The sequence below is a fragment of the Streptomyces sp. NPDC101118 genome (assembly GCF_044759445.1).
Classification (GTDB): Bacteria; Actinomycetota; Actinomycetes; order Streptomycetales; family Streptomycetaceae; genus Streptomyces.
In genome coordinates this window covers 223,468-279,802 of the sequence record NZ_JBIVZG010000002.1, presented here as the reverse complement: position 1 = coordinate 279,802, position 56,335 = coordinate 223,468, and the positions used below count along the sequence as shown (strand labels likewise).

Genomic DNA, 56,335 nt, shown 5'->3' with positions numbered 1-56,335 from the left:
GGCGTCGGCGTAGACGGGGTGCCCGCCCGGGCCGGACATCTCGGTGCGGGTGACCACCACCGAGTCGTCGCCGTCGCCGGTACCGCCGGGGAAGACCAGTTCGTAACGCTGTACGTGCATCGGATGCCTCCGCTCGGCCTCCCCTACCGATCCTCCGGCGTCCGCGGCCCCCGCGCCACCGGGCCCGGCCGCCGTACCGCTCGGGCCCGGGGCCGTGCACCCCCGAGTCCCGCCCGCAGCCGGGCGCCCGGCTGCAGGCAGCGGTGTGCCGGGCCGGTCGGCCGGCCGGCCGCCGGGGAGGGCACGGGCGCCGGCCCGGAACTCGGGACCGCCGTGCGACGGCGGGCGCCGGACGAACGGCGCCGCGCGCCCCCGGGTCTCCCCCGGGGGCGCGCGGCGTCGTGTGCGCGGACGGCGCGGGCCGTCAGAAGTTGCCGTAGTTGACCTGCCAGGTCGGCAGGCCCATCCGGCGCCACAGCGCGACCACGCGGTCGCGGTCGTCGAGCGAGACGCGGACCGCGTAGCGGTGCCGAACGTGCCGGTCGAACAGCTCCGCCTTCACGATGTCGTCGCTCCGGCCGTCGTCGGAGGCCCGCATCCACAGCTCGTCGTACGGCACCCCGTGCCGCGCCAGCCACGCCTCGGTGATCTCGCGGTGGTCCTCGCTGCGCCCGGACAGCAGCACGATGGTGTCGCCGTCCGCCCGCCGGAAGGAGTGCAGCGCGCCCCGCACCGAGACGTTGAGCAGGTCCTGGTCGCAGCGGGTGAAGTCGTACGGGCCCCGGTCGCCCCGCAGGGCCAGCGTGCCGTCGATGTCGCACAGCACCGCCGACGGCAGCGCGGGGTCGGCGGTGTACGGCGCGCCGGCCGCGCCGGCCCCGAGCCACTCCGCGGTCAGCCGCCAGCCGCCCCGCGTGGCCTTCGCGTGCTTGTCGGCCAGGATGCGGATGATCTCCTCGCCGACCGGCCGCTCCCGCGCGGCGTCGCGCCGTATGCACTCCTCCGCCGGCACGCCGGTGAAGTCGTGCACGACGAACGACGCGCCGAGGCCGGTCACGGCCGCCTTCAGCCGGCCCGGGATGTGCGGCGTGAGGTGGGTGTTGTCGACCACCACGTCGAAGCCGCCCTCGACGGCCGACCTGACGGCCGCGTCCTGGACGTCGAGCACGGTCCTCTCGTGCGCGTGCGAGCGGCCGCGCTCGGGTCCCGGGACGTCCAGCATCCTGCGCAGGTCGTCGAGGTTGACGCGGCGCATCCGGCCGTCGGACTCCTCCTGGAGCCGGCGGGCCTCCGTGGTCTTGCCCGAGGCGGGCAGACCCGTCATGACGTGTACTACGGGCACTGCTCAGTTCTCCTGGTCGGTGGTGAAGGGATCGGCCTTCTCGGGCCGTACGGAACGCCACACCAGCACGTCCGTGGGCCGTCCGTCCAGCCGGAGGAAGAGGGCGGACCTGATCTCCGGGTCGACGGGCAGCGTCTTCACGGCCCGCGCGAAGGAGCCGCGGTCGGCCGCGAGGTGGACGACCCGGGCGTACGCCTCGTCGATCGCCCGCTCGCGGGCGGCCGCCGCGTCCTCCAGCCGGGCGATGACGCCGCGCACCCAGGCGTCGAACTCGTCCGGCACCTGCTCCAGCAGGGCGTCCAGCGGGCGGCCGCCCGTGGAGCGGATGCCCCCGAGTTCCGAGACCGGGTAACCCAGGCCCTGCGCCAGGCGCTTGACGGACATCCCGGCGAACCGCTGGACGCCGTGGCTGCGCCAGATGTCCCGCTCCGTCACGCCGGTCAGCACCTTGTGCAGCCGCACGTACTCCGCGATCTTCGCCTTCGCGCGCACGCCCGAGGCGAAGCGCAGCACGTACCCCTCGGCGTCGGTGCCGGTCGCGGCGGACCCGTCGGGCAGCGTGTTGCTCTCGGTCAGCTTGACCAGGTCGGCCAGCGGCATCGCCGGCCAGGTCCGCACGACGGAGCCGATGCCGTCCCAGGCCGGCGCCGCGTCGGCCAGCGGGAGCTCGGTGCCGTCGGTGCGGAAGGCCGCGAGGAGCACCAGGTCCCGGCGGTCGCCGTAGTCGACGACGATGCGGTTGCCGGGGTAGAGGATCTCGGCGAGGTACGTCACTCCGGGGAGCAGGGCCGAGGTGTCGGCGCGGTCCAGCCGGCGCTGCGCCCAGGTGGCCTGCTCGCTGGTGAAGGAGCCCTTGGAGGCGACGTGCCAGCGGCCGCCGTAGGCGAAGACCACGGCGAGGCTGCCGTCGACCTTGTCGTAGACCTCGAACGGCTCGTCGGGCAGCGGCGGGGCGTACGGGCGGCCCGACTCGTGCTCGCCGACGTTGAAGAACTTGGGCAGCGGCAGGGCGACGATCTCGCCGGTGGCGTCGTCGGCGACGAGTCCGCGGCAGCGGGTGGTGACCCGGTTCCAGATCTGCTCGTACTGGCACGTCCGCGTGTACGTGTAGAGCGACAGCGGCAGCTCGGGGTGGCGTTTGCGCGTGACGTGCCCCGCGTCGACCGCGGCGGACAGCTCGTCCGGCGGCAGCAGTTCATGGAGAGTCAGGCGGTCCTGGCTCATGGGTCCCTCCCTCGGGTGATGCGTCATCGTCTCCCGGGGCGGGCGTCGGCCACCAGCGAATATCCGCAGGCCAGGGCGGCGCGTGCGGTGCCGGGGCAGGGGCGGGCCGGCGGGTTGGACCGGCCGGGTGTGTTCTCCGGTCCCGTTCGGAGCAGCGGGCGAGGCGGCCGCCGTCGGCAAGCACAAGATCGTTTCATACTGCCATCCGGCTACGAGCGAGTGCAGGAGGGCAGCGTGACGGTGTCACGGGCACGACGAGGGCTGGTGTGGCGGACGCTCACGGGGGTGACGGGGGTCCTGCTGGCCGCCGCGGCCGCGCCGGACGCGGCGCCGGGGCCGCCCGCCGCCCGGTCGGCCGCTTCCCCGTCCCTGGCCGTGCGGGTCGGCCGGGTGCTGGACGGCGCGGGACCGGACTGCCCGGCCGGGAGCCTGCGCAGCAGGCAGTGCGGGGGCTGGCACGAGCAGACGGTACGGGCCGTCCCGGGCGGTGAACGCGCCCTGGGCGCCGCGCAGCTGGCCGCCCTGACCACCGCGTCGGGCCCGGCGGGCCCGCTGACCAGCGCCGGCGGGCCGCTGCGGGTCGCCGTCGCCGCACCGGCGCGGCTCACCGACGTGACCGTGCAGGACGCGCACGGGCGGCGGATCGCCGGCACGGCGGGCGAGGGCGGCGCGGTGTGGCGGACGGCGGCCCCGCTGCGGGCGGGTGAGCCGTACGCGGTGCACGTCCGCGCGCAGCATCCGGGGGGCGGGGCGGTCGGGGTCACCCTGGCCTTCCGTACCGCGCCCGAGGAACGGCTCCCCGACGAGCGGCTCACGGCCGAATTCGGGCCGGGCAGCGGGACGTACGGGGCCGGGCAGGTCATCACCGCGGAGCTGAGCCACCCCGTCCCGGCCGCGCAGCGACGCCGGCGCGCGCTGGTCGAGGGGGCGCTGGAGGTGACCTCCAGGCCGCGGGTCGAAGGGTCCTGGCACTGGGTGGACGACCGCACGCTGCACTACCGGCCCCGGTCGTTCTGGCCGGCCCGCACCGAGGTCGCGGTGCGCAGCGGTCTGGAGGGGGTGGCGCTGGGGGACGGCCGGGTGGGCGGGCCCTCGGAGCCGTTGCGCATCGGCATCGGGGACCGGGTCGAGGCGGTGACCGACTCGGCGCGCCACCGGATGACCGTCCGGCGCAACGGCCTGCTGCTGCGGACGCTCCCGGTGACGACGGGCAAGGAGGGGTTCCGGACCCGCAGCGGCATCAAGGTGGTGCTGCGCAAGGAGCACAAGGTGCGGATGCGCGGGGATTCGATCGGCATCCGGCGCGGCACCTCGGAGTTCTACGACCTGCCGGTCTACTGGGCCACGCGCGTCACGTGGAGCGGCGAGTACGTGCACGCGGCACCCTGGTCCGTGGAGGCCCAGGGGGAGGAGAACGTGAGCCACGGCTGCACGGGGATGAGCACCGAGGACGCCCGGTGGTTCTTCGGGACGGTCCGCGAGGGCGACATCGTCACGGTGGTCAACAGCGGGGGTCCGCGGATGACCCCCTTCGACAACGGCTTCGGCGACTGGAACCTGGACTGGTCGCACTGGCGCGCCGGCAGCGCCCTGTCCCCGGCGGGCGGGAGCGCGGCCGGCGCGCCCTCGCCCCTGCACCCGATGGTCTGACGGCGGCGGCGCGGTGCGGGCCCGTCTCGGGACCTGCTCCGTCCGCCGGCCGTCGGCGGGCCCGGTCCGCCCGCCGGCCGTCGGCGGGCCCGGTCCGCCCGTCCCGGCCCGCCGTCAAGGGGCGGAACGGGACGGACGGGTGCCTCAGCCGGTCAGGATCGTGGCCGCGACCGAGGCCGGGACCGGCGCGGGCGGGGCCGGCCGGGTGGTGAACGTGCCCCGGCCGCTGGTACGGCCCCGCAGGCGGGACGCGTAGCCGAACAGCTCGGCCAGCGGCACGCTCGCGGTGATCACGGCCGTGCCGGCGCGGGCGGTGGAGCCCGAGACCCGGCCGCGGCGGGCCGCGAGGTCGCCGAGCACCCCGCCGACCGCGTCGTCGGGGACGGTGACGGTCACCTCCGCCACCGGCTCCAGCAGCTCCAGCGCGCAGCGGCGCAGGGCTTCGCGCAGCCCGAACCGGCCCGCCGCGCGGAACGCGAGTTCCGAGGAGTCCTTGGCGTGGGTGGCGCCGTCGGTCAGCACCACCCGCACCCCGGTCACCGGGTAGCCGCCGAGCGGGCCCTCGACGAGGGCGTCCCGGCACCCGGCCTCCACGGCACGCGCGTACTCCTGCGGTACGCGGCCGCCCGTCACCGCGGACCGGAACTCGAAGCCGGGCCCGCCCAGCGGCTCGACGTCGAGGACGACGTGGGCGAACTGGCCCGCGCCGCCGTCCTGTTTGACGTGCCGGTGGACGAAGCCGGCCAGCCCGCGCACCACGGTCTCGCGGTAGGAGACCTGCGGGCGGCCCACCGCGACCTCGACCCCGCCGCTGCGGAGCTTCTCCACGGCGACCTCCAGGTGGAGTTCGCCCAGGCCGGACAGGACCGTCTGCCCGGTCTCGGGATCCGAGCGCACGGACAGCGACGGGTCCTCCTCCGCGAGCCGCGCCAGGGCCGTGGTGAGCCTGCCGGTGTCGGTGCTCCGGCGGGCCTCCACCGCGACGGACACCACCGGCTCGGCCACCACGGGCGGTTCGAGCAGCAGCGGCGCCGCCGGAGCGCAGAGGGTCGTGCCGGCGCGGGCGGCCTTCGGGCCCACGACGGCGACGATGTCACCGGCCACTGCTTCCTCCCTCTCCTCGTGGCGGTCGGCCTGGACGCGCAGGATGCGCGCGACGCGTTCGGTGCGCCCCGTGCCGGCGTCCCGCACCTGGTCGCCCTTGCGGACGGTGCCGGCGTAGACGCGCAGGTAGGTCAGCCGGCCGGTGGCGGTGGCGGCCACCTTGAAGACCAGGGCGGTGAACGGCTCCGCCGGGTCGGCGGCGCGCTCCCGCTCCTCGCCCCCGTACGTGCCGCGCACGGGAGGCACGTCGAGGGGTGAGGGCAGGTACGCCACGACCGCGTCCAGCAGTGGTTCGACGCCGCGGTTGCGGTAGGCGGAGCCGCAGAGCACGACGACGCCCTCGCCGGACAGGGTGAGGTCGCGCAGCGCCCCGGTCAGCGTCGGTGCGGACAGCTCCGACGTGGCGCAGAACTCCTCCAGTGCGGCCGGGTGCAGGCCGGCCACCGTCTCCGCCAGCTCCCGGCGGCGGCGCACGGCCTCCTCCCGCAGGTCGGCCGGGACCTCCGCCGTCGTGTACGTGCCGTCGTCGCCGCTCCACAGCAGCGCGCGCATCCGGACCAGGTCCACGACGCCGGTGAAGGCCTCCTCGCGGCCGATGGGCAGCTGTACCACCAGGGGTACGGTGCCCAGCCGGTCGCGGAGCGAGGCGACGGCGGAGTCGAGGTCGGCGCCCGCGCGGTCGAGCTTGTTGACGAACGCGATCCGCGGGACGCCGTAGCGGTCCGCCGTGCGCCACACGGACTCGCTCTGCGGTTCGACGCCGGCGACGGCGTCGAACACGGCGACCGCGCCGTCGAGCACCCGGAGGGACCGCTCGACCTCGTCGGCGAAGTCGACGTGGCCCGGCGTGTCGATCAGGTTGACCCGGTGGCCCGACCAGGAGCAGCTCACGGCCGCGGCGAAGATGGTGATGCCGCGGTCGCGTTCCTGGGCGTCGAAGTCCGTGACGGTGGTGCCGTCGTGGACCTCGCCGCGCTTGTGGACGGTGCCGGTGGCGAACAGGATGCGTTCGGTGACCGTGGTCTTGCCGGCGTCGACGTGCGCGAGGATGCCGAGGTTGCGGACGGCGGCGAGGGCGGGAACGGTCGTGGTGGTGGTGCGGATGGTGCGCATGGCCCGGGGCCTTTCGCGGGTTGCGGAGAATGGGCGGCGCGATTCCCGGACGCGGTGGACGGCCGCGGCCCCGCGACGACGCGCGTCGGGCCTGCTCCTCCGGAGGTTCCGGACGATGGCGGGACGGGCGTGGCGGGTCTGGCGGAACTCAGACGTGCGTCACGGGCATACGGTGGCGGCCGCGCAGCCGGCACCGCGCGCCCCGGGACACCGGGATCACGTCGAACCGCGACGGGGGAACGAAGGCGGCGGTGCGGTTGCGGCGCATGGCCCCGTTCCCCTTTCTCTTCACTCGACGACGGGCGCGCGGCGGCTTCCTCTGCGGCGCGCGAGCCGAGTGTAGGCAGCCCGCCCGCTCCGCGGCACCCGAATTACCGCGCCCCTGCGCCGTGTTGCCCCGCTCCTCCTCCCGGACGGCGTGAACGGGTCCGCCACGCGCCCCCGCCCCGCTTGGATCTTCCGTCAACCGCCCCCACCCGGACCGATGATGTGATCTGATCACCACCTTCCTGCCGCTCCGTCCGCTCTCCCGAGGAGAGCTCTGCCGTCGAGGAGTCCTCTCCGTGCTCTCGCACCCCCTTTCGTCCCGCCCCCGCCGGTTCCCCCGGGCCGGCCTGGCCGTCGCCGCGGTCTGTGCCCTCGCGGCGGGGCTCCCCGCCGCCGCCCAGGCGGCCGACGGGCCGGAAACCGCCACGGCCGCCGTGACCCCGCCCCGGGGCAACTCCGGCTTCGACTACCAGCTCGGCGGCGCCTACCCGCCACCGCGCGGGGTCAAGGTCGTGGTCCGCGACCGCTCGGACCGCGTCGCCACCGGCGTCTACAACGTCTGCTACGTCAACGCCTTCCAGGCCCAGGCCGAGGAACTGCGCTGGTGGAAGCGCAACCACCCGAGCCTGCTGCTGAAGGACGCCAACGGCCGGTACGTGGTCGACGAGGACTGGAACGAGGTGCTGCTCGACACATCCACGGCCGCCAAGCGGACCCGGCTGGCCGCCGTCGTCGGCCGCTGGTTCGACGGCTGCGCCCGGAACGCGTTCAAGGCGGTGGAGCCGGACAACCTCGACTCGTACGAGCGGTCCAAGGGGCTGCTCTCCAAGGCGGACAACGTGGCCTTCGCCCGCCTCCTGGCCGCCCGAGCCCACGCGGGAGGCCTGGCCATCGCGCAGAAGAACACCGTCGAACTCGCCCCGCAGGGGCGGCGGATCGGCTTCGACTTCGCCGTGGCCGAGGAGTGCGGACGGTACGACGAGTGCGGCGGCTACGTGAGCGCGTACGGCTCCCGCGTGTTCGTCGTCGAGTACCGCTCCCGCGACTTCACCAAGGCGTGTGCCGCGTGGGGCGACCGGCTGTCCGTCATCCAGCGCGACCGCGACCTCCGGCCCCGCGGCACGACCGGCTACGTCCGCAAGGCCTGCTGACGGCCGGCCGCCGGCACCGTCGGGTCAGAGCGCGGCGTCCACGAGGGCGAAGACCCGGTCCCGCTGGGCCCCGGGGCCGGCCTTCGCGTCCGGACGCAGGGCATAGGCGGCCGGCCGCGGCTGCTCCGCGGAGGCGAACACCCCGCTGGTCCAGCCGCCGAGGGATCCGGTCTTGCCCCAGACCCGGCTGCCGTCCGACAGCCGCACCCGCATCAGGCCGCCCGCGCTGAAGCACGCGGTCCGGGAAGGGCAGCTGGTGTTCCCCGGAGCCCCCGGCACGTCCGGTATCTCGAAGAGGTGCCGCTGCGCGGCCGGGGGCAGCAGTTGCCCGCCCAGCAGTGCGGACAGGAAGCGGTCCAGATCGGCGGTGGTCGACTCCAGGCCCCCTTCCGCCCAGGCCCAGGCCACGTCCCGCTGCGCCGACATGCCGGTGCGGGTCAGCCCCAGGGGCGTCAGGATCCGGTCGGCCAGCACGTCGGCGTACGGGCGGCCGGCCAGGCGCTCCACCAGGACGCCGGCGAGGAAGCTGTTCAGGCCGTTGTACTGCTGCGCCGTGCCAGGCGCCGGTGTGCGGCCGGACCGGCCCCCCGCGTCCCGCGCGAAGGAAGCGCGTACCAGCGCCTCGGGCCCGAGCCGCACCCGGGCCGCCCGGGGCAGGTCGCTGGTGTGGTCCAGCAGCATGCGGATCGTCACCCCGTGGTACGCCGCCGGGACCAGGTCCGGGAGGAACCAGCGCACCGGCTGGTCGATGCCGATGCCCTGCTCGGCGGTCAGGCCGAGCACCAGCGTGTCCGTGAAGACCTTCGTCACGCTGCCGACCGGGAAACGGGCGTCACCGGCCACCGGTCCGGCCGCGCCCGTGAAGGCGGCCCGCGGGCCCCCACCGGACACCCGCACGACGGCGGCGTCCGTGACGTCGTCGGGGAGTCCGGCCAGTAAGGACTTCAACGGCGTGTCACCGGGCCCGGACGACAGCGTCGCCCGCACCGGGACCTCGGGCCCGCTGCCGGCCAGGGCGCCCGTGGTGCTCAGCCCGAGGGCCAGCGTGGCGCAGGCCAGGCCGGCCACGGCGAACCGGCCGACGGGGACGCGGTGCCGGGCCGTGGCCGAGCGGGCGGTCGACGGGGCGGCCGGCGCGGTCGTCGGGGTCGTGCGAGCGGTCGTGGTCTTCGTCGAGGTCTTGGTCGTGGGGGCGTTGCTGCGGGGACGAGCGGTCATCGTGGGCTCCAGGTTCGGTGCGGTGCGGTCCGCCCTCCGGGCCGGTCCGTGCGGTTCTTCTTCGCACCACCAACTCTGACGTCGAACAGCCCCGTTGCTCATCCGTGATCACCCTGACCCGGCCCTGACCCCACCCTGGGGTCCCCCCAGGGGTTCCCCCGGAGCCGCCCCGGCGCCCGAGCAGCCGGCGGCCGGCGGCTGGCGGCCGCTGTCAGCCCCGCCGGTTCTCCTTGCGCCGCACGAACTTCAGCCCCGACCAGTCCTCCCCCAGCGCCGCCACCTTCACGTCGACGACGCCGAGCGGCAGGAACAGCTCCCGCAGCCCGTTCTCGGTGACGTCGCTCTCGTGCCCGGCGGCCCGGCGGGGCCAGGCGATCCACAGCATCGCCGCGTCGTCCAGGTCCCGCACCAGCGCACCCGCCTCGGCGGCCAGGCCGGCGAACTCCCGGTAGAAGGCGACCGTGACGGCCGCGCCCCGGGTGGCCCCGGCGGCCACCCGGCACCCCTCGGGCAGCCCGGGCAGCGGCCAGCCGGCCGGCCCGTGGCGCAGGTGCACCACGTCACCGGCCCTGATGCCGAGCTTCCCGGCCAGTGGCGTGCCCGAGTGGCCGCCGGGCCCGGCGCTCACGGCCGGCCGGCCGTGTCGTCGACGAACATGCCGCCATCCTCCGCGCCACCGCCCGGGAGCGCCCCGCCCGCCACTCCCCCGCCGGCACCGGTCACCCCCACGGCCCACCCCTGCGCCCCGCCCGCAGGCGACGCCCGCACGGCACGCCCGTCGCACCCCCGTCACCCCGCACCGCTGGGACCAGTGCAATGCTGGACCAATGACCGAGAATGGCATGAAACAGGGTCAGATCATTGCCGCGGTGGACGGTTCCGAGCACAGCCTGAAGGCTCTGGAGTGGGCCCTCGCGACCGGCGCCGCCACGGGTGCCGAGGTGGTCGTCGCCCACGTGCTGCCGGACCACGCGCAGGTCTGGCAGGCGCGCCGCACGGCCGTCGTCGGCGAGCCGCCGGAGACCCCGGACCCCGTCACGGAGAACGTCCGGCTCTCCCTGCAGGGCCGCGGGGCCCTCCCCCGGGTCCGGTACGAGAGCCTCGGCGGCGAGGTGCCCGGGGCGCTCAACAGGGCCGCGGAAGGGGCCGGGATGCTGGTGCTCGGCTCCCGCGGCCGGGGCGGCTTCGCCAGTCTCCTCCTCGGCTCCACCAGCCGGTCCTGCACCGCGACCGCGCCCTGCCCCGTGGTCGTCGTACCCCACGCGGCCCGCGTGGCCCCGCCGGAGCCCGCCGACGGGCAGGACGCCGGCGCGGCCGGGACGAACCGGATCCTCCTCGGCCTCGAACCCACCGAGACCGAGGACCAGGTCGTCGACTTCGCCTTCCGGCAGGCCGCGGCCGGCGCCCACGCCCTCACCGCGCTGACCGCCTTCCGGGACCCGGTGGCGCCCCTGCCCCTGATCGGCGCCCCGATGGCCGGACTGCCCGAGGACACCGCGCCGCTGCTCCGCGAGATCGAACGGGCCCAGCACGAGCGGCTGGACCCGTTCTCCCGGAGGTACCCGCAGGTCGTGCTGGACACGCTCGTCGGACCGGGCGACGCGGCCGGTCAGCTGGTGGGCCAGTCGGAGACGGCCGCCCTGCTGGTCGTCGGCCGGCACCGCTCCCGGCTCCGCGCCGACTCCCTGCTCGTGGGGTCGGTCACGAACGCGGCGCTGCTGCACGCACACTGCCCCGTGGCCGTCGTACCGGCACCGGCGTGACGGACCGGCGCCTCCGGGTGGCGTAGCCCGGCGAGCGCGGCCACCGGGGAGTTCCTAGTGTGTGATCATGGCGATCGGTATCTGGTACACCGTCAGAGCGCGCGGGGGGACGGCCCTTTCCCTCTCGTGCGCGGTCCTGCTCTACGCCGCGCCCTCCGCGCCGGCCGCCCCCGACCCCGCAGTCCGCACGGCCGCGGGGGTGCCGGCGCCGCCGCAGGTCTCGGCGGCGGCGTGGATGGTGACGGACGCGGAGAGCGGGGCGGTGCTGGCGGCCCGGGACGCCCACCGGCCGCTGCCGCCCGCGAGCACGCTCAAGACCCTCTTCGCCGTCACCGTCCTGCCGCGGCTGCGCGGCGACCTCGCGCACACCGTCTCGTACGGGGACCTGGCCGGCGTGGCACCCGGAAGCAGCCTGGTCGGCGTCAGGGAGGGGCACACGTACACGGTGGCCGACCTCTGGCGCGGGGTCTTCCTCAGCTCGGGCAACGACGCGGTGCGCACCCTCGCGGGGCTCAACGGCGGCTGGCGGCACACGATCCGCGAGATGCAGACCACCGCCGAGCGGCTCGGCGCCCGCGAGACGGTCGTGAAGTCCCCGGACGGGTACGACGCGCCGGGGCAGACCTCGTCGGCGTACGACCTCACGCTCTTCGCCCGCGCAGGGCTTCGGAACCCCGGCTTCCGGACGTACGCGGCCACCACGGCCGCCCGCTTCCCCGCCGCCGGCGGCCCCCGCTCCTTCGGCATCCGCAACACGAACCGGCTGCTCGTCGGCTCCCACGGCGTGGCCCCGTACCCCGGCCTGATCGGGGTCAAGAACGGCTACACCAGCCGGGCCGGCAACACCCTGGTCTCCGCCGCCCGCCGGGACGGCCGCACGGTCCTGGTCACCCTTCTGCGGCCGAGGAGCAACCGCCACAACGCCGTGTACGAGGAGAGCCGCGCCCTGCTCGACTGGGGCTTCGCGGCGGCTCAGCGCGCCCGCGGGGCGGTGGAGCGCCTGCCGGACCCGGCCGACCCGCCCGGCAGCACGGGGGCGGCGGGCCCGCAGGCCGCATCCGGCACGCCGGGTGACGAGGAGTCAGGGGGTCTGGCCTGGCCCGCGACGGCGGGCGGCGCGGCCCTGCTGCTGGGCGCCTTCTTCCACCGCCGCCGCACGGTCGCCCGCCGCATGGCAGCCCGCCGCGCCGCACGCGAAGCCTGACCCGGCCGCCCCGCCCGTCGCGAGGCCCGGCCTCCCCGCCCCGCCGTCGCGAGGCCCAGCCACTCCGCTTCCCCGCCGCCCCGCCCCGGCGCCCCGCCGTCCACGGCGGGGCGACAGGTCCAACTCGGCATGCGGTCTTGCTCGTTGAGCACACGCGCCCCAACAATGCACATGACAATCGGAGGACCTCCGGTTGGACTGACATCAGAGGGGAACCCCCACATGAAGAAGCCTCTCGCCAGTGCCCTGCTCGCCCTGCTCCTCACGGGAGCGGCAGCGGCGCCGGCCGTGGCCTCGGCACCCGCGGACTCGGCCACGCGCGCCGGCACGTCCGCCGCCGCCCCGGCCGCCAGGGACACGGCAGCGGCGGCGGTCGCGGTCAACTTCGCGGGCACCGTCGCGCTCAGCAACTGCTCCGGATCCCTCGTGCGCATGCCCGCCTCGCAGCCGGGCGACCCCGCGCTCGTCCTCTCCAACGGCCACTGTCTGGAGACCGGCTTCCCGGCCGCCGGCGAGGTCGTCAAGGACCGGGCGTCGAACCGTTCCTTCACGCTGCTCACCGCGTCCGGTGCCCGGGCCGGCACCGTCCGCGCCAGCAAGATCGCGTACGCGACGATGACGGACACCGACATCTCGGTCTACCAGCTGACCAGGACCTACGCGCAGATCCAGAGCCAGTACGGGATCAGCCCGCTCACGCTCAACGACGCCCACCCGGTGCAGGGCACCGCGATCAAGGTGGTGTCGGGCTACTGGAAGCGCATCTACAGCTGCAACATCGACGGCTTCGTGTACCGCATGAAGGAAGGCGAGTGGACCTGGAAGGACTCGGTCCGCTACACCTCCTCCTGCAACACCATCGGGGGCACCTCCGGCTCCCCGGTCGTCGACACCACCACCGGCAAGGTCGTGGCCGTCAACAACACCGGCAACGAGGACGGCCAGAGCTGCACGGTGAACAACCCGTGCGAGATAGACCAGAACGGGAACGTGACGGTCCGCCAGGGCATCAACTACGCCCAGCAGACGTACACCATCGTCGCCTGCGTCGGCCCCGGCAACGTCTTCGACCTCAACCGCCCCGGCTGCGTGCTGCCCAAGCCGTAACGGCAGCACTGCCCGGTCCGTACGTCCGTTCGTCCGTACGGCGGCATCCTGGCGTGGCGGCCGGGCCGCGGGGGCGGGGCGCTGTGGAGTATGTCCATGGCGACTCACCCCCTGCGGCCCGGCCCCCCTCCCCCGGCCCGCGCCGAAGCACCGCCCGCCGACCCCCGCCGCTGGTGGATCCTGGCGGTGATCGGGCTCGGCCAGCTGATGGTCGTGCTGGACGCGACCATCGTGAACATCGCCCTGCCCTCCGCGCAGGCCGGCCTCGGCTTCTCCGACGCCCAGCGGCCCTGGGTGGTCACCGCGTACGCCATGGCCTTCGGCAGCCTGCTGCTGCTGGGCGGCCGGCTCGCGGACCTCTTCGGCCACCGGCGGGCCTTCCTCACCGGCCTCTGCGGCTTCGCCCTCGCCTCCGCGCTGGGCGGGGCGGCCGGCGGATTCGGGGTCCTGGTCACCGCGCGGGCGCTCCAAGGCGTGTTCGCCGCGCTGCTGGCCCCCGCCGCGCTGGCCCTGCTGACCACCACGTTCACCGAACCCGCGGAGCGCGGGCGGGCCTTCGGGGTGTTCGGGGCACTGGCCGGGTCCGGGGGCGCGGTGGGGCTGCTGCTGGGCGGCGTCCTCACCGAGCACCTGAGCTGGCGCTCCACCCTGTACGTGAACCTGCCCCTGGCCGCCGCCGGCGTCGTCGGGGGTCTGCTGCTGCTCCGGCACCGGCCGCCGGGCCCGCGTCCCGCGCTCGACCTGCGGGGCGCGGCGCTGGCCTCGTGCGGGGTGTTCTGCCTGGTCGAGGGGCTGGGCCGGGCGGGCTCCGGCGGCTGGACGGCGCCGCGCACCCTGCTGCTGATGGCCGCCGGGGGGCTGCTGCTGGGCGCGTTCGCCGCGTGGCAGCGCCGGGCGGCGAACCCGCTGCTGCCGCCACGGGTGGTGCTGGACCGGGTGCGCGGGGCGGCGCTGCTGTCGGTGTTCGTCACCGGGGTGGGGATGTTCGGGGTGTTCCTGTTCCTCACATACTACCTGCAGGAGATCCGCGGGTACGGCCCCGCGCGGACCGGACTGGCCTTCATGCCCATGTCCGCGTCGATCCTGCTGAGCGCGCTGGGGAGCAACCGGGGCGTGTTCACCCGGCTGGGTGCCCGGCCGCGGATCCCGGTGGGGATGCTGCTCGCCGCGGCGGGGCTGGCCGGCATGACCCATCTGGCGGTGGACAGCCCCTACCTGACGCGGATCATGCCGCCCCTGGTGGTGATGGGGCTCGGGATGGGGCTGATCATGTCGGCCTCGATGAACCTGGGGACCGCCGGGATCGAGCCGCGGGACGCCGGGGTCGGTTCCGCGGCGGTCAACACGATGCGGCAGGTGGGCGGCTCCGTGGGCACGGCGCTGATGAGCACGCTCGCGGCCGGTTCCGCGGCGGCCTACCTGCGGGGCCGGCCGGCCACCGGCGAGCTGGCCGCGGAGGCCGCCGTGGCGGGGTACCACACGGGGTACGCGGTGGCCGCCGGGATCTTCGTCCTCGGGGCGGCCGCCGTCTGGTGGCTGCTGCCGGCCGGTCTGGTGATGCGTCCGAAGGGGCACGGGCCGGGCGGCCCGGGGCGGGGGCCCGCCGGGGCCGGAGTCGCCTCCGGCCCCGGACAGGGCCGCGCGGCCTCAGGGGCAGCCGGCGACTGAGCTGCGGATGCGCTCACCGGTCGAGGCGTGGGCGAACTTGCAGGTGTCGGCGCCGGGGCCGCCCTCGAGCTGGCCGTAGCCGGGGCCGATGGTGAGGACGGTGTCGGCCGCGCCGCGGATGGTGTCCTTGCCGGGGCCGCCCTGGACGATGCCCGCGGACTCGGCGCCGACCGACTTGGGCTCGATGACGTCGTCCTCGCTGCCGCCGAGCACGCGGCCGCCGAGGTCGACGTTGCCGGTGCGGATGACGTCGGCGCCGTCGTTGCCGAAGACCTGGCCGCCGCCGCGCTGGTACTCGCCCGGCTGGCCGAGCACGCTGCCGGTGGTGATCTTGTCGTCGCCGTGGTCGCCGTGGACGGTGGCCCCGTGCTCGGCGGTGCCGACCACGAGGGCCGTGATGATGGTGTCGTTGCCCGCGCCGCCGCGGACCATCGAGTCGCCCTTGCGCGGGTAGAGGTTGTTCACCTGGAGGGTGTCGTCGCCCTCGCCGCCGAGCATCTCGCCGTCGACGAGGAGGCCCTTGATGCGGATGTTGTCGTTGCCGGCGCCGCCCCAGATGATGACGTTCTCGACGTCGCCCTCGCACAGGATGGTGTCCGGGCCGGAGGTGCCGTTGACGTTCCCGGGGGGCGCCTCGACTCCGTTGACGTAACACCAGTGGGCGGGCAGGGCGGCGGCAGCCTGGGCCGGGGACGCCGCGAGCGCCGCCGTGACGACGACGCAGGCGGCCAGGGCGGGCAGGGTGGTGCGGATCGCGCGATGCTGACGCGGCACAGTTACTCCCGTACGTGGGGGGTGTGGGGCCCGGTCAGTGTGGACCGTCAGGCCCGGCCGGTCGGGGGAGGCACACCGGGGAAGCGGACGCGCGTACTCCGAAAGAAAGGCCCCGGGCCCGTGCCGCGGTTCAGTGGTGGGAGCCCGAGCGCCAGGAGTGGCAGGGGCGGAAGGGGGCGCTCAGGGGGGTGTCCCAGCGGGCCCGGTGGGCGTGGTGGGCGCGGGCGCCCCGGTGGTGGTGCCGGGACGCCTCGCGTGAACGGGCGAGCAGGGTCAGCGCCAGCAGCAGGGCGGCGAGCTCCGCCTCGCTGGGTGTCCCGCGTACGACGCGTACGTGCGCGTCGCCGTCGGGTATCACCAGGTCACCGGCAGGGCCTTGGGCCCCCGGATCAGGGCGCCCTCCTGCCATTCGAGCTGCTCGGGCGGTACGGCCAGGGCGAGGCGCGGGTACCGGTCGAGCAGCGTGGCCAGCATGAGCTCCGACTCCATGCGCGCCAGCATCGAACCCACGCAGTGGTGGGGGCCGTTGCCGAAGGACATGTGGGCACTGGGGCCCCGGTCGAAATCGAGGGTGTCGGGGTCGTCGAACACGGCCGGGTCGCGGTTGGCGGCGAGGAACGAGGTGTAGACGGCCTCACCCTCCCGGATCAGCACGCCGCCGACCTCCACGTCCGCGACGGCGATGCGCGGGATGCCGACGCCGCTGCGGTGCGGGATCCAGCGGATCAGCTCGTCCACGGCCTGCGGGATCAGCTCCCGGTCGGCGCGCAGCCGGGCCAGCTGCTCCGGACGGGTGAGCAGCACGTACACCATGTTGGCGCTGTTGTTGCGCACGGCGTGGGCGCCGCTCACCAGGATGGCGGTGGCCAGCGACACGGCTTCCTGCTCGCGCAGTTCACCCGTCTGCGTGGCGTGGGCCAGGACGCCCGCGAGGTCCTCGTCGGTGGGGTGGGCGCGGCGCTGTTCGAGCAGGTCGACGATGGCGGCGCGGACGGTGGCCATGGCCTTCTTGCTGCTCTCGGGGGCCGGACCGGGGGACATGATCAGGTTGGCCCAGCCGGTCATCTCCTTGCGGTTCTCCTCGGGGATGCCGAGCAGGTCCGCGACCACTGCCAGGGGGAACGGGCCGTGCAGGTGTTCCACCAGGTCCGCGGGCGAGCCGTGCTGCTCCATGGCGTCGAGCAGCCGGTCGGCCGTCCGCTGGGCCAGGGGCTGCAGGCGCTGCATGCTGCGGCCGGTGAAGGCCCGGGCGACGACCCGGCGCATGCGGTTGACCTCGGGCGGGTCGGCGTAGTTGAGCGCGGCGTGCTTGGAGGCGATGGCGTGCGGCGAGGAGCTGGTGACCGCGCGCTCGACCAGGGCCTTCCGGCTGAACCTGGGGTCGGTGGTCACGAGTTTGACGTCCGCGTAACGGGTGACCAGCCACGCGTCCCCGTCGCCGTACGGGAGCCTGATGCGCGCGACGGGCTCCTCGCGCATCAGCCGGCTCAGGAAGGGGTCGAAGTCCAGCGCCTGGAGGTCCTCCAGCGGCCAGAAGTGCGCGTTCTCGTCGACGGCGCCGTCGACGGTCTCGGAAGTCGTCATGGGGTGGGGCTCCCACGGTTGCAGTTACGAGCGGTGAGCGCCTTCGAGCATTCCACTGCCGGCGGCACCCCACCCGTCCGGCTGAGCCAGGCGGGTGCACCCCCGGATCGCCCCTCGTCCGGGGGGAGTTCTCCAACGAGCGGGAATGCGGAAGGTCGGTGAGCCTGTGGGGAGGAGCAAGAGAAAGGCACCCCCATGGCCACTCTGTGTAGACCTGCGGTGTCCGTGCCCGAGCACGTGATCACCATGGAGCAGACCCTCGAACTGGCCCGGGAGGTCCACAAGGACCACCCGCAGCTGGAACTGGCCCTGCGGCTCATCCGCAACACCGGCGTGGAGAAACGGCACATCCTCCAGCCGATCGAGGAGACCCTCCGCCACCCGGGGCTGGACGAGCGCAACGCCCTCTACGAGGTGCAGGCCAAGGCGAGGGTTCCGGCGGTCATCCGCGAGGCGCTGAGCGCCGCGGAACTCGAACCCGCCGACATCGACGTGATCATCTACGTGTCCTGCACGGGCTTCATGATGCCGTCGCTGACCGCGTGGCTGATCAACGAGATGGGCTTCAGGACCGACACCCGGCAGGTGCCGATCGCCCAGCTGGGGTGTGCGGCGGGCGGGGCCGCGATCAACCGGGCGCACGACTTCTGCACCGCGTACCCGGGGTCCAACGCCCTCATCGTGGCCTGCGAGTTCTGCTCGCTGTGCTACCAGCCGACCGACCTCACGGTCGGGAACCTGCTCTCCAACGGCCTGTTCGGGGACGGTCTCGCGGCGGCGGTGGTGCGCGGCGAGGGCGGTCACGGCATCCGGCTGGAGCGCAACGGTTCCCACCTGGTGCCGCACACCGAGGACTGGATCGCGTACGACGTCCGCTCGACCGGCTTCCACTTCAAGCTGGACAAGCGCGTGCCGGGGACCATGGAGCCCCTGGCGCCGGCCCTGCAGGAACTCGCTGGGCTGCACGGGTGGGACGCCGCCGACCTGGACTTCTACATCATCCACGCCGGCGGGCCGCGGATCCTGGACGACCTGAGCAAGTACCTCGGGGTCGCCCCGGAGGCGTTCCGCTTCAGCCGGGCCACGCTCACCGAGTACGGCAACATCGCCAGCGCGGTGGTCCTGGACGCCCTGCGCCGCCTGTTCGACGAGGGCGGCGCCGCGCACCAGGCCCGCGGTCTGATGGCGGGCTTCGGCCCGGGCATCACGGCCGAGATCTCGCTGGGCCGCTGGCAGATCCCCGACCCGACCTTCGCAGCGCAAAGGAACTGAACACATGCTGGAGGCGACCGCTCCCCCGACCGGGCCCGTGCCGTTGCGCTCGTGGCCCGCGCAGCACCTGGCCGGGGTCGACTTCGACCCGGTGCTGGCGGAGCTGATGCGCGAGGGGCCCATCACCCGGATCCAGCTGCCCAACGGCAGCGGCTGGGCCTGGCTGGTCACCCGTTACGAGGACGTGCGGATGGTGACCAACGACCCCCGGTTCAGCCGGAGGGCGGTCGTCGCGGCCGACGTCACCCGGCTGGCCCCCCACTTCATCCCCGCCGAGGGGGCGGTCGGCTTCGCGGACCCGCCCGACCACACGCGGCTGCGCAGGGCCATCGCGCCCGCCTTCACCACCCGGGGTGTGGAGACCCTGCGCACGCGCGCCCAGGCGATGCTCGACGAGCTGGTGGACGGCATCCTCGCGGACGGGCCGCCGGCCGACCTCACGGAACGGCTGCTGGCCCCCTTCCCGCTCGCCGTGGTGTGCGAGCTGATGGGCGTGGCCGAGCGGGACCGGGCGATGGTCCACGAGTGGACCGCGCTGATCCTGTCCTCGACCGCGGGTGCCGAGGCGAGCGAAGCGGCCAAACGGAGCATGTGCGGCTACTTCGAACGGCTGGTGCGGGAGCCGGGCGACACCCCGCGGGAGGGCGTCATCGCGCTCCTGGCGGCGGCGGTCGCCGCGGGCGAGGTCACCGAGACGGAGGCCGTGGGGCTCGCCCTGCTGCTCCAGATCGGCGGCGAGGCGGTCACCAACAACACCGGCAACATGGTGTACATCCTGCTGAGCCGGCCCGGGGTCTGGGACCGGCTGCGGGCCGAGCCGGAGCTGCGGCCGACCGCCGTCGACGAGATGCTCCGCTACATCCCGCACCGCAATTCCGTGGGCCTGTCCCGGATCGCCACCGAGGACCTGGTGCTGGCCGGGCAGCCGGTCAGGGCCGGGGAGGCGGTGTACGTGTCCTACCTGGCCGCCAACCGGGACCCGGAGGTCTTCGAGCGGCCGGAGGAGCTGGTCCTGGACCGCACCCCGAACCCGCACGTGGCCTTCGGCTACGGTCCGCACTTCTGCCCGGGCGCGATGCTGGCCCGGCTGGAGCAGGAGCTGATCGTGTCCGCGCTGCTGGAGCGCTTCCCCGGGCTCCGGCTGGCCGTGCCGGAGGACGAGCTGCGCTGGCGTCCGGGAGCGCTGATCCGGGGCCCCGAGGCCCTGCCGGTGGCCTGGTGACCGGGCTGCTGGTGCCGCCGGGGCACGGCCGGAACCTGCGTTCGGCCGTGCAGGAGGTCACCTTCAAGGTCACCGGGGAGCACTCGAACGTGGCCTCGTGCTTCGAGGTCGTGGTGCCGCCGGGCTTCGACGTGGGTGCCCACGTCCACACCAACAGCGAGGAGTTCTTCTACATCCTCGACGGCGAGCTGGAGGTGATGGCCTTCGAACCCCGGGTGCGCACGTCGTCCGACTGGCGGACCTGGCACGCGGCCGACGGCCGGCGGCCCGTGACGGCCGGCGAGGGCACCGTCATCGTGGTGCCGCCGGGCTGCCCGCACGCGTTCGCCAACCGCTCCGGCAGCCCGGCCCGGATGTTCTTCCAGGCCTCGCCGCCGCCCGACCACGAGCGGTACTTCGAGGAGCTGTTCGCCATCCTCAACTCACCCGGACCGCTCGACCACGAGGCCATCGCGGACCTGCGGATCCGGTACGACATCGAGCAGCTCACCCCGATGCGGCACGCCACCTGACCGGCCGCCGCGCTCGCGGGGCCCCGCGAGCGCGGCTCGGCTAGGGTGATTCGAGAGATGTGCGCCTCCGGCGTTAGGTCGATGCATTGGACACTTACCGGTCGACGAGTGAGGTGCCGGAGCAGCCCCTGACAGCGGTCGGCTACGCGGGCGTGCTCCGCGAACTGCTGCCCATCGCCCTCTGGCGGGAGGACGCCGAGGGGCGGGTGGCGGAGTGGTCGCTGGCGGCCCAGGACCTGCTCGGACACCGCCCCGAGGAGGTGCTCGGCCGGTCCGCCGCGGAGGTGCTCGTACCGGAGGGCAACTGGCAGCTCGCCGAGGAGCTCACGCGCCGCGTGCACGCGGGCGAGACCGTGGTCGGCACCCTGTCCGTGCGCCACCGCGACGGCCACCCCGTGACCATGGAGATGTGGATCGTCCCGGCCGTGGACCGCGGCGGCCGGCCCGGCACCCTGCTGATCGCCGTCGAGACCTCCGAGGTCCTGCGCATGCGGGACTCCCTGGCCGCGCTGGAGAGCCTGTTCACCCAGTCCCCCATCGGCCTGGCCACGCTCGGCCCCGACCTGCGGTTCCTCCGGGTCAACGACGCGCTGGCCCGGATGAACGGCGTCCCCGCCGAGGAGCACCTCGGGCGCCGGCTGACCGAGGTGGTGCCCGGGGTGAACGCGGCCGCCCTGGAGGCGATGATGCAGCGCGCCCTGGACCGGGGCGAGGCCGTGGTCGACGCCCGGCGCACCGGGCGCACGGCGGCCGACCCCGACCACGACCGGACCTGGTCCTGTTCGTACGCGCCGCTGGTCGACGGCGCGGGGCGGCGGCTCGGCGTGATCGCCTCGCTGATCGACATCACGGAGGGCCAGCGGGCGCTGGTCGAGGCCGAGCGGGCCCGGCACCGGTTCGCGCTGCTCGCCGAGGCGGGCACCCGGATCGGCACCACGCTGGACCTGCGCCAGACCGCCGAGGAGGTGGTCCAGGTGCTGGTGCCGCGGCTGGCCGACTCCGCCGACGTCCTGCTGCTGGCCTCCGTGCTCGACCCCGACGACGCCGGCGCCAACCCGGGCCTGCTGCGCCGGCTCGCGGTGTCCTTCCCCGACCCCGCGGCGCCCACCGCCAAGCTGGCCGCCGGCCAGACCTTCCAGGTCCCGATCGGCTCGGTCTACGAGGAGGGCATCACCGAGGGCCGGCCGATCAACCTGTTCCGGGCCGACGTACGGGAACTGATCAAGGACCCGCGCGCCGACGAGCTGCGGAACTACCTCATGGAGCGGCTCGGGGCGGCCCGGCTGATCCCGCTGGTGGCCCGGGGCCGGGTGCTGGGGGCCGTGACGGTGACCCGGGTCGTCGAGCGCGAGCCGTTCGACGAGCAGGACTTCGTGCTGCTGGACGAGCTGGTCGCGCGGGCCGCCCTCAACATCGACAACGCCCGGATGTACATGAGCCAGCGCGAGGCCGCGCTGACCCTCCAGCGCAGCCTCACCAACAGCGCCCTGCCGGAGGTGACCGGGCTGGAGCTCACCGGCCGGTACCTGCCCGCCAGCGACCACGACGTGGGCGGCGACTGGTACGACGTGATCGGCCTGCCCGGCGGCCGGACCGGACTGGTCATCGGCGACGTGATGGGCCACGGCATCCACGCGGCCGCCGTCATGGGCCAGCTCCGCACGGCGGTGCGCACCCTGGCCCGGCACGACATCCCGCCGGAACGGATGCTGCGCTCGCTGGACGCGGTGGTGGCCGACCTGGGCGAGGACGAGATGGCCACCTGCGTGTACGCCGTCCACGACCCGGCGACCGGGGAGTGCGTGATCGCGCGGGCGGGCCATCCGCCGCCCGCCGTGGCCCTGCCGGGCGGCGCGGTGACGTTCCTGGACGGTCCGCCGGGGACGCCGCTCGGCACGGGCGGCCAGGACTTCCGCACCCAGCGGGTCCAGCTGCCGCCCGGCAGCGTACTGGTGCTGTACACCGACGGCCTGATCGAGAGCCGGGACCGGGACCTGGACCAGGGCATGCTCCAGCTGTCGCGGGCGCTGCGCGACCTGGAGCGGCCGCTGGAGGAGGTCTGCGACGGCATCCTCGGCCGCCTGCTGACCGGGGTCGCGGGCGACGACGTGGCGGTCCTGCTGGCCCGCACCCCGGCATCGGGGGACGCGGACAAGGCCTAGGGTCGGGGCATGACCTCACTCGTGCAGCCGCCCTTCGGGAACTTCGACGCCGCCCACCCCGCCCTGGAGGTCGCCGACCGGCTGGCGGGCCCGGTGGCCCGGGCCCTGGCGGACTGGGCGGACACCGGGGCCGCCGGGTCGGTGCTGTACGTGGAGACCGACCCGGAGAAGGCCGACACCTCGGTCTTCGCCGAGGCGTACCAGGTGCCGCTGGAGGCCTCCGCGAACTGCGTGGTGGTCGCCGCGAAGCGGGGCGGCGAGACCACGCTGGCCGCGTGCCTGGTCCGTGCCGACATGCGGCTGGACGTGAACTCGGCCGTCCGCAGGCACCTCGGGGCGCGCAAGGCCTCCTTCGCGCCGATGGACACCGCGGTCGCCGAGACCGGCATGGAGTACGGCGGGATCACGCCGGTCGGCCTGCCCGGCGGATGGCCGCTGCTCGTCGACGCGGCCGTGGCCGGGGCGCCGTACGTCCTGGTCGGCAGTGGCAGGCGGCGCGGCAAGCTCATCCTGCCGGGCCGCGCCCTGCCCCTGCTCCCCGGCGCCACGGTCCTCCCGGACCTCGCCTCCTGACCATTCCCGGCCCGGGCCCGGGCCGGCCGGACACGGCCTAGCGTCCGGGCTCGCCCGCCGCGGCCTCTCGCCAGCGCGGAGCCTCGTCGTCCGGGGTGTCCGGGCTCGCGAAGTGGAAGGGAACCGACAGGTGGGCGGCCAGCGCGCCGCCGGCCCGGGCGGCGGCCACGCCCGCGGGATGGCGCCGCCCGTGGTCCGCGTCCTCGCCGAGGTACCGTGCGGCCGTCCGCCGGTAGACGGTCGCCACGCCGTACTCGCCCGCCGGGTCGGCGGTGAGGACCAGCAGGCGCACGAACCAGTCGTTGACGGTGTCACCGTCCCAGATCGCCTCGACCGCCGCGATGGGTCCCGGAAGGCCACCGGCGCGGTAGGCCAGCGACTCGAGGTCGAGGGGACTCAGCGGCTCACGGGCGATCCGGTCGCCGTAGTGGGCGTAGCGGTCGCCGACGATCTGCTGGGCGGTGCCGATGCCCACGTCGTCACGGAGCCGCCCGAGGTCCGACACGAGGCGGATCGCCGCGAACCAGGCGTCCCGGAGCACGTATCCGTCGATCTGCTCGCGGAGCCCCGCCGGCAGCCGGCCCCACCACGCATCGCGTTCCGGTTTCCTCATCATGCAGGCCCCCGTTTCCCGTCGGGGCCCCGACGAGGCCCCCTGCGGCACAGTAGGACGGCCGGCCCCGCAGCGCCAGCACGAAGATCCGCAACCGGTCACGGCGGGGGCCGGTGGCCCGACGCGGCGTCGGGGACCTGGTCGCCGGGGCGGGGCACGCCCGACGCGGTGCGGGCCATCGCCCCCTTCCACTAAGGCCGTTGGGACGGGGAGGCCCGGGCGCACCGGGCCGCCGAGGACGGCCGGCGCAACGGCGCGGCCGCCGCCCGTCGTCGTCGCCGCGTACGCCGCCCCGTTCCCGGCGGCGGGGTTCACCGTGCTGGCGGGCGGCGGCCACTTCCCGTGGCTCGACGACCCGGCCCGGTTCCGCGCCGCCCTCGCGGACTTCCGCGGCCGAGTCCGCCCGCCCCGGCAGGCTTCCCGGACGGTCGGGACGCCTGCCCCATGCGGCCGGGACGGCGCCGCTGCGAAGGTGTGCGGGCCGTCGGGGTCCACCGGCGGCGCACGACCTCGTGGGGGGATCGACATGACGGCAACCGGCCCGGCGCAGATCGTCTGGGACATCACCTACTCCTGTCCCCTGCGCTGCACGCACTGCTACTCGGAGTCGGGCAGGCGGCCCTCGCGCCAGCTGGACCGTGCGGAGCTGCTGCGCGTGGCCGACGGCCTGATCGAGCTGGGCCCGGCCAGCATCGCGCTGGCGGGGGGCGAACCCCTCCTGGTCAAGGGGGTGTTCGAGGTGGCGGAGCGGCTCGCCGGCGCCGGGATCGAGGTGATCCTCTACACCGGCGGCTGGTCGCTCTCCCCCTGGATGACCGATCCCATCTCCCGGCTGTTCTCCCGCGTGAGCGTGAGCCTCGACGGCGCGACCGCGGAGGTGCACGACCGGATCCGGGGCCGCGCCGGCTCGTTCGACCGGGCCATGAAGGCCCTCGGCCTGCTGGACGCCGCCGCCCGCGAGCGGCGCGGCAGCGGCGAGCGCGAACCCTGGCTGGGCATCGACTACGTGGTCGTGCGGAGCAACTTCCACCAGCTGGAGGAGCTCTGCACGACGGTCTCCGCCCGCTTCCCCGAACTCGGCTTCGTCTTCTTCGGCGCCGCCGTGCCCGCCGGGCTGGCCAGCCGTGCCGGCTTCCAGGAGCACGAGCTGATCTCCGACGCCCAGGCCGTCGAACTCGCGGACGGCGCGCGGGCCGCCCGCTGCCAGGCCCTGGTGCCCGACACCCTCCGGATCCGCACGACCGACAACTCCTTCCTCTGGATGTACGACGTCGCGACCGGCCCGGGCGGCGGTTTCCACGCCCTCCAGGTCGAACCGGACGGCGCGGTGCGGGCGATGCCCATCTACGAGGGGACCGTCGGCAGCCTGCTGACCGATCCGCCCGCCGAACTGTGGCGGCGCGCCGTCGCGCGCTGGAGCGACCCCTTCGTGGTCGAGACCCTCTCCCCCGTCGCCACCATGGCCGGCTGGGCCCGGGCCACCCGCGCGGTCGACCGGCGTTTCGCCGCGCCCGAGGACCTCGACCGCATCGCGCGCCGCCCCCTGTTCGCGGCACCGCGCGCCTGACGGGCGGGGGACACGATGGACACGATCCCTGCCGGCGCGTCCGACGGCCCACCGTCCGACGCGCCCGACGGCCCGCTCGCCGACGTGGTGCGCGCCCGGCTGGACCGGGCCGGCGCGACCGGCTGGCGGGTGCAGACCGGCGGGTTCTGGTGCCGGGTGAACCCGCCGCGCCACCGGCACCGCGTACAGGGCTGGAAGCTGCACCTGTCCGCCACCCCGCTCTCGGCGCCCGAGGTGCTGGACCGCGCGGCACGGGTGCTGATCGGGCACGGCTGCGCCTTCAAGTTCGCCGCGACCGTGGACGGCGTGCGGGAACTGGGGTCCCGGCACGCGCCGCGCGGGGGCGGCGGCAAGTTCCTGACCGTGTACCCCGAGGCGGACGAGGTGCGGCTGCGGGACCTGGCGGCGGAGCTGCACACCGCGACCGAGGGACTGCCGGGCCCCGGGATCCTCTCCGACCGGCGGTACCGCCCCGGGAGCCTGGTGCACTACCGCTACGGGGCGTTCACCGGCGTGCCGGTGCTCGGGAACGACGGGACGTACGAGGCGGCGCTCCTCGCCCCCGACGGGACCCTGGCCCCCGATCCGCGGGAGGCCTGGTACGCGCCGCCGGCCTGGGCGCCGCGCGACCCCTTCGCCGCCGGGGACGGGGCCGGCGTACGGCGTCCGCGGCCCGGGGCGGTGCTGCTCGACGGACGGTACGAGGTGCGGAAGGTGGTCCGGCACTCCTTCCAGGGCGGGGTCTACCGGGCCGTGGACCGCACGAGCGGCGCCGACGTCGTCGTCAAGCAGGGGCGGGCGCACGCCGCCGCGGACCTGACGGGCCGTGATGCCCGGGACGCCCGGCGGCACGAGGCCCGGATGATGGAGCTGCTCGCGCACACCGGGGTGACGGCGCGCCCGCTGGGGCTCTTCGAGCAGCAGGGCGACCTGTTCCTGGTGCAGGAGGCGGTGCCGGGGACCACCTTGCGGCGCTGGGCGGCCGACAGGGCCCGTCCGGACCAGGAGAGTTGGGGGCCCGGTGTCCGGTCCGCAGTGCGGCTCGCCCGGGACCTGACGGCGGCCGTGGCCGCCGTGCACGCGGAGGGGCTGGTGCTGCGGGACCTGACCCCCTCCAACGTGATGGTCACCCCGGAGGGCTCGGCCCGGCTGATCGACCTGGAGCTGGCGGTCCGGCCGGGCGCGCCGGTGGTGCGCTCGGGCACGCCCGGCTACCTCGCGCCGGAGCTGCGGCGGGCGCCCGCGTTCGGCCCGGCCCCGGGCCCCGCGGCGGACCTGTACGGCCTCGGCGCCACCCTCTTCTGCCTGGTCACCGGACTGGACCCGGTGCTGCCGGCCGACGAGCCCGAGGTGCGGCCGGTCCGGGAGCGGATCGGCGAGTGGCTGGACCTGCTGGCCCCCGGCAACGCCGCGGCCCGCGCGCTCGGGCCGCTGGTCGCCGCCCTGCTGGACGACGACCCGGCGCGGCGCCCGGACCCGGAGGCGGTACGGGCACGGCTGGGCGCGGTACGGGCGGAGGAGGAGGACCGGGCCGACCCGGTGCGGGCGGCCTCCGGGGGCTTCGGCGAGGACGAGCTGAAGCGGGCGGTGACCGACGCACTGGAGCACCTGCTGGCCACGATGGACCCGGCGGACGCCGACCGGCTCTGGCCGACCGGCCCGTTCGCCGGCCGGGCCGACCCGTTCACGGTCCAACACGGTGCCGCCGGCGTCCTGGGCGTGCTCGTCCGCGCGGCGACCGCGACCGCCGCCGGCACCGACACCCGCACCGGCACCGCCGCCCCCGATCCGGCGCTGCGCGAGGCCGTCGCCACGGCGGCCGGCTGGATCGGGCGGCACGTGCACCGCGAGCCCCGGGCCCTGCCCGGCCTGTACTTCGGCCGGTCCGGCACCGCGTGGGCGCTGCTGGAGGCCGGCCGGCTGCTCGGCGACCCGGCGACCGAGGCGCTGGCCCGCGAACTGGCCCTCCGGGTACCGGTCGTGTCGCCGAACCCGGACGTCTGCCACGGCACGTCCGGGGCGGGCCTCACCCAGCTGCGGTTCTGGGAGGCGACCGGGGACGAGCGGTTCCTGGCGCGGGCCCGGGAGGCGGCCGACGCGGTGGCCGGTGCCGCCGTGGAGCGGGACGGCGGGGTCCGCTGGACGGTACCGGCCGGCTTCGACTCGGCGCTCGCGGGGGTCAGCCACTACGGGTTCGCCCACGGGGTGGCCGGCTGCGGCACCTTCCTGCTGGCGGCCGGCCGGAGCACCGGGGAGGAGCGCTACCTGCGGCTCGCCGGAGCGGCTGCGCGCACCCTGGCCGGTGCGGCCCGGCTGGAGGGCGGCGCGGCGTACTGGCCCGCCGACGACACGCGGGCGGCGCACCGGACGCACTGGTGCAGCGGGTCCTCCGGCATCGGCACCTTCCTGCTGAGGGCGGGCGTCGCGAACGGTGACGGCGCGCTGCTGTCCCTGGCGCGCCGGGCGGCCGAAGCCTCGTACCGCACCCGTCGCCACGCCTCGCCCGCGCAGTGCCACGGCCTGGCCGGCGACGGGGACTTCCTGCTCGACCTGGCCGACGCCACCGGCGAGGAGTCCCACCGGGAGCGGGCCCGCGAGCTGGCCGCGTTCGTGCGGGTGCGGCACGCCCTGCGCGACGGCCGTGCGGTGGCGCCCGACGAGACCGGCGCGGCGGTCGTGGCCGACTACGGCACCGGGCTGAGCGGCGTCCTGGCCTTCCTGCTGCGGCTGCGGCACGGCGGCCGTCGCCTGTGGCTGCCGGACGCGGCCCTCTGAGCCCCGCACCGTCCGCGGCTCCGGGCCGCCGGCGGTGCGGTGACACCCGTCCGACGAGTGGAGGGAAGGAGGTGAACACCATGGAGCAGCTCGACCTGGAGGTCGGCGTGGAGGCCCTGCAGTGGCTTCAGGAGGAGGAGTCCGACAGCGCCCTCTTCCCCTGCACGGTCACCACGACCTGTGACTTCAGGACGCTCTGACCGTCCCCCGGCGGTACGGCTCCCCGCGGCGCACGCCGGCCGCGGAGAGCCTTACCCGTGCCCGGACCGGTAGTCGGACGCCTGCCCGGATCAGTGGTCGCACGCGTGCCCGCCCCGGTGGTCGCACGCGTGCCCGGCCGTCCGTTCTGTCCGGGCTGTGCGGGTGAAGCGGCGGAACCCCGGCGGGTCCGCGTCGTTGGTCACGGCGCCCCAGGAACGGGGCCCGTGACGAGGAGAAAGACCCAAAATGTTCAAGAAGATCATGCTCACCGCCGTTGCGACCGCCGCGGTGGTCGGCACGGGCGCCGCCGTGGCCGCTCCCGCGATGGCCATCGGCAACGACGACGGCGTGAAGACCGTCAACGGCAACGGGGCGGAGCAGGTCTACGGCAACCAGGCCACCGAGGGCCTCATGAGCCCGCAGGCCGCGCTGATCCAGGGCACCGCGAACAAGCTCTGCCTCGGCGTGCCCGCGAAGGTCAACGCGCAGTCCCTGGTGGCGGTCCTCGCCAACGTCGGTGTCCAGGACATCCCGGTCCTGTCCGCGCCGCAGACCCAGCAGTGCGCCGAGAACTCCACCCAGGCCAAGGGCGACGAGCCGATCTCGCACATCGCGAACGACCTGTCGGTGCTGGCCGGCAACGGCGCCGTCAACAGCTGACGAACGGCTGTCCCGGACGCGGCAGACGGGCGTCCGGCGGGCCCCGGCGACGGTTGCGCACCGTCGTCGGGGCTCCGGCGTTCCCGGGAGCGGTGGCCCCCGGGTTCCCGGGAGCGGTGGCCCCGGCGTTCCCGGGTACGGGGCCCCGTCGGCGGGGTCAGATCTCCCCGTCGGTCTTCAGCTCCAGGCGGACGTTGCTGTCCGCGGTGCCGTTGTTGGTCACGCAGGCCGTGTAGTAGCCGGCGCCGGGGAAGTTGCCCCAGGAGGAGCGGAGTTCCGCGGCCCAGGCGGTGACCAGGCCCGGGGAGCCGGCGACGGTGACCCCGTTGTACTGGAGCTTGAACTTCGCGCCCTGGCCGGTGGCCCGGCCGTCCGCGCGCACCTGGTACCCGGCGTACTGCTGGACACAGCGCTGCTCGCCCGGGTGCAGGGTGCCGCCGTAGAACTGGCTGGCGGCGGCCGGCCCTGCGGTGCTCAGCAGGACAGCGGCGCAGGCGGCCGCGAAGCCGGTGGCGAAGGCGGACCGCTTCAGCGCGGAGTTCCCGGGCACGGACCTCTTCGTCGCGGTGGTGTTCATTTCGGGTGTCCTTCCTGGTGGGAGGTGGTGCCCGGGGTCCTGGCCGGTTCCCCCTGGCACTGCTCACGGTAGGAGCGGCCGCTGTCCGTCCGACACGCCGAAAAGGGGTCAACTCCCGCTCAATACCTGGTCATCGGGTCCGTTTCCGGTCCGGGCGGTGGTATCACCGGAGAGGGGGAGGCGAGGGGATGACCACGACACGGCTGGCCGACCGGTTCGCCGAGGCACGGGCGCGGGGGTTCGTCGGGCGGTCTGCGGAGACCGTCGTCTTCGAGCGGATCCTGGCGTCCGGCCTGGGGGCGGTGGTCCACGTGCACGGCCCGGCGGGGATCGGCAAGACCACGCTGCTGCACCGGTTCGCCTGGCTCGCGGGCCGGGCGGGGCGGCCGGTGGTGTCCGCGGGCGGCGCGGACGCGGAGGGCCGGCGCGTGGGGCCGGGCACGGTGGTGGTGGTCGACGCGGAGGGGGCCGAGGCGCTCGCGGAGCGGCTCCTGGAGGAGGTGCCGGCGGACACGGTGCTCGTACTGGCCGGCCGGGAGGCACCGCCGCTGGCCTGGCGCACCGACCCGGCCTGGCAGGGGCTGCTGCACGCGCTGCGGCTGGGGCCGCTGCCGCCGGAGGAGAGCCGCGAGCTGCTGCGCCGCCGCGGCGTGCCGGACGACGAGCACGGCCGGGCCCTGGAGTTCGCACACGGGCATCCCCTGGCGCTGGCACTGATCGCCGACGTACGGGCGCAGCGGCCGGGGAAGGACCCGAGCCCGGGGCAGCCGGCATGGGTGGTGACCACCCTGCTGGAGGCGCTGCTGGACGCCGTGCCGAGCCCCGCGCACCGGGCGGCGCTGGAGGCCAGCGCCCAGGTGCTGGTCACCAGTGAGCCGCTGCTGGCGGCGCTGACCGGGGTGCCGGACGCGCGGGACCTGTTCGACTGGCTGTGCACCCTGTCGATCACGGAGTACGGCAGCCGGGGCATCCACCCGCACGACCTGGCCCGGTCCGTGCTGGACGCCGAGCTGCGCTGGCGGCACCCGGGCCGGCGGGCGGAGCTGCGGCGCCGGGCCGGCGCGTACTACCAGCAGCTGTTCACGGACGGGGACCGGGCGCGGCAGCGGACGGTGCTGGCAGACTTCGCCTACCTGCACCGGGACAGTCCGCTGGTGGGCCCGCTGCTGGCGCCGGTCACGGGCGGTGCGGCCGGAGCGGCGCGGCTCGACGCGCTGTCCATCGCGCCCACGCGGGAGGCCGACCTGCCGGCCGTGCTGGCGATGGCGGAGGCGCACGAGGGCGCGGACTCGGCCCGGCTGCTGGCCCGTTGGTGGGGGCATCCGGCCGCCTCGTGGGGAACGGTCAGCGCGGACGGGGAGGGCCCGGTGGGCTTCTACCTGCTGCTCACCCTCGGCGACGCCGGCCCGGCGGAGGCGGCCGGGCCGGGCCACGCCGGGGACCCGGCGGTGCGGGCGGCCCGGGGCTGGCTGGCGGGAGCGGGGGCGCTGCGGGCCGGGGAGCGGGCGCTGCTGGTGCGCAGCTGGCTGGCGCGGGACGGCTACCAGGACGTGTCGCCCGTCCAGACCCTGATCACCCTGCGGCTGACCCACCACTACCTCACGGACCAGCGGCCGGCGGTGACACTGCTGCCGTTCGCGGATGCCGGGTTCTGGGCGGCGGGGTGCGCGTACACCGACTTCCGGCGGGTGCCGGAGGCGGACTTCGCGGTGGGCGGGCGCGGGTACGGGATGTTCGTCCACGACTGGCGGGTCACTCCCCCGCTGGCCTGGCTGGGGCTGCTGACCGAGCGGGAGTCCGCACCCGATCCCCTCGCCGTGAGCCCGCCAGCGACGCCGGTGCCGCTGCGGGTGCTGGACCACGACGCGTTCGCCGAGGGGGTGCGGGAGGCGCTGCGCGGGCTGGGCCGGGCCGGGGGCCTGCGGGACTGCGTACTGCTGCGCTCCCGGCTGGTGGCGGACCGGGCGGGGACGGAGGCCGGGCCGGACGAGCGGGCCGCGGCGCTGGCGGGCGTCCTCCGGGAGGCGGCCGCGGAGCTGGAGGCGGCACCGCGGGACCGCCGGGCGTACCGGGCGCTGCACCACACGTACCTCCAGCCCGCCGGCACCCAGCAGCGCGCGGCGGACCTGCTCCGCCTCCCGATGTCGACGTACCGCCGCCACCTGGCCGCCGGCGTGGAGCGGCTGACGGAACGGCTGTGGGAGCGGGAACTGGAGAGCTGACCGGTGCCTGGGCGTGCCGTGAGGCGGGCGGGGGATGCCATGAGGTGATGGGCCCGCCCCACCGGGAAAGTGCCGGGCGTTCCGCGCGGCGCTGCGGCGTGGCGCCCTGACGGCCGGGCGGCAACGAAGGGGGCCGTCCACCCCTTGCAGTCAGGACGGGGCCGGGACCGTGGCGCCGGCGCGGGCGGCCAGGCGGTGGCCGGTCAGGCCGGAGGCCAGGAGGCCCAAGAGGAGCGCGGCGAGCGAGAGGGCGCCGCCCGAGGTCCAGTCGACGTCTCCGGCGCGTACGGCGAGCACGGCTCCGGCGGCGAGTGCGACGCCCGGTACGGAGATCAGGGCGGGGCGGACGCGGCGCAGGTCGTCCTCGGCGAGCGTGCCGAGGACGCCGGTGCCGAGGGCCAGGGCCCAGACGCCGAGGGACTGGGCGTCGGCGCGGTTCACCTCCCAGGGGACGAACTGCGCCCAGAAGCCCGGCAGGAACAGCAGGCCCGCGCCGATCCCGAGCCACGAGGAACCCAGGACCGCCACGAGCGGCCTGGACCAGGCGGGCAGCGGCACCGCCGGGCCCTGGAGGGGCGTGGCGCGCCGGGTGTACTGACGGGCGACGCAGAGGACGGCGGCCAGGGCGAGCAGGCCGAGCACCCCGACCCAGCCGAGGCTGAAGAGGGCGAGGAACAGCGGTCCGCCCTCGGCCGCCTGGAGCCGGCCGGCGTTGACGATGCCGACGGCGAACAGTCCGACCAGCACCGTGACCAGCGGGAACACCAGGGTGCGGGCCTCCTCCCAGACCCGGGCGCGGGCGATGGCGAGGAGGCCGGGCGCGGTGCCGAGCATGGCGGCGCCGACCAGGCCCGGGCCGACCGGTGAGGGTGAGGTCCAGGGGCCGGACACCTGGCCGGCGAGTGCGCCGATGGTCAGGAGGAGGCCGCTGAGCGAGCTGGTCACGGCTACCGTCACGGCCAGCAGGGCCACGGCGGGGGCCAGTTCGCGGCCGCCGCCCCCGGTCGTCTCCGTGGGGGTGGGGCCGGCGGTGGGGGTGCCCGTGCCGGTTTCTGCCGTCTCGCTCATCGGGGCTCCCTGGTCGGCGCTGGGGTGGGGGTGGGGTGGGGGTGGGGCGGGGCGGGCCGTGCCGCGGGGTGGTGCGGAGTCACGCGGCCGGGGCCGGGGTCTTGGCGCCGGCCGGGGGCGGCGTGGGCGTCCGCTTGAGGAGCTCCCGGGCGTACATCACGCGCAGGCTCACCACGGTGGTGGCGGCGGTGGCCAGGACGCCGCAGCCGATGGCGACCGCCGCGGACAGCGCGGTGGGCCGGTCCAGTCCCAGCAGGCGCTCCAGGGGCAGGGCGGCACCGCCGGAGAACACGGGCGCCAGCAGCAGGGCGACCAGGTGCACGCGCCACTCCTCGCGCGCCCAGCCGCGGCCCAGCCGGTGCGCCCGGCGCTGGCGCAGGACCATCACCGCGTACGTGGCGGCGTACGGCAGCAGGAAGCCCAGCAGCAGCCGGCGGCCCGCGGCGCCCCATTCCAGGAACGCGGCACCGATCCAGACCAGTGCGGGCAGGGCGGCGAGGTGCGCCACCAGGAGGACCCGCCCCGGCACCCAGCTCCCGGTGACGCCCGGCACCTCCGCGCGCCGGTCCAGGGCGCGGGAGGCGGCCAGGGCCCCGAAGGCGACGACCGAGCCGAGGTGCATCACGGCGACCTGGTTGACCTGCTCCATCGACAGGCCCGGCAGCACGTACGGCAGGGCGCCCCACTCCAGGCGCAGCAGCGGTGCGGTCATGAGGAAGCCGTAGCAGAGCAGCATCCAGCGCTGGTGCAGGTCGGGGTGGCGGCCCAGGGCGGCGATGATCCCGTAGGTCACGCTGAGCACGGTGCCGACCAGGATGGTGGCCAGCACGATCCAGAACGCGGCGCCGCCGAAGGCGTCCTCGGGTGCGGTCCTGGCGAGGTAGAGCGCGGCGCCCGCCATGGACGCGTACACGGTGACCGCGAAGAGCACGCCCGCGGCGCGGTGCAGGCGGGGGCGGCGGCGGAGCGCGGAGAGCAGCTGCACCGGGCCGAGGACCATCAGCAGCCCGCCCAGCACCGAGTGGACGACCAGCGGCAGCAGGCTGCGGCCGTACGGGCCGGTGCGGTCGGCGACGGCCTCGGCGACGTACTCGGGCGAGACCGTCTCCGCGAGCAGGCGTTCCCCGAGGGCGGGCGCGCCGGGGCGGGCGTAGGGCCACAGTTCGGTGGCGGCGACGGGGGCGTAGGCGAGGCAGACGGCCACGACGGTGACCACGGCCACCCGGCCCCAGGTGACGTTCCCCGGTCGGTGCACGGCAACTCCCCCTCGATAGTCCCCTCTGGACTATCGGGAAGGTAAGGGGGAGCCCGGCCCGGGGTCAACGGTGCGGCCGGGCCTCAGTGTTCGGTCGTGCGGCCGGGCCTCAGTGTTCGGTCGTGCGGCCGCGGTCGCCTCCGCGCCCGGGTGCGTCGTCGCCGCTCTCGCTTTCGCGGTCGGGTGCCTCGCCGCGGTCGCCTTCGTGTGCGCGGCCCGCGACCCACTGCCAGAAGTCGACCATCATGCGCTCGTAGCGGATGCCGAACTCCAGGGCCTCGCGCTGGCCGGGCGTGAGCAGGGCGCCCACGCCCTCGGCCAGCTGCTCGTAGTCCGCGAGGGTCCTGTGGTGCTCGTCGAGCTGGACCGGGGAGAGGACCTCGGGCCGCGCCCCGAACCAGAGCTTGAGGATGCCGCGTTCGCGGGCCTCGACGGGGACGAACTCCGGGTCCGCCAGCCATGACGCGAGGGCGGTGCGGCCGGCCTCGGTGAGGGTCATCAGCCGCCGGTTGCGCCCGCCGGTCTGCCGCGACTCGGACAGCAGGCCGGCCGCCACGAGCCGGTCGCACTGGGCGTAGACCTGGGCGTGGGGCATGGACCAGAAGGGGGCCACGGTGCGGGCCGCCTCGACCTTCACGTCGTACGGGCTGGCCTCGCCCAGCTTCTCGACGATGCCGAGCACGAGGTACGAGGGCGTGGTCAGCCGGGACTCGGCCATGGGAGCCTCCTGGCCGCGGGTCAGCCCTGCGGGGCGGGAGCGGCCTCGAGCTCCTCGAGCTCCCAGGCGTGGCGCTTGAACTCGCGCCGGAAGTCGGGGTGGTCCTCCCACTGGCGGGCGACGCCGCGCAGGACGTCCCAGTTGTGCTCCAGGGACTGGTCGATGATGCCGCGCATCTTCGGGTCGGCGGTGGCGCGCTGCTCGATGATGCCCTTGATGGCGGAGGCGCCGAGGACCGTGTTGCGGAGGGCGCGCAGGGCGCGGGAGGTGTCGTCCATGCCCCAGCCGTGGTCGTTGCCGTCGGCCGGGTCGAAGACCGGGGTGAGGCGGGCCTCGATGAAGGCGGTGATCCGCTCGAAGTGCTGCACGTCCACCGGGGCTCCGTCTCCTGCCGTGCCGCGGTTCGGGCCGGCATCGTCTTGCGTGTGTGTCGGGTGGCCGCGTTGCTTTCACGGGCCGAGGTGCAGGATAGCCGCGATCTTCGCCGCGGACCGGGTCCGCCCCGGCCCGGGGTGGCTCCCGGGACGGGGCGGACGGTGGTGTGCGCCGGGCACGGCCGCCTGGTGTGCGCCGGGCGCCGCCGCCGGTGGTGTGCGTCAGCGGCACTGGCCGGTGCGCGGGCCCTGCACGGTGGTGCCGGTGAGCACCGGTTCCGGTTCGTTGCGGTCGCAGCGCAGGGGGCCGGTGACCGTGCTTCCGGAGACCTCCACGCCGCCCACGTTGTCCGCCAGGGTGACGGGGCCGCGGAGGGTGTTGCCGGTACAGGCCGGGCTGCCGGTGTCCGTGCTGCTCGTGCCGATGCGGACCGGGCCCGTGGTGCCGGTGGCGCGGACGGCTCCGGTGACCTCGGTGCCGCAGAGGCTGAGGGCGAGGGCGCCGTCGGCGGTGATGCCGCCGCTCAGGGCCGCCCCGTCGGCGGCGAGGGCGCCGCCGGTCTCGATGGTGATCCGGCCGGCCTGGCTGCCGCCGGGCCCGATGCACAGCGCCTGGCCCGCGCCGACCGTGAGGGTGCCGGTCCGGGCGGTGGTCACGCAGGGCTCGCTGAAGCCCACGGTGACCTCGGCGGGTGCCGGGGAGGTGCTCGGGGTGTACGCCGGGTCGCCGCCGTAGCGTGCGGTGAGGGTGTGGCCCCCGGGCAGCAGGCCACGGGTGGAGAGCGTGGCACGGCCGTCGGTCAGCGCCACGGTGGCCAGATCGGTGCCGCCGTCGGCGAACGTCACCGTCCCGCCGGGCTGCCCCGCGGCCGCGCTGTCCGGGGTGACGGTCGCGGTGAGGGTGACCTCGTGGCCGAAGAGCGGGGCGGCCGTGTCCGTGGTGAGGGTGAGGGACGTTCCGTAGCGGAAGGTCACGACGGCCCGGCCATTGCCCTGCCGGACGCCCTGGGCGAGTCGGGCGTCGGTGACGGTGGGGGCCGCGTGGCCGCTGCCCCCGCCGCCTCCGGCGCCGTACAGGTTGCCGGGGTTGCCGCCGCCGGAGCCGCCTCCGCCGCCGAACCAGCCGCCGCCACCGCCTCCGCCGCCGTTGCCGCCGCGGGCCCCGTTGCCGCCGGGGCCGCCGCTGCCGGGGTTGGGCAGGCCGGTGTTGGGGGCGGTGTCGCCGCCGGGGATGCCGGGGCCGCCGAGGAGGGAGTTCGGGCTGCCGGTGCCGTGGGCGGTCCCGGTCGCCCCGCCGCCCGCGACGCCGGAGCCCTCGGGGCCGCCGCCCTGGCCGCCCGGAGCGCCGGCGGGGCCGCCGCCGTGGCCGCCGTGCAGCAGCGGGCCTCCGTTGCCGGCACCGCCGCCGCCACCGGCCACGAGGACCCGGTCGGCGGCACCGAAGGAGCCGGTGCGCAGGTCGGTCGCGCCGCCGCCGGAGCCGCCGCCGCCGTGGGCGCCGCCACCGCCGGCTCCGTGTCCGTACCCGCCGGGGCGCGCGTACTCGCCCCGGCGGGAGGAGCCCGGTGTGCCGGCCGCGCCGACGGTGATCTGGAGGCGTTCGCCGCCGGTCACGGGGAGGGTGCCGGTGGTCCGGCCGCCGAGGCCGCCGGGTGCCCCGGTGTTCGGCGGGTTGGGGGTGACGTAGCCGGCGGCGCTGCCGCCCTCGGCGCCGTACAGGTCGACGGCGACGGCCGCGACGCCGTCGGGGACGGTGAAGGTGTCGGTGCCCGGGCCGTCGTACGTGCAGGTGGGCGGTACGGCGGTGAAGACCCCGGCGCTGCCGCACGGTGACGCGGCGGCGGGGACGGGGTCCGCGCCGGCGGCCGGGGGTGCGAGGAGGGCGGCGACGAGGCCGGTCGCCGCGGCGGTCAGGAGGATTCCGGCTCTGCGGATGTTCAACTGCGTTCCCTGGTCAGGAGGGTGGGCTCGGGCTCGGGCTCGGGTGCTCAGACGCCGTCGTCGGCGCACAGGGCCCAGACGTCGGAGTAGGTGTTCGGCGAGCTGCCGCCGCCCGTGTGCGTGAAGGCGCTCCAGTACGCGGCCGTGGTGGTGCCGTCGGAGACGGGGGTGCCGCCGGAGTCGCTGGGGTAGCTGCCGTTGAGGTGGTCGCCGACCGAGCCGGGGCCGGTGAAGTTGACGGAGGTGACGCTGCCTCCGCTGATCGCGGCGCCGCCGCTGACCAGCTTGCCGTCGTTCTGGCCGCAGCCGACGGTCACGGTGGCCCCGCTGGTGGCGGCGGTGGGGCCGCTGACCTCGCTGAAGCGGACCTTGACCGTGGCGCCGCTGACGTCGATGTTGTTGCCGCTGCAGATGGCGTACGCGTAGGTGGTGTTGCCGCTGTTGCCGCCGCCGCCGTTCCAGCCGACCGCGGTCCAGGAGTCGGGGTTGGTCTCGCCGTCGGCGGCGGCCTTCTGGCCGTAGCCGTGCGCGCTGTCGTTGAACGTGGGGAAGCTCGCGATGGGCTTGAGGCTGCCCACGCTGGCGGGGGTGATGCGGGCGCCGCCGCCGAGCAGGCGGGTGTTGGCGGGGCAGGTCGCGGTGACCAGGCCGACGGTGCCGCTGGTGGTGGGGCCGGCCAGCTTGTTCATCACCACCTGGGTGTGGTTGATCAGGTTGCTGGTGAAGCACATGGCGTAAGGGGTGCTGGAGAAGGAGGCGTTGACGGCGCCGCCGCTGCCGCCGATGCCGAGCCAGTAGGTGACGTCGGTGCCCACGACGCCGGTGGAGCCGGTGTACTCGGTGCTGCCGTCCGGGCTGGGCGACGTGCCGTTGATCTTGTTGCCGTTGGATGAAGTGCCGGTGCCGATGGCCTGGTTGATGCCGCCGCCGGAGATCAGGCCGCCGGCGCACTGGGCGCTGGTCGAGATCTCGGAGAAGGGCGAGCCGGGGCCGGAGGTGGCGCCGGGGGTCTTCACCGTGACGCTCACGGTGTTGGCGTACGCGGTGCCCGGGACGGCCAGCACGAGGACGGCGGCGGCGAGCAGGGCCTTGCGCAGAGCGGCGCGCGGAGGACGCGGGGATGCCATGGGGCGCTCCGTTTCGGAGGAGATGGGCTGCGGGGACGTGCGGGGCCCGTGGGGGCGTGCGGTCCGGGTGAGCGGTGGGGACGCGGGGTGCGGCGTACGGCGGGGTGGCCGGTGCCGGGCAGGCGGGCCGCCCGTCGTGCGGGGCCCGGGCCTTGGGGAGGTGCGTCGCTCGTCTCGGAGGGTGTCGCGGCGTGGCCGGGGTCAGGCGACCGGTCCGGGGTTCCGGACCGCCCCGGACCAGCGGTTGGCGCGTTGCACCTGCGGACTATAGCAGCGCTTCAGGCTCGCAAATCCATACCCTGATGCGAAAATTCCTCGCAGATGCGTTACTTACTGGTAGCCGGGGGAACGCGCCCTTCCGCCCGTCGGGCAGGACGTCGCGGCCGTCCGGCCGACCCGTGACGAGATCGAGCGGCACCCCGGGGCCCCCGGACCGACCTCTCCCCGAGCCCGTCTGGTCCCCGGCCCCGGCCGCGGCCTGCCGACGGGCTCGGAGATCCGTACGACGCCGCGGCCCGGCGCCCGGCGGTTCCCCCAGAGATGGGCTCCGCGACGCCGGGAATGGCCCGTGACCAGGGATGATGCCCACCATGGCCATCGACCCCGACCGCGTTCCGCTGCGTGCTGCCCACCCCACACCCCTCGTGTTCACGGCGGGTGCGGCCGTCGGCGTCCTGGGCGGGATGGTCGGGCTGGGCGGCGCGGAGTTCCGCCTGCCGCTCCTGATCGGCCTGTTCGGGTTCGCCGCACTCTCCGCAGTCATCCTGAACAAGGCGATGAGCCTGGTCGTGGTGCTGGTCGCGCTCCCGGCCCGCATGACCGCGGTCCCGGCCTCCGAACTGGCCTCGCACTGGCCCGTCGCGGCCAACCTGCTGGCCGGGAGCCTCGTCGGAGCGTGGGCCGGAGCATCGTGGGCCGTCCGCATGCGCAGCACCACCCTCCACAGGGTGCTGGCGGGCCTGATGGTGCTCATGGCCCTGGCCCTGGTGCTCGCCCACACCACCGTTCTGGGCGCGCCGGCCCTGCCCACGGCGGCGCAGGTCCCGCTCGGGGTGGCGGCCGGCTTCGGCATCGGGGTCGTCGCGGCCGTGATGGGCGTGGCGGGCGGCGAGCTGCTGATCCCGACGGTCGTCCTGCTGTTCGGCCTGGGCGTCAAGACGGCGGGGAGCCTGTCGCTGCTGGTGTCGTTGCCGACGATGCTGGTCGCCTTCGCCCGCTACAGCCGCGACGGCAGCTTCGCCGTCCTCGGCGCCAACCTCCTCTTCACCCTGGTCATGACCGCGGGCTCGGTGGCCGGAGCGGCCCTGGGCGGCCTCCTGCTCGGGGTGTTCCCGGACCTGCTCCTGATGCCCGCACTCGCCGTGATCCTGCTCGTCTCCGCCGTCAAGCTCGCCCGGCACGACTGACGCCCCGCCGCACGCCCGCACCCCGCGCGGGACGGGCGGCCGGCGTACGGCCCCGGGCACGCCCCTCCGGACGCGCGCGCCGTCGCCTCAGTACGCGACCCCGACGGCGCGGCGGTGCGTGTCGGGGGCATCGACCAGGGACAGCATCGCGTGGGCGACGTCCGCGCGGCCGATCGTGCGGGCGCTGCGCGGGTTGCCGTCCAGGGCGGTGCGGTAACGACCGGTAGCGGGGCGGTTCTTCAGCATCGGGGGGCGGACCGCGGTCCAGTCCGTGCCGCTGCGGGCCAGCTCCGACTCCATGACGGCGAGGTCGGCGTAAACGGGTGCGAACACCTTCTCCACCAGCATCCCCACCATCCGGTCCACCAGCGGCTCGCCGGGCGGGGGCGTGCCGAGCGGCGCGGCGCTGACCACCAGCAGCCGGCGGACCCCCGCGGGTTCCATCGCGGCGAGCACGGCCCGGGTGAGGGCGGCCGCGATGCCGCCGGCCGCGTCGGCCCGGCTGCGTGCGCCCAGCCCGGAGAGCACGGCGTCGTGCCCGGCGAGGGCCCCGGCGAGCACGGCCGGATCGTCGAGGCCGGAACGGTGCACGGCGAGACCCGCGCCCTGCACCTGGAGCCGGGACGGATCCCGCACCACGGCCGTCACGTCGTGCCCCGCCGCCAGCGCCTGGCGAACGATCTCCTGGCCGACCCCTCCGGTCGCGCCGAACACCGCGAGCTTCATCGCGTTCCCCCTCCATCGTCGCGTTCCCCACCCCGGGGTGAATGACGCTCAACTTAGCCGGGTCCGCCGGAGGAGCGGCCGCCCGCCCCGGGTCCTCCGGAGGGGCCGTCCGCGAGCCCCGGCGAGGGGGACAGGAGGGTGAACAGGCCGTCAGGGCCCGGCGCGCCGCACCCCGCCACCGTCCGTCCACCCGCCGTCCGGCCTCGGGCCGGCTCCCGTCCATCTTTCGTCCACCCGCCGTCCACCCGCCGTCCACCCGCCGTCCGGCCCACCTCCGTTCGGCCTCCGGCCGGCCTCCGTTCCGCGTCCGGGACAGCCGCCCCGGCGGTCCCGGACCGCCCCGCGCCGCACTCGGCGCCCCTCGCGCCCCGGCGGGCCCGGGGGCCCCACGGCGGCCTCCTAGGGTGCTGAGCGCAGACCGGCCCCCGACCCGTGGGGCCGGCCCGACGCGCAAGGAGAGCACCGTGATGCGAAACGTTCGAGGACCGGGATCCCGCACGCGCACCTGGACGGCCGCCGCCGCGGCCGCGGCGGCCCTGACCACCACCCTGGCGACCGGGACCGCGCAGGCGGACGCGGGCGGCTTACCCTCGGCACCCGGTTCCACCGTCGCCGCCTTCGAGGGCGGGACGCTCGACATGGCCGGGGACTGGGGTGCGGCGAAGGCCTGCCTGGTCTGGCGGGCGGCGGGCACGGTCGAGTGCTTCCGGACGCTGGGCGAGCTGCGGGCCGTCGAGGCCAAGCTCGCCGGCCGTGCCGCGGGCACGGGGGCGCGGCCCGCCTCCGGGGCACTGGCGGCCTGCTCCTCGCCGCTGGAGCTGTTCGAGCACGGCTGGTTCGGCGGCCGCCGGCTGGTCTTCTACGACCGCGGCTACTGGCAGAACCTCGGCGGCTGGGGCTTCAACGACCAGATGTCCTCGTACAAGGTCGGCGCCTGCTATGCGCACCTCGCCGAGCACAACGACGGCGTGGGCTACTGGTACCCGGGCAACACCGCGCCCTGGGCCCAGGAAGGCGCGCTCCGCTCCGGCTGGAACGACCGCGTGAGCTCCATCAAGCTCGACTGACCGGGGTCCGGCCGCCGGCCGGACCGCGTGCCGCGCGGGTGTCCACTGCCCCGCCCGCGCGGCACCACCGTCCCGACTCCGGTGCCCCTGACAGGAGTTGACCCTCCTGTGTAATGTCACATCGCATGATGGTCTTACGTCGCGCCGCGCTCGCGGCCGCCCTCCTCAGCGCACTCGCCGCCGCCCTTCCCGCAGGACCCGCTCTCGCCGCCGGCGCCGCCCTGCCCGGTGACGCGCCCGCCGCTCCCCCGTGCCGCACCGACCCCGCCGTGGTGCCGGACGCGGAGCAGGCCCGGCTCACGGATCCGCGTACCGCGGCCCTGATCGAGCGTGGGGACCTCGACGCCTTCGTACGCCGCTTCCCGGCCGCCCTGTGCACCACCCGTGACGCCGCCGGGGCCGAGGGGCTGGTCCGGGTCTGGGGCGAGGCCCTGTTCGCGGCCGCGGTGGAACGGGCCCAGGGCCGACGGCAGGGCGGTGACCTGGCACCGGGCGACGACCGCCCGCTGTACTGGGCCCGCCTGGCGATGACCGTCGGACTGGCCCGCTGGCAGCCGGGGTTCCCGGTCGACCGGGACGCGCTGCGCACCGCCTTCGAGGACGCCTCACGGGGCCTGACCGGCAACGGGTTCCGCGGCACGCCGGGCGTCCGGCGCCTGTTCGTCAGCGGTTTCGACCCCTTCGGCCTCGACGCGGAGCTGCGCCGGGCCAACCCCTCCGGCTCGGCGGCGCTCCGCCTCAACGGCCGCCGCATCACCCTCGCCGACGGCACCCGGGCCGAGGTCCGCGCCGTCGTGCTGCCGGTGCGCTACGGCGACTTCGACCGGGGCATCGTGGAGCGCGCGTACCGCCCCCGGATGACCCCGGGACCGCGCGCGGCCGACCAGATCACCAGCATCAGCCAGGGCTACCCGGGGCTGTTCACGCTGGAGGAGTGGGCGGCCCGGGCCCGGTCGGCCGACCCGTACCCGGACAACGCCCGCGCCCTGTCCGGCGGCACCCGCGAGCACCCGGTGGTCCCGGCCGGGGTCGGCCCCGGCGCCGAGTTCATCAGGACCAGCCTGCCCACCGGACCGATGACGGCCGTGCAGGCGCCGTTCCCGGTCCGGCTGAACGGCACCGTCACCGAGATCCCGGCCGGGGAGACCCGGCCGGCGGACCGCCCCGACGGCCCCACCCCCGGCTCACGCGCGGTGGCGGGCGGGGGCGGCGGCTACCTCTCCAACGAGGTGGCGTACCGCTCCAACCGGCTGCGCCTGGAGCTCAGCCCGGGCCTGCCGGGCGGCCACCTGCACACCCCGGTGCTGACCGGCCTGCCGGCCGATCCGGCCGAACTCACCGGCCCCGCCTTCGAGGAGAACGAGACGGCGATCGCCGACCAGGTGCTGGCCGTGCTGCGGCATTCGGCCGACGGGCCGCACTGATCCGGCCGTCCCCCGGCCCGGTCCGGGCCGGTGCCCCGCACAATGGGGTCCGGCCGGCACCCGGGCCGGCCTCCTCCACGGGGCCGTGCCGGCGGGCGGGCGACGGGCCGCACGACGGCCCGGACGGCCGGGAGGAACGGGGACGTGGACGGGATGGACGGCATCGACGGGGTGGACAGGGTGGACGGCGTGGACGGGACGGCGGGGACGGCCGCGGTAAGGGTGGAGCGGGACGGGCCGGTGTTCACCGTGATCCTGAGCAGGCCGGCGGCGCGCAACGCCGTGGACGGGCCGACCGCCGAGGCGCTGGCCGCGGCGTTCCGCGCGTTCGAGGCCGACGAGGACGCGGCCGTCGCCGTGCTCTGGGGCGAGGGCGGCACGTTCTGCGCCGGCGCCGACCTCAAGGCCGTGGGCACGGAGCGCGGGAACACGGTCGCCGCGTCCGGCGACGGGCCGATGGGGCCCACCCGGATGCGGCTCGGGAAGCCGGTCGTCGCCGCCGTCGCCGGACACGCGGTGGCGGGCGGACTGGAACTGGCGCTCTGGTGCGACCTGCGGGTGGCCGAGGAGGACGCGGTGTTCGGGGTGTTCTGCCGCCGTTGGGGCGTGCCGCTCATCGACGGCGGCACGGTGCGGCTGCCCCGGCTCGTCGGCGAGAGCCGCGCCATGGACATGATCCTCACCGGGCGGCCCGTGCCGGCCGCCGAGGCGTACGCGATGGGGCTCGCCAACCGCCTCGTGCCGCCCGGGCGGGCGCGCGAGGAGGCCGAGGAACTGGCCCGGCAGATCGCCGCCTTCCCGCAGCTCTGCCTGCGCCACGACCGGCTCTCGGTACGGGAGCAGCACGGGCTGCCCGAGCCGGAGGCGCTGGCCAACGAGTACCGGCACGGCCTGGTGCCGTTGAGCGCCGGCGAGACGCAGGCGGGCGCCGACCGGTTCGCCGCGGGGGCGGGGCGGCACGGGAGCTTCGGGGGCCGCGGGGGCTCCGGGGGCTGAGGCCCGTACCTCACCGCTCACGCGCGCCCGGACGGCCCGTGCCGCACCGGCACCTGACGGGCCGTCGTCCGGACGCGGCCGAACCCGGCCGAAGGGGGCGTTTACGGCGCCCTGACGGCCATGGACCACAATCGGGGCATGACCGCTCACCTCCCCCACATGGACCAGTCGCCGCCGGACCACGGGCCCGGGTACCCGTCGGCGTACGAACCCGGGTACCCGCAGCCGGAGTACGGGCCGGGCCACGCGTCCGCCCCGGGGCCGCAGTACGGGCAGGGGACGCAGTACGGGCAGGGAGACGCACAGGGGTACGGGGCTCAGCACGGGCAGGAGTTCGGCGGCGCGGCGTACGGCCGGGAGCAGGGCCTCCGGTACGGGCAGGAACACGGCCAGGAGTACGGCGAGGAGTACGGCGAGCAGTACGGCCAGGAGTACGCCGACGAAGCCCCCGGGCAGGAGCCGGCCGCGCTCTCCCCGCTCTACGCCTGGGCCGGCACGGGCGAGGGGCCCGACCCGCTGCCGATGGTGCACTTCACGACCGACGACCAGGAGGTCGCGCTCACCCCGGAGGGCCTGGGCCGCTGGCCGTTCCACGAGGCGATCCGGGAGGGCGGCTGGTACGCCTTCACGGACTACGACGGCTGGGCGGTCCCCGCCGAGACCTGGGGCGCCGCCTACCGGCGCGAGGACGACATGCTGGTGGTGAGCGGTCCCGGACTGTGCGCGGCCTGGTACCAGGGGTCGCTCGGCGCGACGGAGGAATGGGTGGCGGCCGCCACCGCGGCGCAGAGCGTGGTGCTGCTGACGGCTCCCGTCCAGCACCCCTCGATGTACGGCTACGCGGTCGAGGCGGGGTACGCCTACGCGCTGATCGTGCCGCTGGCGGTGGTCTGACGCCGGGCCGGGGGTGGCGGTTCCTGGCACATGCCGGGAACCCCCGAATCATCAGATCATCATCCTGTATAAGTTGACCGCTGCCGATTACTGCAGCGTTCAACCAGCAGGGGGGATCCACCCAATGAGGAAGACCGCCGTCCTCGTCGCGGCCGCCGCCATGGCCGCCTCCGCGTTCGCCGTCCCGCAGGCCACCGCCGCCACCCACCAGGGCGGACTGCACTTCGGCGCGCTCCAGTTCGACGGGCCCGGCGCGGACCTGCCGCGCACCAACGCCAAGCTCAACGCCGAGTACGTCGACCTGCACAACAACACCGGCAGCTCGGTGCAGCTCCGCAACTACAAGGTGAAGACGGCGTCCGGGTACGTGTACACGTTCGGGTCCTTCACCCTGGGCGCGGGCAAGACGGTCCGCCTGCGCAACGGCCAGGGCACCAACACCGCGTACACGGTCTACCGGAAGAAGGACAACTACTGGTTCAACAACTCCAGCGGTTCGGTGAACCTGTACACGCCGGCCGGCACCAGGAAGGACAGCTGCTCCTGGCGGGCGAACGGCCGCGGCTACACCACCTGCCACTGATCCGGCCACGGCCGGACCCCGGCACGGAACGACGGGCCTCCGCCTCCCGGCGGGGGCCCGTCGGCCTCCCGGACCGGGCGGGCGCGCCGCGGCTCATGCGGCGCGCCTCACGCGGCGCCGCCGACCCCGGGAGCGACGAACCGCCGGTGCAGCGGGGTGAGGACCACCTCGGGCTCGCCGGACAGGCCGGTCTCCTCGACGGCGGGCAGGATGCGGTTGCCGAAGAACTCCTCGAACTGCGCCGGGGACTCCCAGACATCGGTGACGTGCAGCGCGCCGCCCTCGAACCACGCCACGTGCAGCACCGCCCCGTCCGGCAGGTCGTCCTCCCAGCCCACCCGCGCGCGGACCGCGTCGTACTGCTCCGGCTGCACCCCGTCCCAGCGCATCGACATCACCACGGCCATGGGGTTCCACCTCCTCGCGGGCCCCGCGGCGGGGCCCAGACCCAGTAGGGCGGCGCGCGGCGGTCGGCACACCCGGAGGTGCGCCGTTCGGACCCGGCGGGCATGATCCGCGGAGCCGGCGGACGGGTGCCGCGGACCGGCCGCCGTCGCCCTCCGCGGACCCGGCCGACACGCTCCCCGGCCCCCCGAGCGCGGCGCAAGGGGTTTCCTCCGCCCTGGGTCGGTATCCGGCCGTTCTCGCCCCCGCCGGGCCGCGGCCCCGGTACGGGTGCCCTCCCCGGGCCCCGGTCCCGCCCGGCCGGCCAGGTCGGCCGGTTCTCGCTGCTCCTCCCCCACGGCTCCGCTGTACTCGCCACTCCACCGATCCCAGGGGCTGCCGCCCCCGGTTCCGCACACCCGCGGACCGGGGCGGTCCGGCGTGCCCGCACGCGCCCCCGGGGCCGGTGCCGTCCGAGGACCGAGGCGTGAGGAGCAGCCGATGGAGCCGATGGAAGCGTCACGAACACCGCAGACGCAGCAAGGGGAACAAGGGCAGCAAGGGCAGCAAGGGCAGCAGGAACTGCCGGGGCAACAGGCGCGGCAGACCGGCCGGGAGGAGCGGCGGAAGCCCGCCGACCCGCCCGAGTTCAGCTACTCCGCGGGCACGCACAGCAAGGTCATGGAATCGCTCTCCCTGCGCCGGATGGCTGCCCGGCTGCCGTCCGCGCTCGGACAGACCGCGCGGATGGCCTGGCAGACCGATCCCCGCTCCCTGGTCTGGCTGGTCGCCGGTCAGATCACGGCCGGGGTCTGTACGGCGGCCACCCTCGCGGCGGTGTCCGACGCGATGGGCCCGCTGCTCACCGGCGGCGACGCGGGAACCCGCATCGAGGCCGCGGCCGCACCGCTGGTCACCGCCGCGCTGACGGCCGCGACCGGCACGGTGGCCCAGATCGTGTCGGGCAGCGCCGCGCGCCGGCTCACCCCGCGCCTGGCCACGCTTGCCGACCTGGCGATGGTGGACGCGCACATGGACGTGGAGGTCGGCGCGTACGACCAGCCGGGCTTCACCGACCGCTCCGAGGTCGCCGGGATCGGGGCGGCCCGGTCCACGATGCTGGTGAAGGACGCCATGGCCTTCACCAACGGGCTGGTGAACCTGGTCGCGGTGGCCGGGGTGCTCACCGTGGTCCACCCCGCCCTGCTGCCCCTGCTGCTGCTCTCGGTGGTGCCGCGCGGCCTGGGCGCGCTGATCGCGGCCCGGCTGGACTACTCCCTGCACAACGAGACCAACGCCTCGCGCAACATCCGCGGCATGATGCGCTGGTACCTCACCACCCACAAGCTCGCCGACGAGCTGCGGTGCAACTCGATGCGCCCGTACGCGCACCACTGGTACGCGACGGTCTGCGGGCGCATCGACGCCAAGCTGATCGGCTCGGCGCCGCGGTTCCTGCGGGTCTCCCTCGTCGCCGCGGCGCTCGGCGGCCTGTTCCAGGCGGGTACGTGGGCGGCGCTCGCCGGACTGGTGCTCGGCGGGTACATGGCGCTGGCCGCCGCGGGCACGGCGATCGTCGCGATGCGCACGTCGGCCACGGCGCTGTCCTCGCTGGTGGTGTACGGGGCGTACATGTTCCAGCACGCCCTCTACCTGGAGGACTACCGCGGTTTCCTGGAGCTGGCGGCCTCGATGTCGGGCCGGCGGGGCCAGGCGGTGGCGGGTCCGCCGGCCAAGCTGGTGCTGGAGGAGGCGGCGTACACGTACCCCGGCAAGGACGCGCCGGCGCTCGGTCCGGTGAGCCTGAGCCTGTCGCGGGGCGAGATCATCGCGGTGGTGGGTGAGAACGGCGCCGGGAAGTCCACGCTGATCCGGCTGCTCACCGGGCTGACGCTGCCCGGCGAGGGCGAGGTGTACTGGGACGGGGTGCCGACCCGGGACGCCGACCAGGAGAGCCTCTGGGCCCATGTCGGGCTCGTGGCGCAGTCGTTCGCGTACTGGCCCTTCACCGCACGCGAGAACATCACGCTCGGGCAGCCGGACGGGCGGGGCGAGGCCGCGGTCTGGGAGGCCCTGGACGCGGTGGGGATGCGGAAGGCGGTGGAGGACTTCCCGAACGGCCTCGACACCCTGCTGGCGCGCTCGCTGTGGGGCGGGCACGAGCCCTCGGGCGGGCAGTGGCAGCGGCTGGCGTGCGGACGGGCCTTCCACCGCAGGCCCACGCTGCTGATCATGGACGAGCCGACCTCGGCGATGGACGCGCGGGGCGAGCACCGGATCTTCAGCGGGCTGCAGGCGATGAAGGACGAGCGGATCACCCTGATCGTCACGCACCGGATGGAGAACTGCCGACTGGCGGACCGGATCCTGGTCCTGGAGGCGGGCCGGATCACCGAGCAGGGCTCCTTCGCCGAACTGGTGTCCCTGGACGGCACGTTCGCCGAGCTGTACCGGCTCTCGCAGGAGCGGTAGGCGGCTGACGGCGGACGCCCCGCCCCGCCCGCGCGGGGCGGGGCGGGGCGGGGCGTCCGTCCGGCGTACCGGCGTACCGGCGCACCGGCTACCAGCCGAAGCGGCGGTCCACCTCCTGCGCGAACTCCTCGTAGGTCAGCACCGAGTCGCCGTTCTTGTCGGCCGCGTCGAAGAGCGCCGAGGAGGCGTCCGCGTCGCCCAGGCCCCAGAACGGCAGGTCACCGCCGGCGGCGAGGGTCGGCCCCTTGGCGCGCAGGGCGGAGATCACCTCCGCGCGGGTGAGGAGTCCGTCCGCGTTCAGGTCGAGCGCGTCGAACAGCTTGCGGGCCTTCTCGCTCATCACGTCATCCCTCTCACCGGAGGCCCCCGTGGCCCCGTCTGGTCACAACCGCCCCCCAGTGTGGTGCACCGGGTGCGGGGCTCTTCGGGCGCCCCCGCCTTACGGCTGCCCCGCCCGGGAGGGCCCGACACGGCCGCGCGGGGTCGGGTACGGGCGGCCGGGCGAGCCCTCGTACGCGGTCTTGTCCCGTCCCGGGCGCCTCGCCATACTCACCGGGCAGCGCTTGTCAGGAACACGCCATTCCTGAACGCGCCTCACAGGGCCCCACCACCCAGGGGGCCCCGATGCTCCGAGGAGGAGACCAGTGAGGATCACGCGCAACGCTTCCACCCCCACCCCGGCCCCCACGCGCACGCGCACCGCCAGGGGCGCCGCGCTCGCCGCCGCCGCGACCGCCCTGGTCGCGGCCGCCGCACTCGGGACGCCGACCGCCACCGCGGCCGCCCCGGCCGCCGACGCGGCACAGCTCTCCAGGCTCGACCAGGCCGTCCTGCGGGCCGACGTCGGCGGCACCGCGTGGCGGGTGGACCGGGCCACCGGGACGGTGGTCGTGACCGCCGACAGCACGGTTTCGGCCGCCGAACTGGCCCACATCCGGAAGACCGCGGGCGCCGACGCCGCCGCGCTCCGCGTCGAGCGGGCGAAGGGCACGTTCACCCCGCTCCTCGGGCCCGGCGACGCCATCTACGGCAGCGGGTACCGCTGTTCGGTCGCCTTCAACGCCGTCAGCGGGGGCACGTACTACTTCCTGACGGCCGGCCACTGCGGCAACGTGGTCAAGACCTGGTACACCAACTCCGCCCAGAGCACGCTCGCTGGACCCACCGTCGGGTCCAGCTTCCCGGGCAACGACTACGCGCTGGTCCGGTACGACAACGCCGGCCTGAGCCACCCCGGCGGCTACACCGCGGCCGACCCGTACGTCGGCGAGCCGGTCAAGCGCAGCGGCTCCACCACCGGCACCCGGAGCGGCACGGTGACGGGCCTCGACGTGACCGTCCACTACAGCGGCGGCGGCACGGTCCGCGGCATGATCCAGACCAACGTCTGCGCGGAGCCCGGCGACTCGGGCGGCGCGCTGTACGACGGCACGAAGGCGCTGGGCATCACCTCCGGCGGCAGCGGCAACTGCTCCTCCGGCGGCACCACCTTCTACCAGCCGGTGAAGGAGGCCCTGGCGAAGTACAGGGTCTCGCTGTACTGATCCGGGCGCCGCGCGCGCCTAGGCTGTGCGGGGTCCGGGCCCACACCCGAACCCCGCCCCTGCGTCCGGAAAGCCACCGCCTTGTACGTCGCCCGCTCCGCCGCCCTGTTCCTGCTCGCCGCGCTGCTGGAGATCGGCGGTGCGTGGCTGGTCTGGCAGGGGGTGCGCGAGCACCGCGGCTGGGCCTGGATCGGAGCGGGGGTCGCGGCCCTGGGCCTGTACGGCGTCGTCGCCACGTTCCAGAGCGACGCGGACTTCGGCCGCATCCTCGCCGCGTACGGCGGCGTCTTCGTCGCCGGTTCCCTGGTCTGGGGCATGGTCGCGGACGGCTACCGCCCGGACCGCTGGGACGTCACGGGTGCCGTGATCTGCCTCGCGGGCATGGCGGTCATCATGTACGCGCCCCGGGGCCGCTGACCTGGCGCCTGCGCAGCATCCGCCGCAGCCGCAGCCAGATGTCGCCGACGACCAGGACCCAGACCGCCGCGACCGCCGCCCAGGTCGCGGCCACGGACCCCAGCCAGAAGCCGTCGAGCGGGGCGGCGACGCCCACGACCGCGGCGACTCCCGCGAGCCAGGCCATCAGGAAGGTCACCCCACCGATCCAGCCGGCCACGGTCCCGTCGGGGAACTCCGCCAGCCCGACGGCCTGGCCGCCCACCACCCGGCAGGCAAAGACGAATCCGGCGAGGACGCCGAGCACGACCACCGGCACCTCACGGACGGGGGCGCCCGAACGCGCGTCGAGGCCGGCGCTGGGATCGACGACGGCCACGACTCCGGCCAGAGCGAACAGCAGGATGGTCACGGCGCCCACGGACGGGCGCGGGAACAACGTCAGCAGCCGGCCCTCGGGCGCCGTACTCACGGGCGCGGCCGGGCTCCCGCCCCGGGGCGCGGCGGACCCCGCGGGCGTGGCGGTCGTGGGCAGGAGGAAGCCGAGCAGTTCCAGCGCCTCTTCTGGGGTCGGGAGTGGGCCGGGGCCCCTGTCTCCCGATGCGGTGAGGTGGTCGAGGCGCCCGGAGACCTTGACGATCACCTCCCCGAGCGCCTCGTCCGGTTCCGCGCACTCGGCCACGATCGCCGGGGCGTCCCGAGGCGACAGCGAAGCGAGGGTGATCAGCGCGGGTCGCAGCTGCGGCGGGTTCTCGGCCTGGGCCGCGTGCACGGCTTCGAGGGCGACGAGCTCGGCCCGGCGCGGCGCGGCCCCGGCCAGCGCGTCGGCGACGCACCACAGCCGGGCGACGTGTTCGCCGCCCTCCTCGCCCATGAACAGCATGGCGATCCGCTCGGCCTGGTCGGGGTCGACCGGGCCCAGGAGCTTGGCGAGTTCGACGAGCGTGTCACGCCGGACGAGTTCGTCGGGGATGGCGAGGGCCAGTTCCACGGCCCGCTCGGGAATCACGGAACCCAGTGCCTGGGCCACCACCGCGGTACGCGAGGGCTCGTCCTGGATGAGGCCGACGAACTGCCGGAACAACGCGGGGTGGTGCGCGGCGATCGTGCCTCCGAGCCGGGCCAACAGGTCGTTGCCCTCCTTTCCGAAAAGGCAGTTGAGCATCATCCGAATCCAAAACTGCGGCTGGCCACCGGTGACGAGCGAGGCCTCGGCCGCGGTCTTCATGGCCAAGTCCCGCGCGGGACCATGAGGGATGGTGTTGGCCACCTCGACGGCACGGCGGGGATCGCACTCGGCCACTCCTTCGGCCACATCAGCCAAGGCAGCCGCGCGCACGCTGGCGTTCGGAATGCTGCGGGCGACGCGCTCGGCCCGGGCCCCGTCGACGGCGGCCATCCCCCGGACGACGCACCTGAGGGCTTTCCCGCGCCGTCCCGGGTCGGCGATGCCGCGTGCGGTCCGCTCGGCCGCTTCGACCAGCCGGAGAGCACGGTCGGGGTCCACCGCGACCAGGTACGAGCCGAGCGCTGCCCAGAGATCGGCCCGCGCCTCGATGTCGGTCACGGCCTCGACCTGACGCTCCGCCGCCTCGGCGAGCAGCACGGCGCGCTCGGGCAGGGCGGGAGCGACCGACCGCGCCAGACGCGCGAGGCACACGGCACGCAACGGTCCGGTGCCGACCCGCTCGATGAGCTCCAGCGCCTGGTCGAGCAGGAGGCCGACCGGATCACCGGGGTTGTCGGCCCGCTGCGCGGAGAAGGGGCCGTCGGACAGCCGGGGGGAGGCTCCGGCGCCTCCTCGGTCTCCGGCTCCGCCCCCGCCGTCGGACGCGCCCCCGACCGGGCGGGGCTCCCCTGCCGCGACACCTGCCCCGCCAGGTTCCTCTCCCTCTCCCCCGGCAGCGTCCGCGTCCGGCACAGTGGCCACCCGCTGCGAGATCATCGTCACGACCTGCGGTGGCAGCCACACCGACGGCGTGCCACCGAACGCGGCAATCCGGTCCAGGAGTTCCGTCACTCCGGGCCGGGCCTCCGGGGTCTTGGACAGGCAGGCCGCCATGACGCCCGCCAGGCCGTCCGGGAGGATGTCCAGCCCCATCAGGTCCGGGGGCGCGTGGACCACCCGGTAGCCGACCTCGGCCGGGCTGCCCGTACCGAAGGGGCTCCGGCCCGCGGCCGCGAAGACCAGGACCGAGCCCAGCGAGAACACGTCGCTCGGCGGGCCGACCGGGCGGCCGAGCGCCTGTTCCGGGGACATGTAGGGCGGAGTTCCGACCATCGACCTGGTGTGCGTGTCCGTCATGGCATGCGCGATGCCGAAGTCGATCACGCGCGGGCCGTCGGCGGCCAGGATCACGTTGCCCGGCTTGAGGTCCCGGTGTACCAGGCCGCAGGCGTGGATCGCGGCGAGGCCCTCGGCCAGCCCGGCGCCCAGGACCCCGATCGCCGTGGCCGGCAGCGGTCCCTGGCGGGCCACCGCCTCGTGCAGCGAGGGGCCCGGCACGTACGCCGTGACCAGCCAGGGCGGGTCCGCCTCCGGGTCGGCGTCGACCACCTGCGCGGTGTAGAACCCGCCGACCCGGCGCGCCGCAGCCACCTCCCGCGCGAACCGCTCCCGGAACCGCGCGTCGCCGGCGAACTCCGGGCGCACCACCTTGACCGCGACCGGCCGGCCGCCGGGAGACCGGCCCAGGTACACCCTGCCCATCCCGCCGCCGCCCAGCCACCCCTCCAGGCGGTAGGGGCCGACCTCGCGCGGGTCCCCGGCGCGCAGCGGCTCCATCGGCGCTCCCCTCCTCGCACCGGATCACCGGTGACGGCTCCCCAGCCTTCCAGAGAACGACCGGGCGCCGGAGGGGTTTCGCCCCGGTCGGACGACGGTCAGGCCCCGGTCGCAGGCGCTGTCAGCCGGTGCCACAGGAAGGTGTGGATCAGGGCCTCGTTCCAGGCGGTCTGGTCGTGGTTGGTGGACGTGGCGTGGCCGCCGCCGAGGTGCTCGTGGAAGTGCACCCGGTGCCCGAGGTCCCGCAGCCGGGCGGCCATCTTGCGGGCGTGCCCGGGGTGGACGCGGTCGTCGCGGGTGGAGGTGAGCAGGAGCAGCGGAGGGTACGGGCGGTCGGCCTCCGCGCGGTGGTACGGGGAGAGGTCCGTCAGGTGCGGGCGGTCCGCGGGGTCGTCCGGGTCGCCGTACTCGGCGGTCCAGCTGGCCCCCGCGAGCAGCTTGTGGAAGCGCAGCATGTCCAGCAGGGGGACGGTGGCGACGACCGCCCCGAACAGTTCGGGGTAGCGGGTGAGCATCGCGCCCATCAGCAGGCCGCCGTTGCTGCCGCCCTCGATGCCGAGGAGCTCCGGTGTGGTGTAGCCCCGGTCGACGAGGTCCCGGGCGACGGCCGCGAAGTCCTCGAAGGCGCGGGGGCGGTCGGCCTTCAGCGCCGCCCGGTGCCAGGCCGGGCCGTACTCCCGGCCGCCGCGGATGTTGGCGACCACGTACGTGCCGCCGCGGGCCAGCCAGGCGCGGCCGCGTACCGGGCTGTAGTAGGGAAGCTGGGAGACCTCGAAGCCGCCGTAGCCGTAGAGCAGGGTGGGCGCGGGGGCGGCGGGGCCCTGCGGGCCGTCCTCGGGGCCGATGACGAAGTAGGGGACGCGGGTGCCGTCGGCGGATTCGGCGAAGTGCTGTGCCACGGCCAGGCCTTCGGCGGCGAACCGGGCCGGCGAGCGCCTGAGGGTTTCGCTGCCGGCCCCGATCTCCCCGCGGTGCAGGGTGGCCGGCTGGAGGAAGCCGCTGACCACCAGGAAGTACTCGTTCCCGGTGTCCGGGTCGGTGTCGGTGACGGTGGCCGTGGCGTGCGGTGGTACGTCGGCCAGCGGTTCCCGGCGCCAGCCGTCGGCGGGGGTGAGCACCTCGAGCCGGGCGCTGACGTCGGCCAGGGTGTGCAGGATGAGGTGGTCGCGGGTCCAGCAGTGGCCGGCGAGCGCGGTGTTGCCGTCCGGGGTGAACAGCACGGTCGCGTCCCGCCCGCCCGCGAGGAACTCCTCGAAGCCGAAGGCGAGGAGGGTGCCCGCGGGGTGGCCCAGCCAGGGGGACTTGGTGGTGACGACCAGCCACTGCCGGTGCGCGTACGCGGCCGCGTCCTCCGGTACGTCGATCCTGCGCGGCGTGCCGCCCCCGTCGGGGCCCGCGCCGTCGAGCAGGAACAGCTCGCGGTGCCAGAAGTCCCGCTGCCGGGAGAGGAAGTGCCGCTCGAAGCCGGGCGTGCGGTCGTACCAGCCGGCGGCGGACAGGTCGTCGGCGTCCGCCGCGTACACGGGCTCCGCCGCGGAGAGCGGGGTGCCGCGGCGCCAGCGGCGGACCTCCCGGGGGTAGCCGGACGCGGTCATGGAGCCGGGGCCGAAGTCGGTGCCGACGTACACGTGGTCGCGGTCGATCCACCCGATCGTGGTCTTCGCCTCGGGGACCTCGAAGCCGCCGGGCGTGAACTCGCGGGTCACGAGGTCGTACTCGCGCACGACGACGGCGTCGGCGCCGTCCCGGGAGAGTTCGACGAGCGCACGGTCGTGGTCCGGGCGGAGGGTCTGTGCGCCGGCCCAGACCCACTCCTCGCCCTCTTCCGCCGCGAGGGCGTCGAGGTCGAGGAGCACCTCCCAGTCGGGCCGCTCCGTGCGGTACTCCTCCAGCGTGGTGCGCCGCCAGAGGCCGCGCACGTGCTCGGCGTCCTGCCAGAAGTTGTAGAGGTGGGTGCCCCTGCGGCGGGTGTACGGGATGCGGTCCGCGGCGTCGAGCACCTCGCGGACCTCGCGGGTGAGGCCGTCGAAGAGGGGGTTGCGGGTCAGCGCCTCCGCGGTCTCGGCGTTGCGGGCCCGGACCCAGTCCAGGGCGGCTTCGCCGGTCACGTCTTCCAGCCACAGGTACGCGTCGTCGTCGGTCACCGGACGATTGTGCACCCTGTGCCGGGGCGTGCCCGCGGCGCGGGGTCAGCGGCGGCGCTGGGCGGCCAGCAGGGCGTCGGAGACCAGGCGGACACCGCGGGCCAGGCGGCCGAGCTGCTCCAGCTCGATCGCGTACATCCTGATCGTGTTCTCTATGACCGCGTCCACGACGCCGAGCGCGGGCAGTTCGACCCGGCTGGTCTCCAGCGCGACGCGCACGGCGCGCATCTCGTGCTGGATCTGGAGCTGCGCGTGGCGGGCGAGGAGGACGTGGTGCCGGGTGAGCGTCGAGTAGCCCGCGTAGCGCGCGGGGAGGAGGTCCCGCAGCCAGCGGGTCGCCGTGCGCTCCCAGTCGTGACTGCCGGGGGACTTGACCTGACAGGGCCAGTCGGGGCTGAGCGTGATGGTGGCCGACATAGACATACTCGTCGCTGCTTCCAAGGGTGCGGGACTCGGAAAGGCGGCCCCGGTCTAAGGGGTGACCGGGGCCGCCGGTGGCGCTCTGCGGGATGCGAGCCCGTAAGGGACGCCTCGGCCCGGCGCGAGGAGGGAGCGTCGGAACGTCGGCGTTCCAGGAGGACGTAGGGGATCGTCCTCCCTGGCATCGGGTGAACGACCCGAGCGCAGTACCGAGTAAATATATATACCGTCGAGTACGCAAGGGCATGAAAAATTTCATGCGACATCGGAGCATGAAAATCCGACCGCAAAATCGCCGCGAAACGGGTCCTACAGGAAGAAATTGTGCTGCTCGGCCACCTGCTCGTAACCTTCCAGCCGCGCCTGCGTCCGCTCCGGGTCGGCATCGGCCATGGCCTGGAGCAGGGCGGCGGCGAGCACGCCGGGTGCCGCGTACGAGTCGAAGACGAGCCGGGAGCCCGTTCCGGCGGTGAGGGCGACGTCGGCCTCGTCCACCAGCGGGCCCAGGGTCAGGTCGGTGATCAGCGCGATCCGCAGCCCGGCGCTCCGCGCGGCGCGCATCGCGGCGAGGGTCTCCTTGGCGTGCCGGGGCATCGCGAAGGCCAGCACCCAGGTGCCGCCGGCCGCGCGGGACTGGAGCAGGGCGTCGTACGCGACGCTGCCGCCGCGGGTGACCAGGCGCACGTCGGGGTGGATGCGGCGGGCGGCGTACGCGAAGTACTCGGCGAGCGAGACGGAGATGCGCAGGCCCAGCACGGTCAGCGGGACGGACCGGGCCAGGTCGCGGCCGATGTCGAGCACCCGGTCGGTGTCGGCGAGCAGCCGGCGGACGTTCTCCAGGTTCTCGATCTCGGCGTCCACGGCCGCCTGGAGTTCGTTGCGGCGGTTCTCGTCGCCCTCGGGCGCACCGGCGACCGCCTTGAGGGCGAGCGGCTGGAGCGCGTCGCGCAGGGCGGGGTAGCCGCTGAAGCCGAGGGAGGTGGCGAAGCGGGTGACCGAGGGCTGGCTGACACCGACCCGCTCGGCCAGCTCGGTGATCGAGAGGAAGGCCGCCTCGGTGAGGTGGTCGATGAGGTACTGCGCGAT

At 75.3% G+C, this 56,335-nt stretch carries 48 protein-coding genes (2 of these 48 running past the window's edge); 24 read left to right on the top strand and 24 right to left on the bottom strand.

Features of this window, described 5'->3' with window-relative positions:
- From ACIQUQ_RS04185 to ACIQUQ_RS04175, 3 genes are all read right to left on the bottom strand, one after another.
- Positions 1–120 carry the 5' portion of a DUF6296 family protein gene (locus tag ACIQUQ_RS04185; protein ID WP_399942691.1) on the bottom strand. It extends 111 nt beyond the left edge of the window, so the window shows 120 of its 231 coding nt (coding positions 1–120); its start codon is at positions 118–120; the stop codon falls past the left edge of the window.
- 304 nt (positions 121–424) lie between these two features.
- Entirely contained in the window at positions 425–1,342 is a 918-nt protein-coding gene (locus tag ACIQUQ_RS04180; protein ID WP_403971104.1) for an AAA family ATPase, read from the bottom strand.
- Positions 1,343–1,345: 3 nt separating this feature from the next.
- The gene (locus ACIQUQ_RS04175; RefSeq protein ID WP_403971102.1) at positions 1,346–2,566 is read right to left on the bottom strand and encodes an RNA ligase; all 1,221 of its coding nucleotides are present in this window, start codon (positions 2,564–2,566) and stop codon (positions 1,346–1,348) included.
- Between the two features lie 234 nt (positions 2,567–2,800).
- On the opposite strand from ACIQUQ_RS04175, the gene ACIQUQ_RS04170 reads away from it, so the two are divergent.
- Entirely contained in the window at positions 2,801–4,216 is a 1,416-nt protein-coding gene (locus tag ACIQUQ_RS04170) for an Ig-like domain-containing protein (RefSeq protein WP_403971100.1), read from the top strand.
- Positions 4,217–4,360: 144 nt separating this feature from the next.
- On the opposite strand, the gene fusA is transcribed toward ACIQUQ_RS04170, so the two are convergent.
- The gene (gene fusA / locus ACIQUQ_RS04165; protein ID WP_403971098.1) at positions 4,361–6,433 is read right to left on the bottom strand and encodes an elongation factor G; all 2,073 of its coding nucleotides are present in this window, start codon (positions 6,431–6,433) and stop codon (positions 4,361–4,363) included.
- A gap of 563 nt (positions 6,434–6,996) precedes the next feature.
- On the opposite strand from fusA, the gene ACIQUQ_RS04160 reads away from it, so the two are divergent.
- Positions 6,997–7,851: an endo alpha-1,4 polygalactosaminidase gene (locus tag ACIQUQ_RS04160; RefSeq protein WP_403971096.1), complete on the top strand. Its 855-nt coding sequence runs from the start codon at positions 6,997–6,999 to the stop codon at positions 7,849–7,851.
- 24 nt (positions 7,852–7,875) lie between these two features.
- Here the strand turns inward: ACIQUQ_RS04160 and ACIQUQ_RS04155 are convergent, their stop codons facing one another.
- Entirely contained in the window at positions 7,876–9,069 is a 1,194-nt protein-coding gene (locus tag ACIQUQ_RS04155) for a serine hydrolase domain-containing protein (protein ID WP_403971094.1), read from the bottom strand.
- Positions 9,070–9,280: 211 nt separating this feature from the next.
- Positions 9,281–9,697 (bottom strand): DUF3052 domain-containing protein, encoded by a 417-nt coding sequence (locus ACIQUQ_RS04150; protein WP_403971092.1) that lies wholly within the window; start codon positions 9,695–9,697, stop codon positions 9,281–9,283.
- Positions 9,698–9,896: 199 nt separating this feature from the next.
- Between ACIQUQ_RS04150 and ACIQUQ_RS04145 the strand changes: the two genes are divergently transcribed.
- The 4 genes from ACIQUQ_RS04145 to ACIQUQ_RS04130 all read left to right on the top strand — a co-directional run bounded on the left by ACIQUQ_RS04145 (position 9,897) and on the right by ACIQUQ_RS04130 (position 14,811).
- Positions 9,897–10,832, top strand: a complete 936-nt coding sequence (locus tag ACIQUQ_RS04145) for a universal stress protein (RefSeq protein ID WP_403971090.1) — start codon at positions 9,897–9,899, stop codon at positions 10,830–10,832.
- 67 nt (positions 10,833–10,899) lie between these two features.
- Positions 10,900–12,036 (top strand): D-alanyl-D-alanine carboxypeptidase family protein, encoded by a 1,137-nt coding sequence (locus ACIQUQ_RS04140; protein ID WP_403971088.1) that lies wholly within the window; start codon positions 10,900–10,902, stop codon positions 12,034–12,036.
- Between the two features lie 222 nt (positions 12,037–12,258).
- Positions 12,259–13,143 carry a serine protease gene (locus ACIQUQ_RS04135; protein WP_403971086.1) on the top strand — a complete coding sequence of 295 codons (885 nt, stop codon included), beginning with the start codon at positions 12,259–12,261 and terminating at the stop codon, positions 13,141–13,143.
- Between the two features lie 96 nt (positions 13,144–13,239).
- On the top strand, positions 13,240–14,811 hold the full coding sequence (locus ACIQUQ_RS04130) for a DHA2 family efflux MFS transporter permease subunit (RefSeq protein WP_403971084.1): 1,572 nt from the start codon (positions 13,240–13,242) through the stop codon (positions 14,809–14,811).
- Here the strand turns inward: ACIQUQ_RS04130 and ACIQUQ_RS04125 are convergent.
- The 3 genes from ACIQUQ_RS04125 to ACIQUQ_RS04115 all read right to left on the bottom strand — a co-directional run bounded on the left by ACIQUQ_RS04125 (position 14,791) and on the right by ACIQUQ_RS04115 (position 17,169).
- Positions 14,791–15,585: a hypothetical protein gene (locus ACIQUQ_RS04125; protein WP_403971082.1), complete on the bottom strand. Its 795-nt coding sequence runs from the start codon at positions 15,583–15,585 to the stop codon at positions 14,791–14,793. The two genes, ACIQUQ_RS04130 and ACIQUQ_RS04125, sit on opposite strands and share 21 nt — an antisense overlap.
- A 130-nt stretch (positions 15,586–15,715) precedes the next feature.
- Positions 15,716–15,943, bottom strand: coding sequence for an acyl-CoA carboxylase epsilon subunit (locus ACIQUQ_RS04120; protein WP_403971080.1), 228 nt, complete (start codon positions 15,941–15,943; stop codon positions 15,716–15,718).
- Entirely contained in the window at positions 15,940–17,169 is a 1,230-nt protein-coding gene (locus ACIQUQ_RS04115; RefSeq protein WP_403971078.1) for a cytochrome P450, read from the bottom strand. The genes ACIQUQ_RS04120 and ACIQUQ_RS04115 overlap by 4 nt, the downstream gene beginning before the upstream one ends.
- A 195-nt stretch (positions 17,170–17,364) precedes the next feature.
- Between ACIQUQ_RS04115 and ACIQUQ_RS04110 the strand changes: the two genes are divergently transcribed.
- From ACIQUQ_RS04110 to ACIQUQ_RS04090, 5 genes are all read left to right on the top strand, one after another.
- Positions 17,365–18,441: a type III polyketide synthase gene (locus ACIQUQ_RS04110; RefSeq protein WP_403669712.1), complete on the top strand. Its 1,077-nt coding sequence runs from the start codon at positions 17,365–17,367 to the stop codon at positions 18,439–18,441.
- 4 nt (positions 18,442–18,445) lie between these two features.
- The gene (locus tag ACIQUQ_RS04105) at positions 18,446–19,663 is read left to right on the top strand and encodes a cytochrome P450 (protein WP_403971076.1); all 1,218 of its coding nucleotides are present in this window, start codon (positions 18,446–18,448) and stop codon (positions 19,661–19,663) included.
- Positions 19,660–20,175, top strand: coding sequence for a cupin domain-containing protein (locus ACIQUQ_RS04100; RefSeq protein WP_403971074.1), 516 nt, complete (start codon positions 19,660–19,662; stop codon positions 20,173–20,175). Before ACIQUQ_RS04105 ends, ACIQUQ_RS04100 begins: the two co-directional genes overlap by 4 nt.
- Before the next feature lie 86 nt (positions 20,176–20,261).
- Complete coding sequence (locus ACIQUQ_RS04095; RefSeq protein WP_403971072.1) at positions 20,262–22,337, top strand: SpoIIE family protein phosphatase; 2,076 nt, start codon at positions 20,262–20,264, stop codon at positions 22,335–22,337.
- 9 nt (positions 22,338–22,346) lie between these two features.
- Positions 22,347–22,910, top strand: a complete 564-nt coding sequence (locus ACIQUQ_RS04090) for a YbaK/EbsC family protein (RefSeq protein WP_403971070.1) — start codon at positions 22,347–22,349, stop codon at positions 22,908–22,910.
- 37 nt (positions 22,911–22,947) lie between these two features.
- On the opposite strand, the gene ACIQUQ_RS04085 is transcribed toward ACIQUQ_RS04090, so the two are convergent.
- The gene (locus tag ACIQUQ_RS04085; protein WP_403971068.1) at positions 22,948–23,526 is read right to left on the bottom strand and encodes a hypothetical protein; all 579 of its coding nucleotides are present in this window, start codon (positions 23,524–23,526) and stop codon (positions 22,948–22,950) included.
- 523 nt (positions 23,527–24,049) lie between these two features.
- On the opposite strand from ACIQUQ_RS04085, the gene ACIQUQ_RS04080 reads away from it, so the two are divergent.
- The 3 genes from ACIQUQ_RS04080 to ACIQUQ_RS04070 all read left to right on the top strand — a co-directional run bounded on the left by ACIQUQ_RS04080 (position 24,050) and on the right by ACIQUQ_RS04070 (position 28,726).
- Entirely contained in the window at positions 24,050–25,090 is a 1,041-nt protein-coding gene (locus ACIQUQ_RS04080; protein ID WP_403971066.1) for a radical SAM protein, read from the top strand.
- 15 nt (positions 25,091–25,105) lie between these two features.
- The gene (lanL, locus tag ACIQUQ_RS04075; protein WP_403971064.1) at positions 25,106–27,865 is read left to right on the top strand and encodes a class IV lanthionine synthetase LanL; all 2,760 of its coding nucleotides are present in this window, start codon (positions 25,106–25,108) and stop codon (positions 27,863–27,865) included.
- A gap of 447 nt (positions 27,866–28,312) precedes the next feature.
- Positions 28,313–28,726 (top strand): rodlin, encoded by a 414-nt coding sequence (locus ACIQUQ_RS04070; RefSeq protein ID WP_403971062.1) that lies wholly within the window; start codon positions 28,313–28,315, stop codon positions 28,724–28,726.
- A 157-nt stretch (positions 28,727–28,883) separates the two neighbouring features.
- Here the strand turns inward: ACIQUQ_RS04070 and ACIQUQ_RS04065 are convergent, their stop codons facing one another.
- Positions 28,884–29,303, bottom strand: coding sequence for a hypothetical protein (locus ACIQUQ_RS04065; RefSeq protein ID WP_403971060.1), 420 nt, complete (start codon positions 29,301–29,303; stop codon positions 28,884–28,886).
- Positions 29,304–29,491: 188 nt separating this feature from the next.
- Between ACIQUQ_RS04065 and ACIQUQ_RS04060 the strand changes: the two genes are divergently transcribed.
- Entirely contained in the window at positions 29,492–31,525 is a 2,034-nt protein-coding gene (locus tag ACIQUQ_RS04060) for a hypothetical protein (RefSeq protein ID WP_403971058.1), read from the top strand.
- 150 nt (positions 31,526–31,675) lie between these two features.
- Here the strand turns inward: ACIQUQ_RS04060 and ACIQUQ_RS04055 are convergent, their stop codons facing one another.
- The 6 genes from ACIQUQ_RS04055 to ACIQUQ_RS04030 all read right to left on the bottom strand — a co-directional run bounded on the left by ACIQUQ_RS04055 (position 31,676) and on the right by ACIQUQ_RS04030 (position 38,008).
- Positions 31,676–32,593: a hypothetical protein gene (locus tag ACIQUQ_RS04055; RefSeq protein WP_403971056.1), complete on the bottom strand. Its 918-nt coding sequence runs from the start codon at positions 32,591–32,593 to the stop codon at positions 31,676–31,678.
- Positions 32,594–32,672: 79 nt separating this feature from the next.
- Entirely contained in the window at positions 32,673–33,848 is a 1,176-nt protein-coding gene (locus ACIQUQ_RS04050; RefSeq protein WP_403971054.1) for a DUF2306 domain-containing protein, read from the bottom strand.
- A 109-nt stretch (positions 33,849–33,957) separates the two neighbouring features.
- On the bottom strand, positions 33,958–34,566 hold the full coding sequence (locus ACIQUQ_RS04045; protein WP_403971052.1) for a helix-turn-helix transcriptional regulator: 609 nt from the start codon (positions 34,564–34,566) through the stop codon (positions 33,958–33,960).
- Between the two features lie 20 nt (positions 34,567–34,586).
- Positions 34,587–34,940, bottom strand: coding sequence for a hypothetical protein (locus tag ACIQUQ_RS04040; RefSeq protein ID WP_403971050.1), 354 nt, complete (start codon positions 34,938–34,940; stop codon positions 34,587–34,589).
- A gap of 222 nt (positions 34,941–35,162) precedes the next feature.
- Positions 35,163–36,881 (bottom strand): Ig-like domain-containing protein, encoded by a 1,719-nt coding sequence (locus ACIQUQ_RS04035; RefSeq protein WP_403971048.1) that lies wholly within the window; start codon positions 36,879–36,881, stop codon positions 35,163–35,165.
- A 47-nt stretch (positions 36,882–36,928) separates the two neighbouring features.
- Positions 36,929–38,008 carry a hypothetical protein gene (locus ACIQUQ_RS04030; protein WP_403971046.1) on the bottom strand — a complete coding sequence of 360 codons (1,080 nt, stop codon included), beginning with the start codon at positions 38,006–38,008 and terminating at the stop codon, positions 36,929–36,931.
- Between the two features lie 590 nt (positions 38,009–38,598).
- On the opposite strand from ACIQUQ_RS04030, the gene ACIQUQ_RS04025 reads away from it, so the two are divergent.
- Positions 38,599–39,414 (top strand): sulfite exporter TauE/SafE family protein, encoded by an 816-nt coding sequence (locus tag ACIQUQ_RS04025; RefSeq protein ID WP_403971044.1) that lies wholly within the window; start codon positions 38,599–38,601, stop codon positions 39,412–39,414.
- Positions 39,415–39,501: 87 nt separating this feature from the next.
- Here the strand turns inward: ACIQUQ_RS04025 and ACIQUQ_RS04020 are convergent, their stop codons facing one another.
- Positions 39,502–40,140 carry an NAD(P)-dependent oxidoreductase gene (locus ACIQUQ_RS04020; RefSeq protein WP_403971042.1) on the bottom strand — a complete coding sequence of 213 codons (639 nt, stop codon included), beginning with the start codon at positions 40,138–40,140 and terminating at the stop codon, positions 39,502–39,504.
- A gap of 467 nt (positions 40,141–40,607) precedes the next feature.
- On the opposite strand from ACIQUQ_RS04020, the gene ACIQUQ_RS04015 reads away from it, so the two are divergent.
- The 5 genes from ACIQUQ_RS04015 to ACIQUQ_RS03995 all read left to right on the top strand — a co-directional run bounded on the left by ACIQUQ_RS04015 (position 40,608) and on the right by ACIQUQ_RS03995 (position 45,104).
- Positions 40,608–41,207, top strand: coding sequence for a hypothetical protein (locus tag ACIQUQ_RS04015; protein WP_403971040.1), 600 nt, complete (start codon positions 40,608–40,610; stop codon positions 41,205–41,207).
- 125 nt (positions 41,208–41,332) lie between these two features.
- On the top strand, positions 41,333–42,631 hold the full coding sequence (locus ACIQUQ_RS04010; RefSeq protein WP_403971038.1) for a pyroglutamyl peptidase: 1,299 nt from the start codon (positions 41,333–41,335) through the stop codon (positions 42,629–42,631).
- 153 nt (positions 42,632–42,784) lie between these two features.
- Positions 42,785–43,627: a crotonase/enoyl-CoA hydratase family protein gene (locus tag ACIQUQ_RS04005; RefSeq protein ID WP_403971792.1), complete on the top strand. Its 843-nt coding sequence runs from the start codon at positions 42,785–42,787 to the stop codon at positions 43,625–43,627.
- Positions 43,628–43,765: 138 nt separating this feature from the next.
- On the top strand, positions 43,766–44,521 hold the full coding sequence (locus ACIQUQ_RS04000; protein WP_403971036.1) for a hypothetical protein: 756 nt from the start codon (positions 43,766–43,768) through the stop codon (positions 44,519–44,521).
- Positions 44,522–44,645: 124 nt separating this feature from the next.
- Positions 44,646–45,104 carry a lamin tail domain-containing protein gene (locus ACIQUQ_RS03995; protein WP_403971034.1) on the top strand — a complete coding sequence of 153 codons (459 nt, stop codon included), beginning with the start codon at positions 44,646–44,648 and terminating at the stop codon, positions 45,102–45,104.
- 107 nt (positions 45,105–45,211) lie between these two features.
- Here the strand turns inward: ACIQUQ_RS03995 and ACIQUQ_RS03990 are convergent, their stop codons facing one another.
- Positions 45,212–45,511 (bottom strand): hypothetical protein, encoded by a 300-nt coding sequence (locus tag ACIQUQ_RS03990; RefSeq protein ID WP_403971032.1) that lies wholly within the window; start codon positions 45,509–45,511, stop codon positions 45,212–45,214.
- A 478-nt stretch (positions 45,512–45,989) separates the two neighbouring features.
- Between ACIQUQ_RS03990 and ACIQUQ_RS03985 the strand changes: the two genes are divergently transcribed.
- Entirely contained in the window at positions 45,990–47,960 is a 1,971-nt protein-coding gene (locus tag ACIQUQ_RS03985; protein WP_403971030.1) for an ATP-binding cassette domain-containing protein, read from the top strand.
- A gap of 88 nt (positions 47,961–48,048) precedes the next feature.
- Here the strand turns inward: ACIQUQ_RS03985 and ACIQUQ_RS03980 are convergent, their stop codons facing one another.
- Positions 48,049–48,300, bottom strand: coding sequence for an EF-hand domain-containing protein (locus ACIQUQ_RS03980; RefSeq protein WP_403971028.1), 252 nt, complete (start codon positions 48,298–48,300; stop codon positions 48,049–48,051).
- A 304-nt stretch (positions 48,301–48,604) separates the two neighbouring features.
- Between ACIQUQ_RS03980 and ACIQUQ_RS03975 the strand changes: the two genes are divergently transcribed.
- Positions 48,605–49,504, top strand: coding sequence for a S1 family peptidase (locus tag ACIQUQ_RS03975; RefSeq protein ID WP_403971026.1), 900 nt, complete (start codon positions 48,605–48,607; stop codon positions 49,502–49,504).
- Positions 49,505–49,585: 81 nt separating this feature from the next.
- Positions 49,586–49,921, top strand: coding sequence for a YnfA family protein (locus ACIQUQ_RS03970; RefSeq protein WP_403971024.1), 336 nt, complete (start codon positions 49,586–49,588; stop codon positions 49,919–49,921).
- Here ACIQUQ_RS03970 and ACIQUQ_RS03965 read toward each other — a convergent pair.
- From ACIQUQ_RS03965 to ACIQUQ_RS03950, 4 genes are all read right to left on the bottom strand, one after another.
- Positions 49,896–52,685, bottom strand: a complete 2,790-nt coding sequence (locus ACIQUQ_RS03965) for a serine/threonine-protein kinase (RefSeq protein WP_403971022.1) — start codon at positions 52,683–52,685, stop codon at positions 49,896–49,898. The two genes, ACIQUQ_RS03970 and ACIQUQ_RS03965, sit on opposite strands and share 26 nt — an antisense overlap.
- Positions 52,686–52,783: 98 nt before the next feature.
- A complete protein-coding gene (locus ACIQUQ_RS03960; RefSeq protein WP_403971020.1) occupies positions 52,784–54,829 on the bottom strand; it encodes a prolyl oligopeptidase family protein in 2,046 nt (681 codons plus the stop codon).
- Positions 54,830–54,874: 45 nt separating this feature from the next.
- Positions 54,875–55,246, bottom strand: coding sequence for a hypothetical protein (locus ACIQUQ_RS03955; protein ID WP_403669206.1), 372 nt, complete (start codon positions 55,244–55,246; stop codon positions 54,875–54,877).
- Between the two features lie 312 nt (positions 55,247–55,558).
- Positions 55,559–56,335 carry the 3' portion of a MurR/RpiR family transcriptional regulator gene (locus ACIQUQ_RS03950; protein WP_403971018.1) on the bottom strand. 138 nt of this gene lie beyond the right edge of the window, so only the last 777 of its 915 coding nucleotides appear in the window; its start codon lies off the right edge, out of view — the gene reads right to left on this strand; the stop codon is at positions 55,559–55,561.

Excerpts from the sequence above, each read along its gene's own strand:
- ACIQUQ_RS04175 (WP_403971102.1), bottom strand. The coding sequence starts at position 2,566 with ATGAGCCAGGACCGCCTGACTCTCCATGAACTGCTGCCGCCGGACGAG.
- fusA (WP_403971098.1), bottom strand. The coding sequence starts at position 6,433 with ATGCGCACCATCCGCACCACCACCACGACCGTTCCCGCCCTCGCCGCC.
- ACIQUQ_RS04155 (WP_403971094.1), bottom strand. The coding sequence starts at position 9,069 with ATGACCGCTCGTCCCCGCAGCAACGCCCCCACGACCAAGACCTCGACG.
- ACIQUQ_RS04145 (WP_403971090.1), top strand. The coding sequence starts at position 9,897 with ATGACCGAGAATGGCATGAAACAGGGTCAGATCATTGCCGCGGTGGAC.
- ACIQUQ_RS04140 (WP_403971088.1), top strand. The coding sequence starts at position 10,900 with ATGGCGATCGGTATCTGGTACACCGTCAGAGCGCGCGGGGGGACGGCC.
- ACIQUQ_RS04135 (WP_403971086.1), top strand. The coding sequence starts at position 12,259 with ATGAAGAAGCCTCTCGCCAGTGCCCTGCTCGCCCTGCTCCTCACGGGA.
- ACIQUQ_RS04130 (WP_403971084.1), top strand. The coding sequence starts at position 13,240 with ATGGCGACTCACCCCCTGCGGCCCGGCCCCCCTCCCCCGGCCCGCGCC.
- ACIQUQ_RS04115 (WP_403971078.1), bottom strand. The coding sequence starts at position 17,169 with ATGACGACTTCCGAGACCGTCGACGGCGCCGTCGACGAGAACGCGCAC.
- ACIQUQ_RS04110 (WP_403669712.1), top strand. The coding sequence starts at position 17,365 with ATGGCCACTCTGTGTAGACCTGCGGTGTCCGTGCCCGAGCACGTGATC.
- ACIQUQ_RS04105 (WP_403971076.1), top strand. The coding sequence starts at position 18,446 with ATGCTGGAGGCGACCGCTCCCCCGACCGGGCCCGTGCCGTTGCGCTCG.
- ACIQUQ_RS04090 (WP_403971070.1), top strand. The coding sequence starts at position 22,347 with ATGACCTCACTCGTGCAGCCGCCCTTCGGGAACTTCGACGCCGCCCAC.
- ACIQUQ_RS04085 (WP_403971068.1), bottom strand. The coding sequence starts at position 23,526 with ATGATGAGGAAACCGGAACGCGATGCGTGGTGGGGCCGGCTGCCGGCG.
- ACIQUQ_RS04080 (WP_403971066.1), top strand. The coding sequence starts at position 24,050 with ATGACGGCAACCGGCCCGGCGCAGATCGTCTGGGACATCACCTACTCC.
- lanL (WP_403971064.1), top strand. The coding sequence starts at position 25,106 with ATGGACACGATCCCTGCCGGCGCGTCCGACGGCCCACCGTCCGACGCG.
- ACIQUQ_RS04070 (WP_403971062.1), top strand. The coding sequence starts at position 28,313 with ATGTTCAAGAAGATCATGCTCACCGCCGTTGCGACCGCCGCGGTGGTC.
- ACIQUQ_RS04065 (WP_403971060.1), bottom strand. The coding sequence starts at position 29,303 with ATGAACACCACCGCGACGAAGAGGTCCGTGCCCGGGAACTCCGCGCTG.
- ACIQUQ_RS04060 (WP_403971058.1), top strand. The coding sequence starts at position 29,492 with ATGACCACGACACGGCTGGCCGACCGGTTCGCCGAGGCACGGGCGCGG.
- ACIQUQ_RS04055 (WP_403971056.1), bottom strand. The coding sequence starts at position 32,593 with ATGAGCGAGACGGCAGAAACCGGCACGGGCACCCCCACCGCCGGCCCC.
- ACIQUQ_RS04045 (WP_403971052.1), bottom strand. The coding sequence starts at position 34,566 with ATGGCCGAGTCCCGGCTGACCACGCCCTCGTACCTCGTGCTCGGCATC.
- ACIQUQ_RS04030 (WP_403971046.1), bottom strand. The coding sequence starts at position 38,008 with ATGGCATCCCCGCGTCCTCCGCGCGCCGCTCTGCGCAAGGCCCTGCTC.
- ACIQUQ_RS04025 (WP_403971044.1), top strand. The coding sequence starts at position 38,599 with ATGGCCATCGACCCCGACCGCGTTCCGCTGCGTGCTGCCCACCCCACA.
- ACIQUQ_RS04020 (WP_403971042.1), bottom strand. The coding sequence starts at position 40,140 with ATGAAGCTCGCGGTGTTCGGCGCGACCGGAGGGGTCGGCCAGGAGATC.
- ACIQUQ_RS04015 (WP_403971040.1), top strand. The coding sequence starts at position 40,608 with ATGCGAAACGTTCGAGGACCGGGATCCCGCACGCGCACCTGGACGGCC.
- ACIQUQ_RS04010 (WP_403971038.1), top strand. The coding sequence starts at position 41,333 with ATGATGGTCTTACGTCGCGCCGCGCTCGCGGCCGCCCTCCTCAGCGCA.
- ACIQUQ_RS04005 (WP_403971792.1), top strand. The coding sequence starts at position 42,785 with ATGGACGGCATCGACGGGGTGGACAGGGTGGACGGCGTGGACGGGACG.
- ACIQUQ_RS04000 (WP_403971036.1), top strand. The coding sequence starts at position 43,766 with ATGACCGCTCACCTCCCCCACATGGACCAGTCGCCGCCGGACCACGGG.
- ACIQUQ_RS03995 (WP_403971034.1), top strand. The coding sequence starts at position 44,646 with ATGAGGAAGACCGCCGTCCTCGTCGCGGCCGCCGCCATGGCCGCCTCC.
- ACIQUQ_RS03990 (WP_403971032.1), bottom strand. The coding sequence starts at position 45,511 with ATGGCCGTGGTGATGTCGATGCGCTGGGACGGGGTGCAGCCGGAGCAG.
- ACIQUQ_RS03985 (WP_403971030.1), top strand. The coding sequence starts at position 45,990 with ATGGAGCCGATGGAAGCGTCACGAACACCGCAGACGCAGCAAGGGGAA.
- ACIQUQ_RS03980 (WP_403971028.1), bottom strand. The coding sequence starts at position 48,300 with ATGAGCGAGAAGGCCCGCAAGCTGTTCGACGCGCTCGACCTGAACGCG.
- ACIQUQ_RS03965 (WP_403971022.1), bottom strand. The coding sequence starts at position 52,685 with ATGGAGCCGCTGCGCGCCGGGGACCCGCGCGAGGTCGGCCCCTACCGC.
- ACIQUQ_RS03955 (WP_403669206.1), bottom strand. The coding sequence starts at position 55,246 with ATGTCGGCCACCATCACGCTCAGCCCCGACTGGCCCTGTCAGGTCAAG.